57 protein-coding genes and 1 tRNA gene (1 of these 58 only partly in view) are annotated in these 56715 nt (G+C 72.1%); 47 read left to right on the plus strand and 11 right to left on the minus strand.

All coding sequences use genetic code 11. The features are described 5' to 3' along the window. Nucleotides 1-73: transfer RNA gene (locus I3F54_RS19165), tRNA-Glu, on the plus strand. Nucleotides 74-171: 98 nt separating this feature from the next. Here I3F54_RS19165 and I3F54_RS19170 read toward each other — a convergent pair. Then, a complete protein-coding gene (locus I3F54_RS19170; protein WP_240120138.1) occupies nt 172-816 on the minus strand; it encodes a MerR family transcriptional regulator in 645 nt (214 codons plus the stop codon). 80 nt (nt 817-896) lie between these two features. On the opposite strand from I3F54_RS19170, the gene I3F54_RS19175 reads away from it, so the two are divergent. After that, nucleotides 897-1406, plus strand: coding sequence for a DUF4188 domain-containing protein (locus I3F54_RS19175; protein WP_240120049.1), 510 nt, complete (start codon nt 897-899; stop codon nt 1404-1406). A gap of 209 nt (nt 1407-1615) precedes the next feature. On the opposite strand, the gene ndgR is transcribed toward I3F54_RS19175, so the two are convergent. Further along, on the minus strand, nt 1616-2332 hold the full coding sequence (gene ndgR / locus I3F54_RS19180; protein ID WP_205384356.1) for an IclR family transcriptional regulator NdgR: 717 nt from the start codon (nt 2330-2332) through the stop codon (nt 1616-1618). Between the two features lie 196 nt (nt 2333-2528). On the opposite strand from ndgR, the gene leuC reads away from it, so the two are divergent. The 4 genes from leuC (at nt 2529) to I3F54_RS19200 (ending at nt 5890) form a co-directional block, all read left to right on the plus strand. Further along, nucleotides 2529-3959 carry a 3-isopropylmalate dehydratase large subunit gene (gene leuC / locus I3F54_RS19185; RefSeq protein ID WP_240120050.1) on the plus strand — a complete coding sequence of 477 codons (1431 nt, stop codon included), beginning with the start codon at nt 2529-2531 and terminating at the stop codon, nt 3957-3959. A gap of 6 nt (nt 3960-3965) precedes the next feature. Next, a complete protein-coding gene (gene leuD / locus I3F54_RS19190) occupies nt 3966-4559 on the plus strand; it encodes a 3-isopropylmalate dehydratase small subunit (protein ID WP_240120051.1) in 594 nt (197 codons plus the stop codon). 300 nt (nt 4560-4859) lie between these two features. After that, the gene (locus I3F54_RS19195) at nt 4860-5090 is read left to right on the plus strand and encodes a hypothetical protein (RefSeq protein ID WP_240120052.1); all 231 of its coding nucleotides are present in this window, start codon (nt 4860-4862) and stop codon (nt 5088-5090) included. Between the two features lie 137 nt (nt 5091-5227). Beyond that, entirely contained in the window at nt 5228-5890 is a 663-nt protein-coding gene (locus I3F54_RS19200) for an HU family DNA-binding protein (RefSeq protein WP_240120053.1), read from the plus strand. Between the two features lie 95 nt (nt 5891-5985). Here I3F54_RS19200 and I3F54_RS19205 read toward each other — a convergent pair whose 3' ends face one another. Next, complete coding sequence (locus I3F54_RS19205; protein ID WP_240120054.1) at nt 5986-6189, minus strand: hypothetical protein; 204 nt, start codon at nt 6187-6189, stop codon at nt 5986-5988. A 9-nt stretch (nt 6190-6198) separates the two neighbouring features. Further along, nucleotides 6199-6837 carry a 2-phospho-L-lactate guanylyltransferase gene (cofC, locus tag I3F54_RS19210; RefSeq protein WP_240120055.1) on the minus strand — a complete coding sequence of 213 codons (639 nt, stop codon included), beginning with the start codon at nt 6835-6837 and terminating at the stop codon, nt 6199-6201. A 166-nt stretch (nt 6838-7003) separates the two neighbouring features. Between cofC and I3F54_RS19215 the strand changes: the two genes are divergently transcribed. From I3F54_RS19215 to I3F54_RS19225, 3 genes are all read left to right on the plus strand, one after another. After that, nucleotides 7004-7798 carry a 1-acyl-sn-glycerol-3-phosphate acyltransferase gene (locus I3F54_RS19215; RefSeq protein ID WP_240120056.1) on the plus strand — a complete coding sequence of 265 codons (795 nt, stop codon included), beginning with the start codon at nt 7004-7006 and terminating at the stop codon, nt 7796-7798. Then, nucleotides 7795-8814: an NAD(P)H-dependent glycerol-3-phosphate dehydrogenase gene (locus I3F54_RS19220; RefSeq protein ID WP_240120057.1), complete on the plus strand. Its 1020-nt coding sequence runs from the start codon at nt 7795-7797 to the stop codon at nt 8812-8814. Before I3F54_RS19215 ends, I3F54_RS19220 begins: the two co-directional genes overlap by 4 nt. Nucleotides 8815-8893: 79 nt before the next feature. Then, complete coding sequence (locus tag I3F54_RS19225) at nt 8894-10051, plus strand: D-alanine--D-alanine ligase family protein (protein ID WP_240120058.1); 1158 nt, start codon at nt 8894-8896, stop codon at nt 10049-10051. A 262-nt stretch (nt 10052-10313) separates the two neighbouring features. Here I3F54_RS19225 and I3F54_RS19230 read toward each other — a convergent pair whose 3' ends face one another. Together I3F54_RS19230 and I3F54_RS19235 are read right to left on the minus strand one after the other, a co-directional pair. Then, nucleotides 10314-10799 (minus strand): DUF3515 domain-containing protein, encoded by a 486-nt coding sequence (locus tag I3F54_RS19230; RefSeq protein ID WP_240120059.1) that lies wholly within the window; start codon nt 10797-10799, stop codon nt 10314-10316. A 20-nt stretch (nt 10800-10819) separates the two neighbouring features. Further along, nucleotides 10820-11053 carry an Lrp/AsnC family transcriptional regulator gene (locus tag I3F54_RS19235; protein ID WP_111002102.1) on the minus strand — a complete coding sequence of 78 codons (234 nt, stop codon included), beginning with the start codon at nt 11051-11053 and terminating at the stop codon, nt 10820-10822. Nucleotides 11054-11259: 206 nt separating this feature from the next. On the opposite strand from I3F54_RS19235, the gene I3F54_RS19240 reads away from it, so the two are divergent. After that, nucleotides 11260-12225, plus strand: a complete 966-nt coding sequence (locus tag I3F54_RS19240; protein ID WP_240120060.1) for a thiamine-phosphate kinase — start codon at nt 11260-11262, stop codon at nt 12223-12225. Further along, nucleotides 12222-13049 (plus strand): bifunctional hydroxymethylpyrimidine kinase/phosphomethylpyrimidine kinase, encoded by an 828-nt coding sequence (gene thiD, locus I3F54_RS19245; protein ID WP_240120061.1) that lies wholly within the window; start codon nt 12222-12224, stop codon nt 13047-13049. The genes I3F54_RS19240 and thiD overlap by 4 nt, the downstream gene beginning before the upstream one ends. A 200-nt stretch (nt 13050-13249) precedes the next feature. Here the strand turns inward: thiD and rpmB are convergent, their stop codons facing one another. Beyond that, nucleotides 13250-13435, minus strand: a complete 186-nt coding sequence (gene rpmB, locus I3F54_RS19250) for a 50S ribosomal protein L28 (RefSeq protein ID WP_003993230.1) — start codon at nt 13433-13435, stop codon at nt 13250-13252. A 268-nt stretch (nt 13436-13703) separates the two neighbouring features. Between rpmB and I3F54_RS19255 the strand changes: the two genes are divergently transcribed. The 9 genes from I3F54_RS19255 (at nt 13704) to mutM (ending at nt 23131) form a co-directional block, all read left to right on the plus strand. Then, nucleotides 13704-15401, plus strand: coding sequence for a DAK2 domain-containing protein (locus tag I3F54_RS19255; protein ID WP_240120062.1), 1698 nt, complete (start codon nt 13704-13706; stop codon nt 15399-15401). Nucleotides 15402-15630: 229 nt separating this feature from the next. Next, the gene (recG, locus tag I3F54_RS19260; RefSeq protein ID WP_240120063.1) at nt 15631-17871 is read left to right on the plus strand and encodes an ATP-dependent DNA helicase RecG; all 2241 of its coding nucleotides are present in this window, start codon (nt 15631-15633) and stop codon (nt 17869-17871) included. Nucleotides 17872-17920: 49 nt separating this feature from the next. Beyond that, nucleotides 17921-18538 (plus strand): 16S rRNA (guanine(966)-N(2))-methyltransferase RsmD, encoded by a 618-nt coding sequence (gene rsmD, locus I3F54_RS19265; protein ID WP_275676459.1) that lies wholly within the window; start codon nt 17921-17923, stop codon nt 18536-18538. A gap of 26 nt (nt 18539-18564) precedes the next feature. Continuing rightward, nucleotides 18565-19044, plus strand: a complete 480-nt coding sequence (coaD, locus tag I3F54_RS19270; protein WP_240120065.1) for a pantetheine-phosphate adenylyltransferase — start codon at nt 18565-18567, stop codon at nt 19042-19044. Nucleotides 19045-19117: 73 nt separating this feature from the next. Next, on the plus strand, nt 19118-20197 hold the full coding sequence (locus tag I3F54_RS19275) for a DivIVA domain-containing protein (protein WP_240120066.1): 1080 nt from the start codon (nt 19118-19120) through the stop codon (nt 20195-20197). A gap of 131 nt (nt 20198-20328) precedes the next feature. After that, nucleotides 20329-20985, plus strand: coding sequence for a DUF177 domain-containing protein (locus I3F54_RS19280; RefSeq protein ID WP_240120067.1), 657 nt, complete (start codon nt 20329-20331; stop codon nt 20983-20985). Between the two features lie 2 nt (nt 20986-20987). Further along, nucleotides 20988-21161, plus strand: a complete 174-nt coding sequence (rpmF, locus tag I3F54_RS19285; protein ID WP_003951102.1) for a 50S ribosomal protein L32 — start codon at nt 20988-20990, stop codon at nt 21159-21161. Nucleotides 21162-21180: 19 nt separating this feature from the next. Beyond that, entirely contained in the window at nt 21181-21972 is a 792-nt protein-coding gene (gene rnc / locus I3F54_RS19290; protein WP_240120068.1) for a ribonuclease III, read from the plus strand. 298 nt (nt 21973-22270) lie between these two features. After that, nucleotides 22271-23131, plus strand: a complete 861-nt coding sequence (mutM, locus tag I3F54_RS19295) for a bifunctional DNA-formamidopyrimidine glycosylase/DNA-(apurinic or apyrimidinic site) lyase (protein WP_240120069.1) — start codon at nt 22271-22273, stop codon at nt 23129-23131. Here mutM and I3F54_RS19300 read toward each other — a convergent pair. Then, nucleotides 23104-23505, minus strand: a complete 402-nt coding sequence (locus tag I3F54_RS19300; protein ID WP_240120070.1) for a helix-turn-helix domain-containing protein — start codon at nt 23503-23505, stop codon at nt 23104-23106. The genes mutM and I3F54_RS19300 overlap by 28 nt on opposite strands. 756 nt (nt 23506-24261) lie before the next feature. Next, nucleotides 24262-25389 (minus strand): CAP domain-containing protein, encoded by a 1128-nt coding sequence (locus I3F54_RS19305; protein ID WP_240120071.1) that lies wholly within the window; start codon nt 25387-25389, stop codon nt 24262-24264. Between the two features lie 212 nt (nt 25390-25601). Here I3F54_RS19305 and I3F54_RS19310 point away from each other — a divergent pair, with 212 nt between their 5' ends. The 5 genes from I3F54_RS19310 to ftsY all read left to right on the plus strand — a co-directional run bounded on the left by I3F54_RS19310 (nt 25602) and on the right by ftsY (nt 33320). Further along, nucleotides 25602-25883 (plus strand): acylphosphatase, encoded by a 282-nt coding sequence (locus I3F54_RS19310; protein ID WP_240120072.1) that lies wholly within the window; start codon nt 25602-25604, stop codon nt 25881-25883. Between the two features lie 382 nt (nt 25884-26265). After that, nucleotides 26266-26469, plus strand: a complete 204-nt coding sequence (locus I3F54_RS19315; RefSeq protein WP_205384383.1) for a hypothetical protein — start codon at nt 26266-26268, stop codon at nt 26467-26469. Between the two features lie 213 nt (nt 26470-26682). Continuing rightward, nucleotides 26683-30237, plus strand: coding sequence for a chromosome segregation protein SMC (gene smc, locus I3F54_RS19320; protein WP_240120073.1), 3555 nt, complete (start codon nt 26683-26685; stop codon nt 30235-30237). Nucleotides 30238-30491: 254 nt separating this feature from the next. Then, nucleotides 30492-31910, plus strand: a complete 1419-nt coding sequence (locus I3F54_RS19325; protein WP_240120074.1) for a sugar porter family MFS transporter — start codon at nt 30492-30494, stop codon at nt 31908-31910. A 198-nt stretch (nt 31911-32108) separates the two neighbouring features. Beyond that, complete coding sequence (gene ftsY, locus I3F54_RS19330) at nt 32109-33320, plus strand: signal recognition particle-docking protein FtsY (protein WP_240120075.1); 1212 nt, start codon at nt 32109-32111, stop codon at nt 33318-33320. Nucleotides 33321-33465: 145 nt separating this feature from the next. Here the strand turns inward: ftsY and I3F54_RS19335 are convergent, their stop codons facing one another. Then, nucleotides 33466-34128 (minus strand): bifunctional DNA primase/polymerase, encoded by a 663-nt coding sequence (locus I3F54_RS19335; protein ID WP_240120076.1) that lies wholly within the window; start codon nt 34126-34128, stop codon nt 33466-33468. A 448-nt stretch (nt 34129-34576) separates the two neighbouring features. Here I3F54_RS19335 and I3F54_RS19340 point away from each other — a divergent pair, with 448 nt between their 5' ends. From I3F54_RS19340 to I3F54_RS19365, 6 genes are all read left to right on the plus strand, one after another. After that, the gene (locus I3F54_RS19340) at nt 34577-36049 is read left to right on the plus strand and encodes a hypothetical protein (RefSeq protein ID WP_240120077.1); all 1473 of its coding nucleotides are present in this window, start codon (nt 34577-34579) and stop codon (nt 36047-36049) included. A gap of 326 nt (nt 36050-36375) precedes the next feature. Further along, nucleotides 36376-37674 carry an ammonium transporter gene (locus I3F54_RS19345; protein ID WP_240120078.1) on the plus strand — a complete coding sequence of 433 codons (1299 nt, stop codon included), beginning with the start codon at nt 36376-36378 and terminating at the stop codon, nt 37672-37674. After that, nucleotides 37671-38009: a P-II family nitrogen regulator gene (locus I3F54_RS19350; protein ID WP_076091302.1), complete on the plus strand. Its 339-nt coding sequence runs from the start codon at nt 37671-37673 to the stop codon at nt 38007-38009. Before I3F54_RS19345 ends, I3F54_RS19350 begins: the two co-directional genes overlap by 4 nt. A 26-nt stretch (nt 38010-38035) precedes the next feature. Further along, nucleotides 38036-40495: a [protein-PII] uridylyltransferase gene (locus I3F54_RS19355; protein ID WP_240120079.1), complete on the plus strand. Its 2460-nt coding sequence runs from the start codon at nt 38036-38038 to the stop codon at nt 40493-40495. Nucleotides 40496-40578: 83 nt separating this feature from the next. Beyond that, nucleotides 40579-42126, plus strand: a complete 1548-nt coding sequence (gene ffh / locus I3F54_RS19360) for a signal recognition particle protein (RefSeq protein ID WP_240120080.1) — start codon at nt 40579-40581, stop codon at nt 42124-42126. Between the two features lie 272 nt (nt 42127-42398). Beyond that, a complete protein-coding gene (locus I3F54_RS19365) occupies nt 42399-42578 on the plus strand; it encodes a hypothetical protein (RefSeq protein ID WP_240120143.1) in 180 nt (59 codons plus the stop codon). Between the two features lie 30 nt (nt 42579-42608). Here the strand turns inward: I3F54_RS19365 and I3F54_RS19370 are convergent, their stop codons facing one another. Continuing rightward, complete coding sequence (locus I3F54_RS19370) at nt 42609-43466, minus strand: SAM-dependent methyltransferase (protein WP_240120081.1); 858 nt, start codon at nt 43464-43466, stop codon at nt 42609-42611. An 888-nt stretch (nt 43467-44354) separates the two neighbouring features. Between I3F54_RS19370 and I3F54_RS19375 the strand changes: the two genes are divergently transcribed. The 16 genes from I3F54_RS19375 to whiG form a co-directional block, all read left to right on the plus strand. Continuing rightward, on the plus strand, nt 44355-44951 hold the full coding sequence (locus tag I3F54_RS19375) for a hypothetical protein (protein WP_240120082.1): 597 nt from the start codon (nt 44355-44357) through the stop codon (nt 44949-44951). A 307-nt stretch (nt 44952-45258) separates the two neighbouring features. Further along, on the plus strand, nt 45259-45687 hold the full coding sequence (gene rpsP, locus I3F54_RS19380) for a 30S ribosomal protein S16 (protein WP_240120083.1): 429 nt from the start codon (nt 45259-45261) through the stop codon (nt 45685-45687). Nucleotides 45688-45689: 2 nt separating this feature from the next. Further along, nucleotides 45690-45929: an RNA-binding protein gene (locus I3F54_RS19385; protein WP_003973401.1), complete on the plus strand. Its 240-nt coding sequence runs from the start codon at nt 45690-45692 to the stop codon at nt 45927-45929. Nucleotides 45930-46055: 126 nt separating this feature from the next. Beyond that, a complete protein-coding gene (gene rimM, locus I3F54_RS19390; RefSeq protein WP_240120084.1) occupies nt 46056-46601 on the plus strand; it encodes a ribosome maturation factor RimM in 546 nt (181 codons plus the stop codon). Further along, entirely contained in the window at nt 46598-47431 is an 834-nt protein-coding gene (gene trmD / locus I3F54_RS19395; protein ID WP_240120085.1) for a tRNA (guanosine(37)-N1)-methyltransferase TrmD, read from the plus strand. Before rimM ends, trmD begins: the two co-directional genes overlap by 4 nt. Before the next feature lie 134 nt (nt 47432-47565). Continuing rightward, on the plus strand, nt 47566-47916 hold the full coding sequence (gene rplS / locus I3F54_RS19400) for a 50S ribosomal protein L19 (RefSeq protein ID WP_205384398.1): 351 nt from the start codon (nt 47566-47568) through the stop codon (nt 47914-47916). Between the two features lie 45 nt (nt 47917-47961). Then, complete coding sequence (gene lepB / locus I3F54_RS19405) at nt 47962-48693, plus strand: signal peptidase I (protein ID WP_240120086.1); 732 nt, start codon at nt 47962-47964, stop codon at nt 48691-48693. Beyond that, a complete protein-coding gene (lepB, locus tag I3F54_RS19410) occupies nt 48686-49777 on the plus strand; it encodes a signal peptidase I (RefSeq protein WP_240120087.1) in 1092 nt (363 codons plus the stop codon). Before lepB (I3F54_RS19405) ends, lepB (I3F54_RS19410) begins: the two co-directional genes overlap by 8 nt. Beyond that, nucleotides 49665-50630: a signal peptidase I gene (gene lepB, locus I3F54_RS19415; RefSeq protein ID WP_240120088.1), complete on the plus strand. Its 966-nt coding sequence runs from the start codon at nt 49665-49667 to the stop codon at nt 50628-50630. The genes lepB (I3F54_RS19410) and lepB (I3F54_RS19415) overlap by 113 nt, the downstream gene beginning before the upstream one ends. Nucleotides 50631-50772: 142 nt before the next feature. Continuing rightward, nucleotides 50773-51549, plus strand: coding sequence for a signal peptidase I (gene lepB, locus I3F54_RS19420; RefSeq protein ID WP_240120089.1), 777 nt, complete (start codon nt 50773-50775; stop codon nt 51547-51549). Continuing rightward, nucleotides 51473-52027 carry an NUDIX hydrolase gene (locus I3F54_RS19425; protein ID WP_374205938.1) on the plus strand — a complete coding sequence of 185 codons (555 nt, stop codon included), beginning with the start codon at nt 51473-51475 and terminating at the stop codon, nt 52025-52027. Before lepB (I3F54_RS19420) ends, I3F54_RS19425 begins: the two co-directional genes overlap by 77 nt. A 56-nt stretch (nt 52028-52083) precedes the next feature. After that, the gene (locus tag I3F54_RS19430; protein WP_005311352.1) at nt 52084-52392 is read left to right on the plus strand and encodes a DUF2469 domain-containing protein; all 309 of its coding nucleotides are present in this window, start codon (nt 52084-52086) and stop codon (nt 52390-52392) included. A 76-nt stretch (nt 52393-52468) separates the two neighbouring features. Beyond that, a complete protein-coding gene (locus I3F54_RS19435; protein WP_240120091.1) occupies nt 52469-52870 on the plus strand; it encodes a YraN family protein in 402 nt (133 codons plus the stop codon). A 1-nt stretch (nt 52871) separates the two neighbouring features. Continuing rightward, nucleotides 52872-54515 carry a YifB family Mg chelatase-like AAA ATPase gene (locus tag I3F54_RS19440; RefSeq protein WP_240120092.1) on the plus strand — a complete coding sequence of 548 codons (1644 nt, stop codon included), beginning with the start codon at nt 52872-52874 and terminating at the stop codon, nt 54513-54515. Further along, nucleotides 54512-55672 carry a DNA-processing protein DprA gene (dprA, locus tag I3F54_RS19445; RefSeq protein WP_374205939.1) on the plus strand — a complete coding sequence of 387 codons (1161 nt, stop codon included), beginning with the start codon at nt 54512-54514 and terminating at the stop codon, nt 55670-55672. Before I3F54_RS19440 ends, dprA begins: the two co-directional genes overlap by 4 nt. 282 nt (nt 55673-55954) lie before the next feature. Then, on the plus strand, nt 55955-56715 hold the 5' portion of the coding sequence (whiG, locus tag I3F54_RS19450) for an RNA polymerase sigma factor WhiG (protein ID WP_240120093.1). Its footprint extends 82 nt past the window's final position; only the first 761 of its 843 coding nucleotides appear in the window; the start codon lies at nt 55955-55957; its stop codon lies off the right edge, out of view.

The following is a 56715-nucleotide window of genomic DNA, read 5'->3' on the forward strand; positions in this document are numbered from 1 at the left end:
GCCCCCGTTGTGTAGCGGCCTAGCACGCCGCCCTCTCAAGGCGGTAGCGCCGGTTCGAATCCGGTCGGGGGTACGCGAGACGAAGGCCCTCCAGTTCGCTGGAGGGCCTTCGCCGTGTCCGGAGCGGGTGCGCCCGGCACCCCGGTCCCGTGGACCGGCCCGGGAGCCGGGTCACTCGAAGCCGTACCGCCGCGCCGACTCCTCCTCCTGTGCCAGCCGGTGCAGGGCGCTCAGCATCGGCTCCACCAGGATCGCCCCCAGCACCGCCGCCTCCACCCGCTCCGCCTCGGTGGACTGCGTGTCCACGAAGTCGAGATCGAGGACGGCCGCCCGGTGCATCAAGCGCGCACGGTCCACCAGCAGTTCGGGGTCCCAGTCGTAGCCGAGCCGCCGCAGCGCGGCCACCGCCGCCACCAGGGAACGGAACGCCGGCGAGGCCGAGGTCAGCAGTGCGGCGTTGGACCAGCCCAGCGCGCTCAGCAGTTCCTCCGCCTCCTGCCGGGCGCCGCGCACGTACAGGTCCTCCGCGTCCGGCTCCGGGACCTGGGGCAGCGCCCACAGGGCCGCGCCCAGACGGACCGTGCGGCCCAGGGAGTCGTCGTCGACGTGCCCGAGCACCTCCTTCACCGTCGCGACCGGCAGCCGTCCCACCTGGACCATCGCCCGCACCAGGCGCAGCCGGCGCAGATGACCCTCGTCGTACTCGGCCGTGGTCCGGTTGATCTCGCGGCCGGGCGGCAGCAGCCCTTCGCGCAGGTAGTACTTGATCGTCGCGGTGGACACCCCGCTGCGCTCGCTCAGTTCCGCCAGCCGCATCCTCTTGCGCCCCTTCTTGGATAACGGCACTATCCAAGCATGCCCGTCCTGGGCCTGCCGCCCACCCGCAGGGGGATGCCATGCCGTGGACACCGACCGCCGCCACCCGTACCACCGCCGATGCCCGTGGGGAGGTGGTGGTGCTGCTGATCGGCATGCGGATCAACCACTTCCGGGCGGTGCACCAGTGGCTTCCGGTGATGCTGGCGATGTTCCGCATGCTCACCGAGCTGCGGAGGGCCCCGGAGCGCGGACTGCTCTCACATGTGCTGCTGACCGCGTCACCCCGCACGTACTACGTCGTCCAGTACTGGGAGTCCAAGGACAAGCTCTACTCCTACGCCGGCGCTCCCGACGCCTTCCACCGCCGGGTCTGGGCGAAGGTCAACCGCAAGGAGCGCGCCGGCAAGGTGCGCGGGCACGTCGGCATCTGGCACGAGGCGTACATCGTGCCGGAGGGGTCCTACGAGGCCGTCTACGGCGACATGCCGGCCTTCGGGCTGGCGGCGGCGCACGGCCAGGTACCCCTGGAGGCCCGCGGGCGGTACGCGAAGGACCGCTTCGCCCACCGGACGGAGGCACAGGGGTAGGCCGGTCCCGCCGTGCTGCGTCCGCGCGCCGGGGAGACCCGGGCGGGCGCGCCACCCCCGCGCGGGGAGGTTCCAGGAGGGGGGAAGGGCCGCCCGGGTCTCCCCGCGCGGTCGTCCGCGCCCCCCGGTCCTGCGGACCGCCGGGAAGAGCCTGCCGCGGCGTTGAGGCCGGCTCCTCCACGGCGGGGCCGTGACGGCGGGGGCGGGAATCAGCCCGAGCGGCGCAGGGCCTCCGACAGGCGGGCGGCGGCGTCGATGACCGCCTGGGCGTGCATGCGGCCAGGGTGGCGGCTCAGGCGCTCGATCGGACCGGAGACGGACACCGCGGCCACCACGCGGTTGGAGGGGCCGCGCACGGGCGCGGAGACGGAGGCGACGCCCGGCTCGCGCTCGCCGATCGACTGGGCCCAGCCGCGGCGCCGTACGCCCGACAGGGCCGTGGCCGTGAACCGGGCGCCCTGCAGGCCCCGGTGCAGGCGCTCCGGCTCCTCCCAGGCCATGAGGATCTGCGCGGACGAGCCCGCCTTCATGGTGAGCGTCGAACCGACCGGGACGGTGTCCCGCAGGCCGGACAGCCGCTCCGCGGCGGCCACGCAGATCCGCATGTCGCCCTGGCGGCGGTAGAGCTGTGCGCTCTCGCCGGTCACGTCGCGCAGGTGCGTGAGCACCGGCCCGGCCGTGGCGAGAAGGCGGTCCTCGCCGGCCGCCGCCGCGAGTTCCGCCAGGCGCGGGCCGAGGATGAACCGGCCCTGCATGTCCCGTGCCACCATGCGGTGGTGTTCCAGCGCCACGGCCAGGCGGTGGGCCGTGGGTCGTGCCAGTCCGGTGGCCGTGACCAGACCCGCGAGGGTGGCCGGACCGGACTCCAGAGCGCTCAGGACGAGTGCCGCCTTGTCCAGAACGCCGACGCCGCTACTGTTGTCCATGCAACGATACTCGCGTCTCACTCTGTGAAACGCAAGTTCAATTTTCCGTGGAACGCGCCACTCTGGATGTCACGAAGGCACAGCGGCCCGCGGATCAACGGGCCTGGCGGCGGTCGCCCGGACGCAGGGGCGCGGGCGACGCCTCCTCAAGATCTCTAGTTGGGCCGGTGGACGCTTGCCGGCCGGAGGGAAAGCGATGGGTAGGACACTCGCGGAGAAGGTCTGGGACGACCACGTCGTCCGGCGCGCCGAGGGCGAGCCCGACCTCCTCTACATCGATCTGCACCTGCTGCACGAGGTGACCAGCCCGCAGGCCTTCGACGGCCTCCGCAAGAGCGGCCGCACCGTGCGCCGTCTCGACCTGACCATCGCCACCGAGGACCACAACACCCCGACCCTCGACATCGACAAGCCCATCGCCGACCCCGTCTCCCGCGCCCAGCTGGAGACACTGCGCAAGAACTGCGCCGAGTTCGGCGTGCGCCTGCACCCGCTGGGCGACGTGGAGCAGGGCGTCGTCCACGTGGTGGGACCGCAGCTGGGCCTGACCCAGCCCGGCACCACCGTCGTCTGCGGCGACTCCCACACCTCCACCCACGGCGCCTTCGGCGCACTGGCCTTCGGCATCGGCACCTCGCAGGTCGAACACGTGCTGGCCACCCAGACGCTGCCGATGGCCCGCCCGAAGACCATGGCGATCACCGTCGACGGTGAACTGCCCGAGGGTGTCACCGCCAAGGACCTCATCCTGGCGATCATCGCCCGGATCGGCACGGGCGGCGGCCAGGGCTATGTCCTGGAGTACCGCGGCGAGGCCATCGAGAAGCTCTCGATGGAGGCCCGGATGACCATCTGCAACATGTCGATCGAGGCCGGCGCCCGTGCGGGCATGATCGCCCCCGACGAGACGACCTTCGCGTACCTCAAGGGCCGCGCGCACGCCCCCGAGGGTGCCGACTGGGACGAGGCCGTCGCCTACTGGAGGACGCTGCGCACCGACGACGACGCCGAGTTCGACGCCGAGGTCGTCATCGACGCCGCCGAGCTGTCGCCGTTCGTCACCTGGGGCACCAACCCGGGCCAGGGCGCGCCGCTTTCGGCCTCCGTCCCCGATCCGGCTTCGTACGAAGACGCTTCGGAGCGCCTGGCCGCCGAAAAGGCCCTGGAGTACATGGGGTTGGAAGCCGGCCAGCCGCTGCGCTCCATCGGCGTGGACACCGTCTTCGTAGGCTCCTGCACCAACGGCCGCATCGAGGACCTGCGCGCCGCCGCCGACATCGTGCGGGGCCGCAAAGTCGCCGACGGCGTGCGCATGCTGGTCGTCCCCGGCTCGGCGCGGGTCGGTCTGCAGGCCGTCTCCGAGGGCCTGGACGTGGTCTTCAAGGAGGCCGGAGCCGAGTGGCGGCACGCGGGCTGCTCGATGTGCCTGGGCATGAACCCGGACCAGCTGGCCCCCGGTGAGCGCTCCGCCTCCACCTCCAACCGCAACTTCGAGGGCCGGCAGGGCAAGGGCGGCCGGACCCACCTGGTGTCGCCGCAGGTCGCAGCCGCCACGGCGGTCCTGGGCCACCTGGCCTCCCCGGCCGACCTGTCCGACGCCGAGACCCGTACGCCCGCTGGAGTCTGATCAGTCATGGAAGCTTTCACCACGCACACCGGCCGGGCGGTTCCGCTGCGCCGCTCCAACGTCGACACCGACCAGATCATCCCAGCTCACTGGCTGAAGAAGGTCACCCGCGACGGTTTCGAGGACGGTCTGTTCGAGGCCTGGCGCAAGGACGCGGACTTCGTCCTCAACCGTCCCGAGCGGCAGGGCGCCACGGTTCTGGTCGCCGGACCCGACTTCGGTACCGGCTCCTCCCGCGAGCACGCCGTCTGGGCCCTGCAGAACTACGGCTTCAAGGCCGTGATCTCCGCCCGCTTCGCCGACATCTTCCGCGGTAACTCGCTGAAGAACGGCCTGCTCACGGTGGTTCTGGAGCAGCAGACCGTGGACGCTCTGTGGGAGCTCGTCGACGCCGACCCCCAAGCCGAGATCACCGTCGACCTCGTCGAGCGCGAGGTCCGCGCCGAGGGCATCACCGCCTCCTTCGAGCTGGACGAGAACTCCCGCTGGCGGCTGCTGAACGGCCTGGACGACATCTCGATCACCCTGGGGAACGAGGCGGACATCGCCGCGCACGAGGAAAGGCGCCCGGCGCACAAGCCGCGCACCGTCCAGGCCTGATCCCCTCCTGGCCGAAACGGTTCGGGCCCGCGGCCTCCCCGCCTCCCGGACGCGTCGAGTTTCGGCCACCGCGACACCCCCGCCGTACCCCCGATCGCTCCGATCGGGGGTACGGCCGTTTCTGCGCCCGGACAGCCCCCCGCGCCGCCGCGACATCCGACAACGTCCCACGTTAAGGCGGTGATTGCCGGGGTACACGTGCCTGGAGGCCGCGGCTCCGGGAGCTGCGGACAGGGCCGTTCGTGGCGGCAGTTGCCCCCTGCGCGGGCGACAACTCGCCCCAGATGGCACAATCTGTGCATGGGACACGACGGCCAACTCCAGCTCTATGCGGCGGTCGCGGACCAACTCAAACAAGCGCACGCCAGGGTGCGCGCACTGCAAGTCCCGGAGGGCGTACGGATGGCGCTGACCCGGAAGCTGCTGGTCATTACGGCCGCGGCCAAGCACGATCTCGCCGATGCGGCAAGGCGTCTGGAGGGGTTCATCGCGGACCTCGACGCGGGGCGATTCCCCGAAGAGGACCGCTGAACACATCCGTGACAGTCGAGTTCGTTGCGGCGCACGGGTGATTAGCCCGTTTCGTGTTTGATTTGCGGTATATATCTGCCTAACGTGCGAAAACGCTTGAACACTTTCGTTCGGGCAATGTCTCCGAAGGGGAAGACGTGAACAAGGCGCAGCTCGTAGAAGCGATTGCCGACAAGATGGGGGGCCGCCAGCAGGCCGCCGATGCTGTCGACGCGGTCCTGGACGCCATCGTCCGTGCGGTCGTCGCAGGTGACCGGGTCTCGGTCACCGGGTTCGGTTCGTTCGAGAAGGTCGACCGTCCGGCCCGCTACGCCCGCAACCCCCAGACGGGCGAGCGGGTTCGGGTCAAGAAGACCTCCGTGCCGCGCTTCCGCGCGGGCCAGGGCTTCAAGGACCTGGTGAGCGGTTCGAAGAAGCTCCCGAAGGGCGACATCGCCGTCAAGAAGGCTCCCAAGGGCAGCCTGAGCGGCGGCGCCGCCGCGACGGTCAAGAAGGCCGCAGCGAAGAAGGCCACCACCAAGAAGGCCGCAGCGAAGAAGGCACCCGCGAAGAAGGCACCCGCGAAGAAGACCACGACGGCCGCCGCGAAGAAGGCCGCGGCCAAGAAGGCGCCGGCGAAGAAGGCCACGACGGCCGCCGCGAAGAAGGCCGCGGCCAAGAAGGCCGCCACCGCCAAGAAGACGACGGCGAAGAAGGCCACGGCCAAGAAGGCCCCCGCCAAGAAGGCCACGGCCAAGAAGGCCCCCGCCAAGAAGTCGACGGCCCGCAAGACCGCCGCCAAGAAGGCCACCTCCCGCTGACCCGGGAGCGCAGGATTACTCACGCGCCGGGCCGGACTCCCTCTCGGAGTCCGGCCCGCGGCGTGTCCCGGTGCGCTGACCTGCCCCGACGGCGCTCAGAACGTCTGCAGGGTGACCAAGGCGATCCGGCGGTCCGCGCCCTCGCCCGCCGTCTCGATCCGCACCCGCTGACCGGGCCGCAGCAGCCGCAGCCCGCCCGCGTCGAACGCCGGCGCGTCGAAGGGCACCGGGGTGCCGTCGTCGAGCAGCACCTGCCCGCTGCGGGTCGCGGGGTCGTACGTGTATGCCGTCGCCTGCATGACGGCAGCCTACTGCCCGGCCACCGGCAGCCGCCGGGCGGCCAGGGCCGTTTGGGGACCCACCCCCAGCGCCAGCGCCGCCCGCAGATCATCGGCCGTGTCGACGTCCTGCCGTACGGAATCCACCTGCGTGACCGTGATCTCCACCGCTCCCGACGCGCGGTGGCGGGCGCGGGAATCCGGACCGAATGACGGATGCAAAGCACGGCCCGGCCCGGCGCAGAGCAACGTGGTGCCGATTCCGGCCGCATCCGGGAGAAAAGCGCGCGGGAATTCCGCCGCGGCATCCAGAACCCTGGTCAATTCCATCGGGCGAAGGGCGGGGAGGTCCGCGTTGAGCGCCGCGACCGCTCCGTCGGGGCGCGCGGCGCGCACCACCGCAGCCGCATGCGCCAGCGCGGCGTTCAGCCCGCCCCCCGGCTCGTCCGGGACGATCCGCGCGCCCAGAGCCGCCAGCTCCCGGCCGGCCAGCGTGTCGTCCGTGACGACCGCCACATCCCGCACCGCGGGCGTGGCCAGCGCCGCCGCCACCGTGTCCTGCGCGAACGCCAGCGCCAGACCGGGCCGTACCCCGTCGTCGGCCGCGTCCGCGAGTCTGCTCTTCGCCCGCGCCAGGGGCTTCAGAGGGATGACCAAGGTCCACTGCACCGGCGTACCGCCCCTTCCGTGTCGCGGCCATTGTCACTCAGCCGTCACCGGGGCCACCTGGCGGCGGCCGCATCGGGGCGTACGGTGTTCTCGACAGACCGGCGGCCTGGGGCGACACTTGTGCGGCCCCCCGGCCCTGGTGGCAGACCTAGAGGAAGGTGTTCGCGTGCCCCGCCGCAAAATCGGCTTCTGGTACCGCTTCGCCGCAGTGATCTGCAAACCCCCGCTGCTGGCCCTGGTCAAGCGGGACTGGCACGGAATGGAGAACATTCCGGCCGAGGGCGGATTCATCACCGTGGTGAACCACAATTCGCACGTCGACCCCTTCGCCTACGCCCACTTCCAGTACAACACCGGGCGGGTTCCGCGATTCCTGGCGAAGAGCGGACTCTTCAGGAAGGGCCTCGTCGGCGCAGCGATGCGCGGCACCGGGCAGATCCCCGTCTACCGGGAGTCCACCGACGCGCTCAGCGCCTTCCGGGCCGCGATCGACGCCGTGGAGCGCGGCGAGTGCGTCGCCTTCTACCCGGAGGGCACCCTCACCCGCGACCCGGACGGCTGGCCCATGACCGGCAAGACCGGGGCCGCCCGTGTCGCCCTGCAGACCAGGTGCCCGGTCATCCCGGTCGCCCAGTGGGGCTGCAACGAACTGCTGCCGCCGTACGCCACGAAGCCGAACCTGCTGCCGCGCAAGACCCACCGCGTCCTCGCCGGCCCACCCGTGGACCTCTCCCGGTTCTACGGCAAGGAGATGACGGCCGACCTCCTCAAGGAGGCCACCGAGGCCATCATGTCCGCCATCACCCGCCAGCTGGAGGAGATCCGCGGCGAGAAGGCGCCCGAGACGCCGTACGACCCGCGCCGCGAGCGCATCGAGCAACGCCGCCGCACCCAGGCGCAGACGCAGCCGCAGGAACCCGCGCAGCCGCAGTCGCCGCAGGCAGAAGGGCAGGGCAAGTGAGCAAGCCGGTCCGGCCGGTCAAGGCCGCCGTCCTCAGCGCCGGTTCGTGGGGCACGGCCTTCGGAAGGGTGCTCGCCGACGCCGGGTGCGAGGTCGTGCTCTGGGCGCGCCGCGCCGAGGTCGCCGGGGCGATCAACTCCACCCGCACCAACCCCGACTACCTGCCCGGCGTCGAGCTCCCGGAGAACGTCCGGGCCACCACCGACCCCGCCGAGGCCGCGGCCGGCGCCGACTTCACGGTCCTGTCCGTGCCGTCCCAGACCCTGCGTGCCAACCTCGCGCAGTGGACGCCGCTGCTCGCGCCGGACACCGTCCTGGTCTCCCTGATGAAGGGCGTCGAACTCGGCACGACCATGCGGATGAGCGAGGTCATCGAGGACGTCGCCAAGGTCGGCAGGGACCGCGTCGCCGTGGTCACCGGCCCCAACCTGGCTCGCGAGATCGCCGCACGGATGCCGGCCGCGTCCGTCGTCGCCTGCACCGACGAGTCCGTCGCCCGGCGCCTGCAGGCCGCCTGCCACACGCCGTACTTCCGGCCGTACACCAACACCGACGTCGTCGGCTGCGAACTGGGCGGCGCGGTGAAGAACGTCATCGGCCTCGCCGTCGGCATCGCGGACGGCATGGGCCTCGGCGACAACGCCAAGGGCTCGCTCATCACCCGCGGGCTCGCCGAGACCACCCGGCTGGGTCTGGCGATGGGCGCCGACCCGCTCACCTTCTCCGGGCTCGCGGGCCTGGGCGACCTGGTCGCGACCTGCTCCTCGCCGCTGTCCCGCAACCACACCTTCGGCACCAACCTCGGCAAGGGCATGACCCTCCAGGAGACCATCGCGGTCACCAAGCAGACCGCCGAGGGCGTCAAGTCCTGCGAGTCGGTGCTCGATCTGGCCCGCCGGCACGGCGTCGACATGCCGATCACCGAGACGGTCGTCGGCATCGTGCACGAGGGCAAGGCCCCGGTGGTGGCCCTCAAGGAGCTGATGTCGCGCAGCGCGAAGCCCGAGCGGCACTGAGCGGGGGCCGCACGGCGCCGGACGAAGGGGACCGCCGAACGCTGACTCGGGCCCTACGGGCGGGTACGCTCATCGCGATATGAGCACCGAGAACCTCCCCCAGAGCCCTGATCAGCAGCCCCGCAAGCCGCGCGTGGCCGTCGTGTTCGGTGGGCGCAGCTCCGAACACGGGATCTCCATGGTCACGGCCGGCGCCGTGCTGAGCGCCATCGACCGGACGCGCTACGACGTCCTGCCGATCGGCATCACCCGGGAAGGCCGCTGGGTGCTGACGGCCGACGAGCCCGAGCGGATGGCCATCGCCGACCGCCGCACCCCCGAGGTCGAGGATCTGGCGGAGTCCGGCGAGGGCGGCGTGGTGCTCCCCGTCGACCCCGCGAGCCGCGAGGTCGTCTACAGCGAGCCCGGCTCGGTGCCCAAGGCGCTCGGCGAGGTCGACGTGGTCTTCCCGGTGCTGCACGGCCCGTACGGCGAGGACGGCACCCTCCAGGGACTGCTGGAGCTGTCCGGGGTGCCGTACGTGGGCTCGGGCGTGCTCGCCTCGGCCGTCGGCCAGGACAAGGAGTACATGAAGCGGGTCTTCACCTCCTTCGGGCTCGCCGTCGGCCCGTACACCGTGATCCGGCCGCGCGAGTGGGAGCAGGACCGGCCCGCCGCCCGCAAGGGGATCGTCGACTTCGCCGGTGAGCACGGCTGGCCGCTGTTCGTGAAGCCGGCCCGCGCGGGTTCGTCGATCGGCATCACCAAGGTCGACGACCTCTCCGGCCTGGACGAGGCGATCGCCGAGGCCCACCGCCACGACCCCAAGATCCTGATCGAGGCCGCGCTGCGGGGCCGCGAGATCGAGTGCGGCGTCCTGGAGTTCCAGGACGGTCCGCGCGCCTCCGCGCCCGCCGAGATCCCGCCGCCGGACGCCCACGCGTACTACGACTTCGAGGCCAAGTACATCGACTCCACCCCCGGCATCGTGCCCGCCCCGCTGACCGGCGAGGAGACCGCCGAGGTGCAGCGGCTCGCGGTGCAGGCCTTCGAGGCGGCGTCGTGCGAGGGCCTCGTCCGCGCGGACTTCTTCCTCACCGAGGACGGCACGTTCGTGATCAACGAGATCAACACCATGCCCGGTTTCACACCCATCTCGATGTACCCGCAGATGTGGCAGGCGAGCGGAATCGGCTACCGGGAACTGGTGGACCGGCTCATCCAGGCGGCGCTGCGCCGTTCGACCGGCCTGAGGTAGCCCTTCCCGGGCGTGCGGGGCCGCACCGGAACGCGGCTCCGCCCCCGGGGCGCGGCCGAGCGCCGCTCCTCGACGGGCGAACGCTGCCTGCCGCGGCACCAGGGGGTGTTCCGACAGTCCCGCACAGCACCCGCGGCGCCCGGTACGCACTCTCGCCGCACCGGCCGTAAGTCCGGGTACATCCGGTACGAGGTCTTCCGTCCGGCACGCCGCGAGACGCACCGGACACCGCGGGCACCGCACCGGACCTTCGGAACACCCCCTAGTCGGCTATCCCCTCCGGCACCGTCTTCCTGACCGCGGGTGCCAGATCCACCAGCGGTGACACGCCTTCGGCGGTCAGCTCCGCGGGGAGCGTGACCTCGACGTACGCCGTGCGCAGCGTCGTCGTGAACCGGTACGCCCCGCCGTCCTGCTTCTCCACCAGCCAGCCGACACCGTCCACCTCGACCCCGTCGGCCTCGGTCGAGGACATCGAGGCGGGCCGCGGCACACCGCACCGCAGTATGATCGCCGGGTCCCCCCACCCCGCGGTCAACGCGGACGCGGGCTCGGGGTCCCGGCGATCGCGGCCGTCGACCTCGGACGGAAGTGCCCTGTCCAGGTCCCGGCACAGTCCGGACACCCTCGCCCCCGGCGAGGGAACCGCCGCCGCCGGACCGTCGTCCGTCGACGAGCAGCCTGCGGCAGCGGCGATCAGCAGGGCGAGTACGGGCAGACCGAGAGGCCGGTGACGGGAGAAGCTCACCGGCCAAGGGTAGACGGGGGCTACAGATGAACCACCGGGCAGGTCAGGGTGCGCGTGATGCCGTCCACCTGCTGGACCTTGGCAACCACCATGCGCCCCAGGCCGTCGACTGTGTCGGCCTGGGCCCGGACGATGACGTCGTACGGTCCTGTGACGTCCTCGGCCTGGATGACTCCGGGGATCTTGCTGATCGTCTCGGCGACGGTCGACGCCTTGCCGACCTCCGTCTGGATCAGGATGTACGCCTGTACCACGGAACCTCCAGGGCGGCCACGAGGATCATGTGGGGAAAAGGAACGCCACGGTATCGCGTCGCCGCTCGCCGCGGGGAGACCTGCGGGCACCCGCGCCCGCGTGCCGGGGCGCGGGCAGCCGGGAAGTCGACGGTCTCCTCGACCGTATCGAGCACACCGGTCGGGCGCGACCGGGAACGGACAGAGGCAGAAGGGGAGCAAGGGACATGAAGGGCACTGTTGGTGAGCTCGGGGAGTTCGGGCTCATCAGGGAGCTCACCTCCCGTCTCACCACCACTCCCGCGGTGCGGGTCGGCCCCGGTGACGACGCCGCGGTGGTGGCCGCGCCCGACCGCCGGGTCGTGGCCAGCACGGACATCCTGCTGGAGGGCAGGCACTTCCGGCGGGACTGGTCCACGGCCTACGACGTCGGCCGCAAGGCCGCCGCGCAGAACCTCGCGGACATCGCCGCGATGGGTGCCGTGCCGACCGCCCTGCTGCTCGGCCTGGTGGTACCGGCCGAGCTGCCGGTGACCTGGCCGACGGAGCTGATGGACGGCCTGCGCGACGAGTGCCAGGTCGCGGGCGCCTCGGTGGTCGGCGGGGACGTGGTGCGCGGGGACACGATCATGGTGTCGATCACAGCCCTCGGCGACCTGCGCAACCAGGAGCCGGTGACCCGTGGGGGCGCACAGCCAGGAGACGTCGTCGCGGTGACGGGCTGGCTGGGCTGGTCCGCGGCCGGGTACGCCGTCCTCGCCCGCGGGTTCCGTTCGCCGCGCGCCTTCGTGGAGGCCCACCGTCGTCCCGAGCCGCCGTACCACGCGGGTCCGGCCGCCGCGGCACTCGGCGCCACCGCGATGTGCGACGTGAGCGACGGGCTGGTCGCCGACCTCGGGCACATCGCCGAGGCGAGCAACGTCCGGATCGACGTCCGCTCCGGCGCGATCGACATCCCGACCCAGATGAACGATATCGGTCAGGCCGTCGGCGTCGATCCGCTGCAGTGGGTGCTCACCGGGGGCGAGGACCACGCGATCGTGGCGACCTTCCCGCCGGACGCCAAGCTGCCCGCCCGCTGGAAGGTGATCGGCGAGGTGCTCAACCCCTCGGCCCTGCCCCAGGTGACGGTCGACGGGGCGCCGTGGACCCGGAAGGGCGGCTGGGACCACTTCGGGGACATCGAGTCATGACGCCGCCCAGGGTGCTGACCGTGGCGGGCTCGGACTCCGGTGGCGGCGCCGGGATCCAGGCCGACCTGAAGACGATGCTCGCGCTCGGCGTGCACGGCATGAGCGTGGTCACCGCGGTCACCGCCCAGAACTCCCTGGGCGTGCAGGGCGCTTGGGAACTGCCCGCGGAGGCGGTGCGCGCCCAGTACCGCAGCGTCGTGGACGACATCGGCGTGCAGGCCGTGAAGACCGGGATGCTGGCCTCCGCCGAACTCGTCGAGACCGTCGCCGGATTGATCGCCGCGACGGACGCGCCGGCGGTCGTCGACCCGGTGGGCGTCTCCAAGCACGGCGACCCGCTGCTGGCCGCCTCCGCGCTGGAGTCGGTGCGCACCAGGCTGCTGCCGGCCGCCACGGTCGCCACCCCGAACCTCGACGAGGTGGCGCAACTGACCGGCGTACGGGTCGAGTCCGAGCCGGACATGCGCCGGGCCGCGGCGGCCGTGCTGGAGTACGGGCCGCGCTGGGTGCTGATCAAGGGCGGTCATCTCGCCGCGGACGCGGCGAGGCCGGGCGGCGACCGGGCCGTGGACCTGCTCACCGACGGCTCCGACGAGCACTGGCTGCGCGCCCCCCGGTACGGCAACCGGCACACCCACGGAACCGGCTGCACCCTCGCCTCCGCCGTCGCCTGCGGTCTGGCCCGGGGGCGATCGGTGCCTCAGGCGGTGACGGCGGCCAAGGCGTACGTCACCGGGGCCATCGCCGCAGGGTTCGCGCTCGGCGGCGGGATCGGCCCCGTCGACCACGGATGGGACCTCGAACGGGGCGCGGGCGGTGCCTGACACCGGCCGCCCCCCTCCGGCCCGGTTCTCCGGGCCCGGCCGGTGAGGAAGGCACCCCGAACGAAGCCCGGACGCGCCTGCCCCGGCGACGTGGCGGCCGCGGGAGCAGGTGGCGTCCGGACATGCAGAAAGCCGGTCCACACGAGGTGGACCGGCTCAGTGCAGCTGACCGGACGGTGGCCGCGCGCTGTAGCGGAGCGTCAGCGCGAGACCTTGCCGGCCTTGATGCACGAGGTGCAAGCGTTCACGCGCTTCGGCGTCCCGCCGACCACGGTACGCACACGCTGGATGTTCGGGTTCCAGCGGCGGGACGTACGGCGGTGCGAGTGCGAGATGTTGTTGCCGAAGCCCGGCCCCTTGCCGCAGACGTCGCAGTTGGCAGCCACGGGTCACTCCAAAGACTTCAGATGCACTAACGGTCAATCCCGGCATGCCGGGATCGAGATCTCAGGATCTGTACGATCTGAGAACTGAGTGGCGTTGCCAGGGGGGATAGACCCGATCAGGATCGGGCCAACCGGAGCAGCATACAACGGCTGCTTCCGTACAACGAAACTACCATGGCAGCTCAGGGGACCGCCCCCGGCCCTCTTCCGGCGCACACCCCCTCAAGGTCTACGCTGCGTCCCGATCCAGCAGCTCAAGGAGGCGCAGGTGGCGCAGGTGCCGCAGACATTCCTCGATGCTCTCGCGGTGCGCACCTGGTGCGGCCTCGCGCTGGACGCGCTGGGGCGGGCGCGCGAGGAGATCGACGCCATCAACGTCTACCCCGTCGCCGACGGGGACACCGGGACGAACCTCTACCTGACTGTCGAGTCCGCCGTCGCCGCCGTCGAGGCGGTCTTCACCGGGTACGAGGCGGGCGGCCCCGGCGAGGGCGCCGGCCCCTCGCTGGCCGACGCGGCGCGGGCGATGGCCCACGGGGCGCTCATCGGCGCCCGCGGCAACTCCGGAACCATCCTGGCGCAGCTGCTGCGCGGCATGTCCCAGGTGCTCGCCGCCGAGGAGGAGGGCATCCGGGCCGACGGGCAGGGACTCCGGCTCGCCCTGCGGCGGGCGGCCGATTCCGCCCGCCAGGCCGTCGTCCACCCCGTCGAGGGCACCGTGCTGTCGGTCGCCTCGGCCGCCGCCGAGGCTGCCGCCGGGGCCGAGGACGACTGCGGAGCGGTGGCGCGGGCCGCCTACGAAGGGGCCCGCGCGGCGCTCGCCGCGACGCCCGGCCAGCTGGCCGCGCTGCGGCGCGCCGGGGTCGTGGACGCGGGCGGACAGGGGCTGGTGGCGGTCCTGGCCGCGCTGGTGGAGACGTTCACCGGAGAGGCACCGGCGGCGACCCAGGCAGCTGTGCCCCACCCGCGCGTGCGGGTGCCGGTGGCCGGTGGGACAGGAGCGGCCGGCTGCCCCGACGGGACGGCCCCGCCCACGGAGGACGGGCCCGCCTTCGAGGTGATCTACCTGCTGGAGGCCGACGACGACGCCGTCGCCCGGCTGCGGCGCCGGCTGGACTCCCTCGGCGACTCCCTGGTCGTCGTCGGCGGCGACGGGCTGTGGAACGTCCATGTGCACGTCGACGACGCCGGCGCCGCCGTGGAGGCCGGGGTGGAGGCCGGACGGCCGTACCGGATCCGCATCACGCACTTCGGGGCGGGCGACGTGCACACCGCGCGCGGCGAGCGCCCGGCCCGCGAGCGGATCCAGCGGGCGGTCGTGGCCGTGGTGCCCGGCGAGGGCCTGGCCGGGCTGTACACCGAGGCCGGTGCGACCACCGTGCTCGCGCGCCCCGGGGAGCCGCCGGCGAGCGGGGAGCTCACCGAGGCCGTGCGGCGGGCCCACGCGCGCGAGGTCGTCCTGCTGCCCAACGACGCCGAGCTGCGCCACACCGCTGCCGCCGCCGCCGAGCAGGCCCGCGCGGAGGGGATCCGGGTGGCCCTGATCCCGACGCGCTCCGCGGTCCAGGGCATTGCCGCCCTGGCCGTGCACGAGCCCGACCGCCGCTTCGACGAGGACGTCGTCTCGATGACCTCGGCGGCGGGCGCCACCCGGTACGCCGAGCTCGCGGTGGCCGAGCGGCAGTCCTGGACGATGGCCGGCATCTGCCAGGCCGGTGACGTGCTCGGCCTCATCGACGGTGACGTGGCCGTCATCGGCACCGACGTCATCCTCACCGCCGAGACCGTTCTGGACCGGATGCTGGCGGCCGGCGGCGAACTCGTCACGCTCGTCGTCGGCGACCAGGCCCCCGAGGGCGTCGCCGACCGCCTGGAGGCCCGGGTGAGGGAGGCCTACCTGGCGGTCGACACCGTGGTGTACCGCGGCGGCCGGCAGGGAGCACTGCTGCTGATCGGCGTGGAGTGAGCCCGACGGCTCCGAAGACCCCGCCGGGCGGTCCGTCGTCACGGCCCCGCCGGCGGGGGAGGAGACGCGACGGCGCGGGGCCGGGCGGTCCCGGTGGGGCGGGAGTCCGCGGGGGAGGCCGGACCGTGCCGTCCTGCGACCCGGGCGACCGGGCTGACCAGGGATTCCCCAAGACGTATACGAGCCCTGTCGCCACCGGTCCGCGGCATTGTCAGCGCCGTGGTGTGCAATGGATCCCGTGCCCGCACTGCAAGAACCACTGCGACAACCGCTGAAGTCGGTGCTCGGCCCCGCCACCGCGAAGGTGATGGCCGAGCACCTCGGCCTGCACACCGTCGGTGATCTCCTCCATCACTATCCGCGCAGATACGAGGAGCGTGGGCAGCTCACCCACCTCGCCGACCTCCCCATGGACGAGCACGTCACGGTGGTCGCCCAGGTGGCCGACGCCCGCCTGCACACCTTCGCCTCCGCACGCGCCCCGCGCGGCAAGGGCCAGCGCCTGGAGGTGACGATCACCGACGGCAGCGGCCGGCTCCAGCTGGTCTTCTTCGGCAACGGCGTGCACAAGCCGCACAAGGAACTGCTGCCCGGCACGCGCGCGATGTTCGCCGGCAAGGTCTCCGTCTTCAACCGCCGCCTGCAACTCGCCCACCCCGCCTACGAACTGCTCCGCCGCGACGGCGAGGAGGGCGAGGAGGGCGAGGAGGCCGTCGAGGCCTGGGCCGGCGCCCTCATCCCCCTCTACCCCGCCACCGCCAAGCTGGAGTCCTGGAAGATCGCCAAGGCCGTCCAGACCGTCCTGCCCAGCGCCGGGGAGGCGGTCGACCCACTGCCCGGTTCCCTGCGCGAGGGCCGCGGCCTGGTCTCCCTCCCCGAGGCCCTGGTCAAGATCCACCGCCCGCACACCAAGGCCGACATCGCCGACGCCCGCGCCCGGCTGAAGTGGGACGAGGCCTTCGTTCTCCAGGTCGCCCTCGCCCGTCGCCGGCACGCCGACGCCCAGCTCCCGGCCGTCCCGCGCACCCCCGGGCCCGACGGCATCCTCGCCGACTTCGACGGCCGGCTCCCCTTCACGCTCACCGACGGCCAGCAGAAGGTCTCCGCGGAGATCTTCGACGACCTGGCGCGCGAGCACCCGATGCACCGGCTGCTGCAGGGAGAGGTCGGATCCGGCAAGACCCTCGTCGCCCTGCGCGCCATGCTCGCCGTCGTCGACGCCGGCGGACAGGCCGCGATGCTCGCCCCCACCGAGGTCCTCGCCCAGCAGCACCACCGGTCGGTCACCGAGATGATGGGCGACCTCGCCGAGCAGGGCATGCTCGGCGGCGCCGACCACGGCACCAAGGTGGTCCTGCTCACCGGCTCGATGGGGGCCGCCGCCCGCCGCCGGGCCCTCCTCGACCTCGCCACCGGCGAGGCCGGCATCGTCATCGGCACGCACGCGCTGATCGAGGACAAGGTCCGCTTCCACGACCTCGGCCTGGTCGTCGTCGACGAACAGCACCGCTTCGGCGTCGAGCAGCGCGACGCCCTGCGCGGCAAGGGCAAGCAGCCCCCGCACCTGCTCGTCATGACCGCCACGCCCATTCCGCGCACGGTCGCCATGACCGTCTTCGGCGACCTGGAGACCTCCGTCCTCGACCAGCTCCCGGCCGGCCGCTCGCCCATCGCCAGCCATGTCGTGCCCGCCGCCGACAAGCCCCACTTCCTGGCCCGCGCCTGGGAGCGGGTGCGGGAGGAGGTCGCCAAGGGCCACCAGGCGTACGTCGTCTGCCCCCGCATCGGCGACGAGGAGGACGGCCCCGCAAGGGCCGGGAAAGCGGGCGGATCGGCCGAGGACGAGGCCGAGAAGCGGCCCCCGCTCGCCGTCCTGGACGTTGCCGCGCAGCTGGCGCGCGGGCCGCTGAGCGGCCTGGGCGTCGAGGTGCTGCACGGCCGTATGCAGCCCGACGACAAGGACGCCGTCATGCGCCGCTTCGCCGCCGGCGAGACCGACGTGCTGGTCGCCACGACCGTCATCGAGGTCGGCGTCAACGTCCCGAACGCCACCGTCGTGGTGATCATGGACGCCGACCGCTTCGGCGTTTCGCAGCTGCACCAGCTGCGCGGTCGCGTCGGCCGGGGCTCCGCGCCCGGCCTGTGCCTGCTGGTCACCGAGATGCCCGAGGCCTCCGCCGCCCGGCAGCGCCTCGCCGCCGTCGCCTCCACCCTCGACGGCTTCGAACTGTCCCGCATCGACCTCGAACAGCGCCGCGAGGGTGACGTCCTCGGCCAGGCCCAGTCCGGTGCCCGCTCCAGCCTGCGCGTCCTCGCGGTCATCGAGGACGAGGAGATCATCGCCGAGGCCCGCCAGGAAGCCTCGGCCGTCGTGGCGTCCGACCCGGAACTGGCCGGTCTCCCGGGCCTGCGGACGGCGCTGGACGCCTTGGTGGACGAGGACAGGGAGCAGTACCTGGAAAAGGGATGAGGCGGGACCGCCCGCTGACGCGGTGCGCCGTGCGACCCGCCACACTGAACTGGAAGCACCCCACTACCAAGGACCCGAGATGACCCGCGTAATCGCCGGCGCAGCCGGCGGACGCCGCCTGGCCGTTCCGCCGGGCAGCGGCACCCGCCCCACCTCCGACCGCGCACGCGAGGGCCTCTTCTCCACCTGGCGGTCCCTCCTGGGCGGCCCCCTCGACGGTGAGCGCGTCCTCGACCTGTACGCCGGTTCCGGAGCCGTGGGCCTGGAGGCCCTGTCCCGCGGCGCGAGCCACACCCTGCTGGTCGAGGCGGACGCCCGTGCCGCCCGAACCGTCCGGGAGAACGTGCGGAACCTGGGCCTTCCGGGCGCCGAGGTCAGGGCGGGCAAAGCGGAACAGGTCGTCCGCGGCGCAGCTCCCGCGGAGCCGTTCGACATCGTCTTCCTCGACCCGCCGTACGCCGTCCCGGACGACGATCTTCGGGAGATCCTGCTCACACTCCGCTCGGAGGGCTGGCTCGCGGACGCGGCCGTCGTCACCGTGGAGCGCAGCACCAGAGGCGGCGAATTCCGGTGGCCGGACGGCTTCGACGGCATTCGGGCCCGTCGCTACGGCGAGGGAACGTTTTGGTACGGTCGCGCCGCCTCTACGTGCGAAGACGCACGATGACCGGATCGGAGAGCGAGGGAGCTCAAGTGCGCCGCGCCGTATGTCCCGGGTCGTTCGACCCGATCACCAACGGACACCTCGACATCATTGCCCGGGCTTCCCGCCTCTACGACGAGGTGTACGTCGCGGTGATGATCAACAAGGCCAAGAAGGGCCTGTTCGAGATCGAGGAGCGGATCGAGCTGATCCGCCACGTCACCGCCGAATACGGAAACGTCCGCGTGGAGGCCTTCCACGGCCTGCTCGTCGACTTCTGCAAGCAGCGCGACATCCCGGCCATCGTGAAGGGCCTGCGCGCGGTCAGCGACTTCGACTACGAGCTGCAGATGGCCCAGATGAACAACGGCCTCTCCGGCGTCGAGACCCTCTTCGTCCCGACCAACCCCACCTACAGCTTCCTGTCCTCCTCCCTCGTCAAGGAGGTGGCCCAGTGGGGCGGCGACGTCTCCCACCTGGTGCCGCCGGCCGTCCTGGAGGCCCTGGGCCGGCGTCTGCGCCAAGGCTGAACGGGCCACAGTCCAAAGGGCTACAGTCGTCCCGTCCGTCTCCAACACATCGGTAGAGAGTGGCGAGCACACGGTGGACGTGCAGAAGAAGCTCGACGAGATCGTGGCCACGGTCTCCAGTGCCCGGGCCATGCCCATGTCGGCGTCGTGCGTGGTCAACCGCGCCGAGCTGCTCGCGATGCTGGAAGAGGTCCGGCAGGCGCTGCCCGGCTCCCTCGCCCAGGCCCAGGAGCTCATCGGCGGCCGTGAGCAGATGGTCGAGGACGCCCGCCGCGAGGCCGAACGGATCATCGAGCAGGCGCACAGCGAGCGCGGTTCGCTGATCTCCGACACCGAGGTCGCCCGCCGCTCCCTGGCCGAGGCCGACCGCATCCTCTCCGACGCCCGCCAGGAGGCCGAGGAGGTCCGCGCGGAGGCCGACGACTACGTCGACTCCAAGCTCGCCAACTTCGAGGTCGTCCTGACCAAGACGCTCGGCTCGGTCGGCCGCGGTCGTGAGAAGCTGCTCGGCACCGGGCCCGGCCCGGGGGAGCAGGGCCACGTTGATCCGGAGGAGGACGACGCCCCCGAGCGCAGCCACGACCCCGAGACCCTGCGCCGCGACGCCGACGCCTATGTCGACACCAAACTCGGCGCGTTCGAGGCGGTCCTCGCCAAGACCCTGGAGGCGGTCGGCCGCGGCCGGCAGAAGCTGCACGGCCGGATCGCCACGGACGACCTCGGCGCCCTGGCCGACGACACCTCCACCGTCCAGCACTCCAGCGACGCCGACTACCTCGCCGACCTCGCGGCCCTCGCCGAGCAGGACGCGGCGGCACAGGCGCAGCAGTCCCAGCAGTCGCCGTACGCCTACCAGCAGCAGCCGGACCCGTACGCCGGTTACCAGCAGCAGTACGGCCAGCAGGACGCCTACGGCTACCCGCAGGCGGACCCGTACGCCTCCGGCTACACCACGGCGGGCGCCGCCTCCTTCCAGGGCGGCTACGACGCCTCCCAGCAGACCGGCTACGACCCCCGGCAGGCCCACTCGTCCCACCAGCCCCAGCAGCAGGACCAGCAGGGCTACGCGCTCGACGAGACCAGCCTCTTCGACACCGGCATGATCAGCGCGGAGCAGCTGAGGGCCTACGAGCAGGGCCGCGGGCCGCAGTAGGGCACCGGATTGGGTCCTGGGCGAAAGGTCAAGTATCCTGGCCCTTCGGTCGCGTCTACGTCCGCGATCAGCGCTGCCCTGGAGCACCGAGGGGCGGTGTCTCCTCCAAGTTTGGAAGACCGAAAGCAGTAATGGCTCAGAACGCCCGCCTCGACCACCGCAACCCTCTCGTGTTCGACACGCACGAGCTGGGCCGGCGGCCTGGTGCGCTGCAGCGCCTGACCCGCTCGGTCCCCGCTCCCCGGGACTTCGGTGTCCAGGGAGTGATCGGCGTGCCGGAAGGCACTCCGCTGGAGCTCGACCTCCGACTCGAGTCCGTCATGGAAGGGGTGCTCGTCACAGGCACCGCCCGTGCACAGGCCGAGGGGGAGTGCGTAAGGTGTCTGGAGCCGCTTCGCCTCGACGTCGAAGCGGAATTCCAGGAGATGTTCTCGTACCCTGACGCCGACGACCGGGGCCGCGTCCAGCACGCGGAGCCCGGCGACGACGCCGAGGACGACGAGGACAGGCTCTTCCTCGAGGACGGACTCTTCGACCTCGAACCTCTGCTGCGGGACGCGGTGGTGCTCGCACTACCGATGCAGCCGGTGTGCCAGGAAGACTGCCCGGGTCTGTGCTCCCATTGTGGAGCGCGGCTCGCGGACGACCCGGACCACCACCACGACGCCGTCGACATCCGTTGGGCGGCATTGAAGGGACTCGCCGATTCACTCGAAGCCGGCGATAAGGACGAGATGAGCGGCGACGCGACTCGATCAGCGCGCGTCGACGAGAAGCAGGAGAAGTAGCCGTGGCTGTTCCGAAGCGGAAGATGTCGCGCAGCAACACGCGCCACCGCCGGTCGCAGTGGAAGGCTGCGGTCCCCACCCTGGTCGCGTGCGAGCGCTGCCACGAGCCCAAGCAGCAGCACATCGCGTGCCCGTCGTGCGGCACCTACAACAAGCGCCAGGTCCTCGAGGTCTGAGCGGCTGGTGAGAGGCACTGTGTCCACGCCGAAGAAGAACTCTGCGGACAACCAGGCCTCGTCCCACACGCTTCTGGAAGGGCGGCTCGGCTACAAGGTCGAGTCCGCCCTTCTGGTGCGTGCGCTGACCCACCGCTCGTACGCATACGAGAACGGCGGTCTGCCGACGAACGAGCGACTGGAGTTCCTCGGGGACTCCGTACTCGGCCTCGTCGTCACCGACACGCTGTACCGCACCCACCCCGACCTGCCCGAGGGCCAGCTGGCCAAGCTGCGGGCCGCGGTGGTCAACTCGCGTGCGTTGGCGGGGGTCGGCCGTGGGCTCGACCTGGGCTCCTTCATCCGGCTCGGCCGGGGTGAAGAGGGCACGGGCGGCCGGGACAAGGCATCCATCCTCGCCGACACCCTGGAAGCGGTGATCGGCGCGGTCTACCTCGACCAGGGCCTCGACGCGGCCTCCGAACTGGTGCACCGCCTGTTCGATCCCCTGATCGAGAAGTCCTCGAACCTGGGAGCCGGCCTGGACTGGAAGACATCCCTCCAGGAGCTCACCGCGACCGAGGGGCTCGGTGTCCCCGAGTACCTGGTCACGGAGACCGGACCCGACCACGAGAAGACCTTCACTGCTGCTGCCCGCGTCGGAGGCGTCTCGTACGGCACCGGCACCGGCCGCAGCAAGAAGGAGGCGGAGCAGCAGGCCGCGGAGTCCGCATGGCGGGCCATCCGGGCCGCGGCGGACGAACGCGCCAAGGCAGCGGCCAAGGCGTCCGAGTCCACCGAGGGCGCCGATGAGGCGCCGGCCTCCGCCTGACCGGCACGAGCCAGCAGGGCGACCGAGCGTCCGCCCCCCCGGCAGAGCCCCGGGGCGGGCGCTCGCCCGTACCGGAAGCCCGGGGCGCGGGCCCGACGGCCCGGGCCCCGGCGCCGGTCTCTGCCGCGGGGTGCCGGCCACGGACCGGGCCGTCGCCGCCCGGCCCGTGGACACCCGCGGCCGTACCCGCCCCCGGGCGTTCCGCCCGTCGGCCGCACGCGCGGGGCCGTCCGGGAGCGCCCGCCGCAGCCGCGTCGGGCTTCCCGGCAGCGCGTTCCGAGGAGCCCTGAGGAGATCCGTGCCCGAACTGCCCGAGGTCGAGGTCGTCCGGCGGGGTCTGGAACGGTGGGTCGCCCACCGGACCGTCGCCGACGTCGAGGTGCTGCACCCACGCGCGGTGCGCCGTCATGTCGCCGGTGCCGACGATTTCGCCCAGCGCCTCAAGGGACACCGCGTCGGCACGCCCCTACGTCGCGGCAAGTACCTGTGGCTGCCGTTGGAGGACACCGGCCAGGCGGTCCTGGCCCACCTGGGCATGAGCGGCCAGTTGCTGGTGCAGCCGCACGAGGCGCCGCCGGAGAGACACCTGCGCGTCCGCGTCCGGTTCGCGGACGACCGGGGCACCGAACTCCGCTTCGTCGACCAGCGCACCTTCGGCGGCCTGTCGCTGCACGACACCACCGCCGACGGGCTGCCCGACGTCATCGCGCACATCGCCCGCGACCCCCTCGACCCGCTCTTCGACGACGACGCCTTCCAGCGGGCCCTGCGCGGCAAGCGCACCACCGTCAAGCGGGCCCTGCTGGACCAGTCGCTGATCAGCGGGGTCGGCAACATCTACGCGGACGAGGCGCTGTGGCGTTCCCGCATCCACTACGACCGCCCGGCGGCGGGCCTCACGCGCCCACACACCCTGGAACTGCTCGGTCACGTCCGGGACGTGATGAACGCGGCGCTGTCCGTCGGTGGAACGAGCTTCGACAGCCTGTACGTCAACGTCAACGGGGAGTCCGGCTACTTCGACCGCTCGCTCGACGCCTACGGACGCGAGGGTCTGCCGTGCCGCCGGTGCGGCACGCCGATGCTCCGCAGGCCCTGGATGAACAGGTCCAGCTACTTCTGCCCGCGCTGTCAGCGACCGCCGCGCGTCATGTCGTAGCGTTCCCGGGCGGCGAGGACCTCGTCCATGCTGCCCTCGACGAAGTGGATGAGCGCGAGCAGACGCTCGGCGACCTGGCGGCCCAGCGGAGTGAGTTCGTAGTCCACGCGCGGCGGGTTGGTCGGCTGTGCCTCCCGGTGCACCAGACCGTCGCGCTCCAGGGCGTGCAGTGTCTGGGAGAGCATCTTCTCGCTCACGCCGTCGACGCGGCGGCGCAGCTCGTTGAAGCGCAGTGAGCCCTCGTGCAGCGCGCCGAGCGTGAGCGAACCCCACCGCCCGGTGACGTGTTCGAGCGTGCCGCGTGAGGGGCAGGCCTTGGCGAACACGTTGTACGGGAGGTCCTGCTCCGGCGTGCGCTCCTGCGTGGTGGTCATGGCGCCAGCGTACTGGACAGCAGCGCTTACCGACATATTGCGCTAACCGATGGATAGCGTATCCCCGGGTCGCCCGGATCCCGCCTTGATCCGGGTGCGCGACTCGACTTCGCAGGTGTGGACCTCGCCCCGCCGGAGCCATGCCGGGTGCGCTGCCCGCGCACCTGGAGACCGGGCATCCGTCGCCGTTCAGCCAGCGGGACGCCCCGCGCGACCGCCGGTACCGCCTCGGGCCCGTCCCGCCGGGGCGGACACTAGACTCCGCGCATGGTTCACCCCAGCGTGGCGGCACTGATGCGGATCCTCCCTCCCCCCGAGGCCGACTCCGAGGGCATGTATCGGGCCCAGGTACCGGCGCCGCTTGCCGACTCCGGAGGCGACCGCTTCGACTGGGAGGACCTTGCCGTACGAACCGGCTGGAACTATCCCTCCGACTACCGGTGCTTCCTGGAGACCTACGGCGCGGGAGGCGAGATATCCGGAACGATAGGCATCGAGTCACCCCCGCCCGCCGGAGTCGAATACCGCGTCGACCGCCGCGAGCTCTACGCATGGCCGCCCGGACGGGCCTTCCCTGCGCGCCTCGCCGCGGAGCAAGGGCGATCCGCACGAAGAGGACCTTGTGCGCTGCCTGAGTGCCGGTTCGGTGCTTGCCGCGAGCGGATCGGCCGTCCACGACGGGTGCGCCCTACCGGCGGCTGCTCCCATCTCGGTAGCCGGGAAGTGAAAGGCCGGGATCGCTGACCTGCGATTGTCCTAGTAGCCGAAGTCCTGCGTCCACCACGGGCCGCCGGAGCCGTAGTGGACGCCGACGCCCAGCGTCTTGAAGTCGCAGTTGAGGATGTTGGCCCGGTGGCCGGGGCTGTTCATCCAGGCTTCCATCACGGCCGCCGCGTCGGCTTGTCCGCGGGCTATGTTCTCACCGCCGAGGTCGGTGATCCCGGCCTTCGCGGCCCGGTCCCACGGGGTTGCGCCGTCGGGGTCGGTGTGATCGAAGAAGCCCCGCGCGGCCATGTCCACGCTGAAGGCCTCCGCGAGCGCGGTCAGCGAGCTGTTCGCGGCCAGCGGGCTGCAACCGACCTTCGCCCGCTCCTCGTTGACGAGCCGGAGCACCTCCGCCTCGACGGCGGCCTCCGGGGACACCGTCACCGGGACGGTGGTCCGTTGTGCTGCCCTGGTGGGGGTGGGCGTCGGGGTCGGGCCCGGCGTCCGGGTCGGCTCCGGCTTCGCGCTCGGCGTGGCCGTCTGCGACGGCGTCGGCTCGGGCTTCTCCTCCGGTGTCTTCGTCGGTGCGGCCGAGGAGGTGGAGGCGGAGGGCGACGGCGACAGCGAGCGGCTGGTGTCCCGGCTGGTGGAGCCCGGCGCCTCGGTGCGGCTGTCGGCTGCGCCGGACGTGCCGCCCTGCTCGCTCGGTGAGTTGGTGGGGGAGTCGGCGGCCTGGATCCGGTCGCCGGAGCCGCCTCCGTCGCCGCCGAGACGGTAGTTGTCCAGGCCGGGCACCACGCCCGAGGCGACGGCCACCGTGCCGAGGGCGACCGCGGCCGAGACGCCGAGCAGTCCGCTGCGGACCGGTGGCACCGTCTTCTTCTTCCGGTGCCGGTGCGAGGAAACCTGCCGGGAACCGCCGTCGGGCGTGAACCCGGGGGAGGCGAAGATCGCGGTGCCGGAGATGTCGTCGGTACCGAAGAGGTATTCCTGGCTCCTGGTGTGGGCCTCGGCGTACGCCTCGGGGTTCAGGTAGGGCGCGATCCCCAGCGGGGCGTCCGCGTCACCGTACGAGCCCCCCGGGACGCGGCCGCCCGGGTAGGAGTCGTCCGTGTACGTGTCCCCCGTGGCGCGGCCCGTGGCGGCGCGGCCGGCGTCAGAGCGTCGGTGGCGTCCCATGTCCTGGCCTTCCTCGTCCCTTGCGGTCGACCCGGGCCCGCCCCGGGTCTGTGCGATGTGCTGGTCGGTCCGAGCACGTCCCCCCGGCCCGGCAGCCGATCACTCTCACTCGAACGAGTGAGTTTCATATGAGATGCATCGGGTCGGGACGGTACCGCATGGCGCCGGAGGAGGGAGCGCCCCGAGTGACTTTGGTTGGTTAGGTTGCAGTCATGAGCGAGGAAGTACGACTGGTCGCCTGGGTGCGCGGACGCGTCCAAGGTGTGGGTTTCCGCTGGTTCACACGAGCGAAGGCATTGGAGATCGGCGGCCTGAGTGGCTTTGCTCTCAATTTGGACGACGGACGGGTCCAGGTGGTCGCCGAGGGTCCCCATGCGGGCTGCCGGAGCCTCCTGGACTGGTTGCAAGGCAGCGACACGCCCGGCCGTGTGGACGGTGTGACCGAGATCTGGGACACACCCAGAGGCGGCTACGACGGCTTCGCCATCCGCTGATCCCGTGGATCGCGGGGCATCGGCGGGCGGCCCGGGGGCGCGCCCGCCGCGTCGCGCGCCGGGAGGAATGACCAGGTCGTTGCCGAGAAAGGCTTGCGAGCGGCAGGGTCCGCACGCAAGGATGATCGCCACGCCCCCAGGGCCCCGCAGACGCCGTGGCGCCGCTGTTTTTCCGCCGCCTGCACCGGGTTGCCCGCCAATGCGGGGCGTGATCGTGTTGACCGTCAAACTTTTTGGTGAGACGCTGAAAGCCCCGCGCACCTTAGCTGTTTGGCATGGCTGAACGGCAGCACAACTCCAGGCCTGCCAAGCAACCGCGGGTGCGAATCCCTCACGACCCACACCGCTTCGGTCGGTCACTCATTGTGGAGGACCATCCATCATGGCAAAGGCGCTTCTCGGTTACGTCGGCGGCTCCGACCCTCGACTCCTCGCCGAGATGCGACGGCTCCAGCAGCGTGTCCAGGACCTCGAATCCGAGCTCGTACGGATTCAGGCGGAGAACGAGGCGCTGCATGCTGCCGCTTCTCACGACAGGATCATGGAGAGCATCGACGCGAACCAGGCGGAGCCTGCGCTCACCTGATCACTGCATCGCTCCACGACAGCACACAGGCAGTGGTCGGGCAGCCCGTACGACCGCTCAGTTGTCAGAGTTGCAAGGGACGCCTCGGCGTCCCTTCTTTCTTGCCCCCATGCATCCTTTCACCGTCTTCAACGTGTGGTCTGCCCTGCGCGTTCAACGGCGAAACCGCCGGTTCATGGAGTGGGACGGGTCCGGACGGTAGAGTCCGGCGGCGTGCACCTCAAGGCCCTGACCCTCCGCGGGTTCAAGTCGTTCGCCTCTGCGACCACACTGCGCTTCGAGCCGGGCATCACGTGCGTCGTCGGCCCGAACGGCTCGGGCAAGTCCAACGTCGTGGACGCGCTGAGCTGGGTCATGGGCGAGCAGGGCGCCAAGTCGCTGCGCGGCGGCAAGATGGAGGACGTCATCTTCGCCGGCACCACCGGGCGGCCCCCGCTGGGCCGGGCCGAGGTGTCGCTGACCATCGACAACTCCGACGGGGCCCTGCCCATCGAGTACGCCGAGGTCACCATCACGCGGATCATGTTCCGCAACGGCGGCAGCGAGTACCAGATCAACGGCGACACCTGCCGCCTGCTCGACATCCAGGAACTCCTCTCCGACTCCGGCATCGGCCGCGAGATGCACGTCATCGTCGGCCAGGGGCAGCTCGACTCCGTCCTGCACGCCGACCCCACGGGCCGCCGCGCGTTCATCGAGGAGGCAGCCGGCGTCCTCAAGCACCGCAAGCGCAAGGAGAAGGCCCTGCGCAAGCTGGACGCGATGCAGGCCAACCTCGCGCGCGTGCAGGACCTGACGGACGAGCTGCGGCGCCAGCTCAAGCCGCTCGGCCGGCAGGCCGCCGTCGCCCGCCGGGCCGCCGTCATCCAGGCCGACCTGCGCGACGCGCGGCTGCGGCTGCTCGCCCACGACCTCGTGCGGCTCCGGGAGGCCCTGCGGGCCGAGGTGGCCGACGAGGCCGCGCTCAAGGCCCGCAAGGAGGCCGCCGAGGAGGAGCTGAGGAGGGCCCTCCAGCGCGAGGCCCTGCTGGAGGACGAGGTGCGCCGGCTCACCCCGCGCCTCCAGCGCGCCCAGCAGACCTGGTACGAGCTCTCCCAGCTCGCCGAGCGGGTGCGTGGCACCGTCTCCCTGGCCGACGCCCGGGTGAAGAGCGCGACCTCGGCCCCGCCGGAGGAGCGGCGCGGCCGCGACCCCGAGGACCTCGAACGCGAGGCGGCCCGCGTCCGGGAGCAGGAGGCCGAACTGGAGGCGGCCCTGGAGGCCGCCCGGCACGCCCTGGACGACACCGTCGCCCACCGCGCCGAACTGGAGCGCGACCTCGCCGCGGAGGAGCGGCGCCTGAAGGATGCCGCCCGTGCGGTCGCCGACCGACGCGAGGGCCTCGCACGGCTCAACGGGCAGGTGAACGCGGCCCGTTCGCGCGCCGCTTCCGCACAGGCCGAGATCGACCGGCTCGCCGCGGCCCGCGACGAGGCCCAGGAGCGTGCCGTCACCGCGCAGGAGGAGTACGAGGTCCTCAAGGCGGAGGTCGACGGCCTCGACGCCGGCGACGCCGACCTCGGCGAGCAGTACCGGGCCGCGGGGCACCGGCTCACGGAGGCCGAGGCCGCGCTGACCGCCGCGCGCGAGGCCACCGCTGCCGCCGAACGCCGGCGCGCCGCCACGCAGGCCCGCCACGAGACCCTCGCACTCGGCCTGCGCCGCAAGGACGGTACGGGCGCGCTGCTGGACGCCCGGGACAGCCTCACCGGCCTGCTCGGTCCGGCGGCGGAGCTGCTCACCGTGGCCCCCGGCCACGAGGTGGCCCTGGCCGCCGCGTTCGGCGCCGCCGCCGACGCCCTCGCCGTGGCCACCCCGTCCGCCGCCACCGACGCCATCCGCCTGCTGCGCAAGCAGGACGCCGGCCGGGCGGCCCTGCTGATCGGCGGTGCCCTCGACGACGTGCCCGAGCCCTCCCGGCCCGAGGCGCACCCCCTGGCCGCCGACCTCGTGAACGGACCCGGCGACCTCCTGCCCGCCGTACGGCGGCTGCTGTGCGGGATCGCCGTCGTGGGCACCCTGGAGGACGCCGAGGACCTGGTGCGCGCCCGGCCCGACCTCACCGCCGTCACCGCCGAGGGGGACCTCCTGGGCCCGCACTTCGCGCACGGCGGCTCCGCGGGGGCGCCCAGCCTCCTGGAGGTGCGGGCCTCGGTGGACGAGGCAGCCGCCGAACTGGAGGAACTCGGCGTGAGCTGCGAGGCGCTGACCGCGGCGCAGCACGCGGCGGCGGAGCGGCGCGGCGAGTGCGCCGCGCTGGTCGAGGAACTGGGGGAGCGCCGCCGGGCCGCCGACCGGGAGAAGTCGGCCGTCGCCCAGCACCTCGGCCGGCTGGCCGGGCAGGCCCGGGCGGCGGCGGGCGAGGCCGAGCGGTCCGGTGCTGCCGCCGCCCGTGCCCAGGAGGCACTGGACCGGGCACACGCGGAGGCGGAGGAGCTCGCCGAGCGGCTGGCCGTCGTCGAGGAGATGCCGGTCGACGAGGAGCCCGACACCGCCGTGCGCGACCGGCTCGCCGCCGACGGCGCCAACGCCCGCCAGACCGAGATGGAGGCCCGCCTTCAGGTCCGTACGCACGAGGAGCGTGTCAAGGGGCTGGCCGGACGGGCCGACTCCCTGGACCGCGCCGCCCGCGCGGAACGCGAGGCACGCGCGCGTGCCGAGCAGCGCCGGGCGCGCCTGCGTCACGAGGCGGACGTCGCCCGGGCCGTGGCCTCCGGGGCCCGACTGCTGCTGGCGCACGTCGAGGTGTCGCTCGCGCGCGCCGAGCAGGAACGTGCCGCCGCCGAGGCGGCCAAGGCCCGGTGCGAGGAGGAGCTGGGCTCCGCCCGGGGGACGGGGCGCGACCTGAAGGGGGAACTCGACAAGCTGACGGACTCCGTTCACCGGGGCGAGGTGCTCGGTGCCGAGAAGCGGCTCCGGATCGAGCAGCTGGAGACCAGGGCGCTGGAGGAACTCGGGGTGGAGCCGGCGGGCCTGGTGTCCGAGTACGGCCCCCACCAGCCCGTGCCGCCCTCGCCCCCGGCGGAGGGCGAGGTGCTGCCCGAGGATCCCGCGCATCCGCGCAACCGGCCCCGGCCCTTCGCGCGGGCCGAGCAGGAGAAGCGGCTCAGGGCGGCCGAGCGGGCGTACCAGCAGCTGGGGAAGGTCAATCCGCTCGCCCTGGAGGAGTTCGCGGCGCTGGAGGAGCGCCACCAGTTCCTCAGCGAGCAGCTGGAGGACCTGAAGAAGACCCGCGCCGACCTGCTGCGTGTGGTGAAGGAGGTCGACGAGCGCGTCGAGCAGGTCTTCACGGAGGCCTACCGGGACACCGCCCGCGAGTTCGAGGGCGTCTTCAGCCGTCTCTTCCCTGGTGGCGAGGGGCGGCTGGTGCTGACCGATCCCGACAACATGCTCACCACGGGCGTGGACGTCGAGGCGCGCCCGCCGGGCAAGAAGGTGAAGCGGCTGAGCCTGCTCTCGGGCGGGGAGCGGTCGCTGACCGCCGTCGCACTGCTCGTGTCGATCTTCAAGGCGCGGCCGAGCCCGTTCTACGTCATGGACGAGGTGGAGGCCGCCCTCGACGACACCAACCTGCAGCGGCTGATCCGCATCATGCAGGAGCTGCAGGAGGCCTCGCAGCTGATCGTGATCACGCACCAGAAGCGCACCATGGAGGTGGCCGACGCCCTCTATGGCGTGTCCATGCAAGGCGATGGGGTGTCGAAGGTCGTCTCGCAGCGGTTGCGCTGAATCGGGCGCCGACTGGACCTGTCCCCGCCCGCACCCTCCATGTGAATTCACTTCCTGAACGAAACCTCTGCGGTTTGCCGGTCCCTGCGGTGCTTCTGTGGGTAGACCCCCGTCTTTGACTTCGAAACTTGAAGGCATAGTCTCTGCAACGTTGCACTTACCTTCAGGTGTGAGCGGCGTACGCGTGTGCGCCCCTGCTGCCTGACAGGGCAGACCCCCACCCGGCAGCGTTGCCGGTGGCCCGAGGAGTTCACGTGACCAGCACGACGCAGGCGCACAAGCCAGGAGCCGGGACGGCCCACCCCGAACATCTGGGGCACGTCATCTTCATCGCCGCGGCAGCCGCGATGGGCGGCTTCCTCTTCGGCTACGACAGCTCCGTGATCAACGGCGCGGTCGAGGCCATCCGCGACCGCTACGACATCGGGTCCGCGGCGCTCGCCCAGGTCATCGCGATCGCCCTGATCGGCTGCGCCATCGGCGCCGCCACCGCCGGCCGCATAGCCGACCGGATCGGCCGCATCCGCTGCATGCAGATCGCGGCCGCCCTGTTCACCGTCAGCGCCGTCGGCTCGGCTCTGCCCTTCGCGCTGTGGGACCTCGCCCTCTGGCGCATCGTCGGCGGCTTCGCCATCGGCATGGCCTCCGTCATCGGCCCGGCCTATATCGCCGAGGTCGCCCCGCCCGCCTACCGCGGGCGCCTCGGCTCCTTCCAGCAGGCGGCGATCGTCGTCGGCATCGCCATCTCGCAGCTGGTGAACTGGGGCCTGCTGAACGCCGCCGGCGGTGACCAGCGCGGTGAGCTGATGGGCCTGGAGGCCTGGCAGGTCATGCTCGGCGTCATGGTGATCCCGGCCGCCCTGTACGGCATGCTCTCCTTCGCGATCCCCGAGTCCCCGCGCTTCCTCATCTCCGTCGGCAAGCGCGACCGTGCCCGAGAGATCCTCGAGGAGGTCGAGGGCGGGAACGTCGACCTCGGGGCCCGTGTCGCCGAGATCGAGCTCGCGATGCAGAGCGAGCAGAAGTCCACCTTCAAGGACCTGCTCGGCGGCTCCTTCTTCTTCAGGCCCATCGTCTGGGTCGGTATCGGCCTGTCCGTCTTCCAGCAGTTCGTCGGCATCAACGTCGCGTTCTACTACTCCTCGACGCTGTGGCAGTCGGTGGGCGTCGACCCCGCGGACTCGTTCCTCTACTCCTTCACCACGTCGATCATCAACATCGTCGGCACGGTCATCGCGATGATCTTCGTGGACCGGATCGGCCGCCGCCCGCTCGCCGTCATCGGCTCCGTCGGCATGGTGGCCGGCCTGGCGCTGGAGGCCTGGGCCTTCTCCTACGACCTGGTCGACGGCAGGCTGCCGACCGCGCAGGGCTGGACGGCGCTGATCGCCGCCCACGTCTTCGTCCTCTTCTTCGCCCTGTCCTGGGGCGTGGTCGTCTGGGTCATGCTCGGCGAGATGTTCCCGAACAGGATCCGGGCCGCCGCCCTGGGCGTGGCCGCGGCCGCGCAGTGGATCGCCAACTGGGCGATCACCGCGAGCTTCCCGTCGCTGGCCGACTGGAACCTCTCCACGACGTACGTGATCTACACCGTCTTCGCCGCGCTCTCCGTCCCGTTCGTCCTGAGGTTCGTCAGGGAGACGAAGGGCAAGGCCCTGGAGGAGATGGGCTGAGCCGACGGGCGAGGCCCCCGCAGACTCGAGGAACGGGCCCAAGTCCCCGCTGCCCGCTCCTCGACACCCGTGAGGCGTGCCGCCCCGGCCCGGAGAACCGTCCGGACCGGGGCGGCACGCGTTCCCGGGACGACGTGTCTCCCGGCGGACGCCGCAAGGCGGGGTCGGCCGACCCCCATGACTGATACTGGACGCGTTATGGAAACCGTCATCCTTGCTGTAATCATCGCCGTGGTCGTGCTCGGCGCGATCGGCGGGCTCATCATCGGCAGCCGGCGGAGGAAGCCGCTGCCCCCGCCGCCGCCCGCAGCGCCCGACATCACCGCCCCTCCGGCCGAGCCGCACGTCGGCGAAGAGGCCGAGACGCCGCGGGAGGAACCGCGGCGCACGATAGAGGAGGTGGATCTTCCGGAAGGCTCGGCTCCCACAGCGGTCGAGGAGCCTCCCGCCGAACCGCTCGTCGTGGCTCCGGAGATCGAGATCCCGGAGCCCACCGCAGGCCGCCTGGTCCGCCTGCGTGCCCGCCTCTCCCGTTCCCAGAACGCCCTCGGCAAGGGACTGCTCGGCCTGCTGTCGCGCGAGCACCTCGACGAGGAGACCTGGGAGGAGGTGGAGGACACGCTGCTCACCGCCGACGTCGGCGTACAGCCCACCCAGGAGCTGGTCGAGCGGCTGCGCGAGCGCGTCAAGGTGCTCGGCACCCGCACCCCCGAGGAACTGCGCGCCCTGCTGCGCGAGGAGCTGCTCACCCTGGTCGGCACCGACCAGGACCGCACCCTGAGGACCGAGCCGGAGGCGAGCAAGCCGGGCATCGTGATGGTCGTCGGCGTCAACGGCACCGGCAAGACCACCACCACCGGCAAGTTGGCCCGCGTCCTGGTCGCCGACGGCCGCAGTGTCGTCCTCGGCGCCGCGGACACCTTCCGCGCCGCCGCCGCCGACCAGCTGCAGACCTGGGGCGAGCGGGTCGGTGCCCACACCGTGCGCGGACCGGAGGCCGGCGACCCGGCGTCCGTCGCGTTCGACGCGGTCAAGGAGGGCAAGGAGATGGGCGCCGACGTGGTGCTCATCGACACCGCCGGCCGCCTGCACACCAAGACCGGGCTCATGGACGAGCTCGGCAAGGTCAAGCGGGTCGTGGAGAAGCAGGCCCCGCTCGACGAGGTGCTCCTCGTCCTCGACGCCACTACCGGGCAGAACGGCCTCGTCCAGGCCCGTGTGTTCGCCGAGGTCGTGGACATCACCGGCATCGCGCTCACCAAGCTCGACGGCACCGCCAAGGGCGGCATCGTCATCGCCGTCCAGCGCGAACTGGGCGTACCGGTCAAGCTCGTCGGACTCGGCGAGGGCGCGGACGACCTGGCGCCGTTCGAGCCGGAGGCGTTCGTCGACGCGTTGATCGGCGACTGAGGAGTCCGCCTCCGGGATCCGGAGGTGCCTGCCGCACGCGAGAAGCGCCCGCCCCGCGGTCCGAGCCGGGGGACGGGCGCTTCGCCGTTCCGTGAGGGTTCCGGGGACCGGTGCCGCGCGCCGGGGTGCCGCGGCCTTCGCGGCGCTACGCGCGCGAACGGTGGGCGACGTACGCCAGCGTGCCCAGCAGCAGCCGGGCCGCCGGCGGCCTGGTCGCCGAGTCCAGGGCCGGCGGGCGCAGCCATCGCACCGGGCCCCGGCCGCCGCGGTCGGACGGCGGCGCCGTGAGGTGCGTGCCGGGGCCGAGGCCGCGCAGGTCCAGCGCCGGGTCGTCCCAGCCCATCCGGTACAGCAGTCGCGGCAGGTCGGCCGCGCCGCCCGGCGCGACGAAGAAGTGGGCGCGGCCCTGAGGGGTGGCGGCGACCGGGCCCACCGGCAGCCCCATGCGCTCCAGCCGGACCAGCGCCCGCCGGCCGGCCGGCTCGGCCACCTCGATCACGTCGAACGTGCGCCCGACGGGCAGCATCACCGCGGCACCGGGGTGCTCCGCCCAGGCCCCGGTCACCTCGTCCAGCGTGGCGCCCGCGCGGATCTCCGGCGCGAACTCCAGCGGATGCGCGCCCGGCGCCCGGCAGTCCGCGCGACCGCAGGAGCACACCCCCGCGGCGGCCCTGGCGCCCGGGGCCACGTCCCAGCCCCACAGACCCGTGAACTCGGCGACGGCGAGGCACTCCGACGAGCGGCCCCGGCGACGTGAGACGGACCGGATGTCGCGGATGCCCCGAGTGCTGCCGATCGTGAATCCCATGCCCCCTCCAACGGGTCCGGCGCACCGGTGGTTACGAGACGCGCCCGGAGTCTGACTGTGCGTGACCAGCCTGTCCCTGGTCGCCCCCTGGCCGGCGGCGCGTCGAAGCACGCGCGGTGGTGTGTCCGGCGGTGCGCGCCCCTCTGTGCACCGTTCCGCTCGCTCTCGGTTGTCCTATGTCAAGTGAATCGTGTGCAGGCGACAGTGAGTTCATTCGAAGGGGTGGCGAATGGTGGCGTTTCCGGGATCCCCATGGCTGGACGGGTGATCGTAGGATTACTTTGAGTGCACGAGGCCCCGGGGCACATGCGCCAGTGGGTATGCCGGAGGCAAGTCGGCTTTCCGTTCGAAGGGTGAGAAGGTGCGGACGGGCGCCGGGCGCATCGGCATTCTGGTAAGGGTTGGCGCACTCGGCGACACAGAGGTCTTGACGGATGGGGGCGTTCCAGTGAGCGGCAACGGCGGTGGCGGGACGAACGCGGACAAGCGCCCCAACGAGCTGCTGGGGTCGTGGTTCGTGCGCAGCGGCTGGTCGAAGGGCGAACTCGCCCGCCAGGTCAACCGCAGGGCCCGGCAACTCGGCGCCAACCACATTTCCACCGACACCTCGCGCGTGCGCCGCTGGCTGGACGGCGAGAACCCCCGCGAGCCCATCCCGCGGATCCTGTCCGAGCTCTTCTCCGAGCGGTTCGGCTGCGTCGTCCCCATCGAGGACCTGGGCCTGCGCACCGCACGCCAGTCGCCCTCCGCGACCGGCGTCGACCTGCCCTGGACGGGCCCGCAGACGGTGGCGCTGCTCAGCGAGTTCTCCCGCAGCGACCTGATGCTGGCGCGGCGCGGCTTCCTCGGGAGCTCTCTGGCCCTGTCCGCGGGCCCGGCCCTCATCGAGCCCCTCCAGCGCTGGCTCGTGCCCGCGCCCCCCTCGCCCCTCCAGACCTCCGAGCCCGGCTCCCCGCGCACGCGTGGACGGCTGTCCCGGCCCGAACTGGATCTGCTGGAGTCCACCACCGTGATGTTCCGGCAGTGGGACGCCCAGTGCGGTGGCGGTCTGCGCCGCAAGGCCGTCGTCGGCCAGCTGCACGAGGTGACCGACCTCCTCCAGGAGTCCCAGCCCGAGGCCACCGCCAGGAGGCTGTTCAAGGTCGCCGCCGAACTCGCCGAGCTGGCCGGCTGGATGTCCTACGACGTCGGCCTCCAGCCCACCGCCCAGAAGTACTTCGTGCTCGCCCTGCACGCCGCCAAGGAGGCCGGCGACAAGCCGCTGGGTTCCTACGTCCTGTCCAGCATGAGCCGCCAGATGATCCACCTCGGGCGGCCCGAGGACGCCCTGGAGCTCGTCCACCTCGCCCAGTACGGCAGCCGCGACTGCGCGAGCCCGCGCACCCAGGCCATGCTGTATGCGATGGAGGCCCGCGCCTACGCCAACATGGGCCAGCCGGGCAAGTGCAAGCGGGCCGTGCGGATGGCCGAGGACACCTTCACCGACGTGCACGAGTGGGACGAGCCCGACCCCGACTGGATCCGCTTCTTCTCCGAGGCCGAACTGCACGGAGAGAACAGCCACTCCTTCCGCGACCTCGCCTACGTGGCCGGCCGCAGCCCCGCCTACGCCTCCCTCGCCGAGCCGCTGATGCAGCGGGCGGTGGACCTGTTCGCCAAGGACGGCGAGCACCAGCGGTCGTACGCGCTCAACCTCATCGGCATGGCCACCGTGCACCTGCTCCAGCGTGAACCGGAGCAGAGCGCCGTCTTCGCGCAGCAGGCCATGAAGGTGGCGAAGAAGGTCCGTTCCGAGCGCGTCAACACCCGTATCCGAAAGACGGTCGACACCGCCGTCCGCGACTTCGGTGACCTCGCCGAGGTCGTCGACCTCACCGACCGCCTCTCCGTCGAGCTGCCCGAGACCGCGGAGGCGGTCTGAGCACAGGCGGACCCCAGACCCCGGCCGCGGCCGGCCCTCCCGAACTGCCCGACTCGGCTCCCCCGTGCCAGGTCATCGGAAGGCCGTCCGCGGCCGGTTCCTTCTCCTCCGCCGAAGGTTGCGCCACGATAACGATCGACGCAGCCCGTATCTGCCAGTTCATCGACGCGTAACACGCGCGGTGCCTTCGTCACGGCGGCGAAACAACGCGGGGCCTCCATCGAAACCGTGCTGCGCCAATCTCATGGCGCATAACCGGCCCACCCCTCACGCCGCTCAGGCTTCCCCCCGCACGGGGCCGTACCTACGACGAGGAGATACCGGCATTGAACGGCACAGATACCGGATTCGTATTGATCAGTGCAGCGCTCGTCATGGTGATGACGCCTGGGCTGGCCCTGTTCTACGGCGGCATGGTCCGCTCCAAGAGCGTCCTCAACATGCTGATGATGTCCTTCATCTCGCTGGGCGTCGTCAGTGTCCTGTGGGTGCTCTACGGCCACTCCCTCGCCTTCAGCGGTGACACCGGTGGCTTCATCGGCAACCTGGACATGATCGGGCTGAAGGGCGTCAGCGCCGACAGCGTGGTGGACAGCTTCGTCACCGACGCAAGTGGCAAGGCGCACCAGATCTCGACCTTCGCCTTCTCGCTCTTCCAGATGCTGTTCGCGGTGATCACCGCGGCCCTGATAAGCGGTGGTCTGGCGGACCGGGTGAAGTTCGGCTCCTGGATGGTCTTCATCGGGCTGTGGGTCACCGTCGTGTACTTCCCCGTCGCCCACTGGGTCTGGGGCGGCGGCTGGCTCGCCCAGCTCGACCCGGCGGTGATCGACTTCGCCGGTGGTACCGCGGTCCACATCAACGCCGGTGTCGCCGGGCTCGCCGCGGTCCTCGTCGTCGGCAAGCGCGTCGGCTTCAAGAAGGACCCGATGCGCCCGCACAACCTGCCTCTGGTCCTGCTCGGCACCGCCCTGCTGTGGTTCGGCTGGTTCGGCTTCAACGCCGGCTCCGAGCTCGGCGTCGACGGCACCACCGCCACCATGGCCATCAACACGCAGGTCGCCACCGCCGCCGCCATGCTGGGCTGGCTCGCCTACGAGCGCATCCGCCACGGCGCCTTCACCACCCTGGGCGCCTGCTCCGGCGCCGTCGCCGGCCTGGTCGCCATCACCCCCTCCGGTGGGAACGTCAACGTCTTCGGCGCGCTGCTCATCGGTGTCGTCGCCGGTGTCGTGTGCTCCTGGGCCGTCAGCCTCAAGTACAAGCTCGGCTACGACGACTCGCTCGACGTCGTGGGTGTCCACCTCGTCGGCGGTGTCCTCGGCACCCTGATGGTCGGCTTCCTCGCCATCGACGGGGCCGGCGGCTGGAAGCAGTTCGTCTCCCAGGCCATCGGCGCCTTCTCCGTCATGGGCTACACCTTCGTGGTCACCTTCATCCTCGCCTTCGTCATCCAGAAGACGATCGGCTTCCGGGCCGCCGAGGACGACGAGGTCACCGGCCTCGACCAGACGGCGCACGCCGAGACTGCATACGACTTCAGCGGCGCCGCCGGCTCGCACCTGACCGCCGCCGCGCCCGCCCCGGCCGGTACCGCCGCCACGAGCAAGAAGGTGGACGCATGAAGCTCATCACCGCCGTCGTCAAGCCCCACCGGCTCGACGAGATCAAGGAAGCCCTCCAGGCCTTCGGAGTCCACGGTCTGACGGTCACCGAGGCCAGCGGCTACGGTCGTCAGAGGGGCCACACCGAGGTCTACCGGGGTGCCGAGTACACCGTCGACCTGGTCCCCAAGATCCGCATCGAGGTGCTCGCCGAGGACGACGACGCCGAGCAGCTGGTCGACGTCATCGTCAAGGCGGCCCGTACCGGCAAGATCGGTGACGGCAAGGTCTGGTCCCTCCCGGTCGAGACGGCCGTACGGGTCCGGACCGGCGAGCGCGGCCCGGACGCGCTCTGACACGCATCAAGAACAGGAGTCGCTGGGTGACGAGTACGGACGTGCGGAACGATGCAGAGGACTCCGGACCCAGCGGCTACGCGGCGGCCCGGCTGCGCCTCCTCACCGAGGGGGCGCAGTCCGGGCCGCCGCGCCGTGCCGCCCTCGCCGAACTGACCGACGACTGGCTCGCCGGGCTGTTCACCGCGGGCGCCGGCGCACTGCGTGGGGTGTCCCTGGTCGCCGTGGGCGGCTACGGGCGTGGCGAACTGAGCCCGCGCAGCGACCTCGACCTGCTGCTCCTCCACGACGGAACCGACCCCGCCGCGGTCGCCGCCCTCGCCGACCGGATCTGGTACCCCGTCTGGGACCTGGGCCTCGCCCTCGACCACTCGGTGCGCACCCCGGCACAGGCCCGCGGCACGGCCGGAGAGGACCTGAAGGTCCAGCTCGGCCTGCTCGACGCCCGCCACATCGCGGGCGACCTCGGGCTGACGGCCGGCCTGCGCACGGCGGTCCTCGCCGACTGGCGCAACCAGGCCCCCAAACGCCTGCCCGAGCTCCAGGAGCTGTGCGCCGAACGGGCCGAACGGCAGGGTGAGGCCCAGTACCTGCTGGAACCCGACCTGAAGGAGGCCCGCGGCGGCCTCAGGGACGCCACCGCGCTGCGGGCCGTCGCCGCCTCCTGGCTCGCCGACGCACCCCGCGAGGGCCTCGCCGACGCCCGTCGCCGCCTCCTCGACGTCCGTGACGCCCTGCACCTGACCACGGGCCGGGCGACGGACCGGCTGTCGCTCCAGGAACAGGACCAGGTCGCCGGCGACCTGGGCCTGCTCGACGCCGACACGCTGCTGCGCCAGGTGTACGAGTCGGCCCGGGTCATCTCCTACGCCAGCGACGTGACCTGGCGCGAGGTGGGGCGCGTGCTCCGCTCGCGCTCGGTGCGGCCGCGCCTGCGTGCCATGCTCGGCGGCGGCAAGCAGCCCGCCGAGCGCTCCCCGCTGGCCGAGGGCGTGGTGGAGCAGGACGGCGAGGTCGTGCTGGCCCGCGCCGCACGTCCCGAACGCGACCCCGTCCTGCCGCTGCGTGCCGCGGCCGCCGCCGCTCAGGCCGGCCTTCCCCTCTCGCTCCACGCCGTGCGCCGCCTGGCGACCACCGTGCGCCCGCTGCCCACGCCCTGGCCCGCCGAGGCCCGCGAGCAACTGGTGACCCTGCTGGGCTCCGGCCGCCCGACGGTGGAGGTGTGGGAGGCCCTGGAGGCGGAGGGGCTCGTCACCCGCCTGCTGCCCGACTGGGAGCGGGTCCGCTGCCGTCCGCAGCGCAACGCCGTCCACGTCTGGACCGTCGACCGGCACCTCATCGAGACGGCCGTCCGCGCCTCCGCGTTCACCCGCCGCGTCAGCCGCCCCGACCTGCTGCTGGTCGCCGCACTGCTGCACGACATCGGCAAGGGCTGGCCCGGGGACCACTCCGTGGCCGGGGAGATCATCGCCCGCGACGTGGCCGGCCGGATCGGCTTCGACCGGGCGGACGTCGCCGTGCTGTCCACCCTGGTCCGCCACCACCTGCTGCTGGTCGACACCGCCACCCGGCGCGACCTGGAGGACCCGGCGACCGTGCGCCTGGTCGCCGAGGCGGTCGGCAGCCAGTCCACCCTGGAACTGCTGCACGCCCTCACCGAGGCCGACGCGCTGGCCACCGGGCCGGCGGCCTGGTCGTCCTGGCGCGGCTCGCTCGTCGCGGACCTGGTCCGCCGGGTCGCCGCGGTGCTCGCCGGGGACGACCCCGAGGAGCCCGAACCCGCCGCGGCCACCACGGAGCAGGAGCGGCTCGCCCTGGAGGCCGTCGCCACCGGCGGACCCGTGCTGGCGCTGCGCGCGCAGACCGAGCCCGCTCCGCAGCCGGCGGAGGGCGCGGCGGACGTGGCGGACCCGGAGCCGCTCGGTGTGGAGCTGGTCATCGCCGTACCCGACCAGCCGGGCGTACTGCCCGCCGTCGCCGGCGTTCTCGCCGTGCACCGGCTCACCGTCCGCACCGCCGAGCTGCGCGCCCTGGAGCTGCCGCAGGGCGTCGAGGGCTCCGTGCTGCTGCTGAACTGGCGGGTCGCCGCGGAGTACGGCTCGCTGCCGCAGGCGACGCGGCTGCGCGCGGACCTCGTCCGGGCCCTCGACGGTTCCCTGGACGTCGCCGGCCGCCTCGCCGAGCGCGACGCCGCCTACCCGCGGCGCCGGGGCGTGGTGGCCCCGCCGCCCAGGGTGACCGTCCACCCCACCGCCTCCCGCCTCGCCACGGTCATCGAGGTCCGGGCGCAGGACGCCCCCGGCCTGCTGTTCCGCATCGGGCGGGCCCTGGAGGACGCGGCCGTGCGGGTGCGCAGCGCCCATGTGTCGACCCTGGGCGCCAACGCCGTGGACGCCTTCTACGTGACCGGCCCCGAGGGTGCTCCGCTGCCCGGCGAGGAGGCCACCGCGGTGGCCCGGAAGCTGGAGGAGACCCTGCGCGGGTGAGCCCGGCCCGGTGACTTGTGTCGCCGGGATACCCTGGAGGGCGATTCGTTTCCCTGCCACCGACCCCGAGGACCGACGTCGCCGTGTTCGATACTCTCTCCGATCGCCTTTCAGCGACCTTCAAGAACCTGCGCGGCAAAGGGCGTCTGAGCGAGGCGGACATCGACGCCACCGCGCGCGAGATCCGCATCGCGCTTCTCGAGGCGGACGTGGCGCTGCCCGTCGTGCGCTCGTTCATCAAGAACGTCAAGGAGCGCGCCCTCGGTGCCGACGTGTCCCGGGCGCTCAACCCGGCCCAGCAGGTCCTGAAGATCGTCAACGAGGAACTGGTCACGATCCTCGGTGGCGAGACCCGCCGCCTGCGCTTCGCCAAGCAGCCGCCGACCGTCATCATGCTGGCGGGTCTGCAGGGTGCCGGTAAGACCACGCTCGCCGGCAAGCTCGGCAAGTGGCTCAAGGAGCAGGGGCACTCGCCGCTGCTGGTCGCCTGTGACCTCCAGCGCCCCAACGCCGTGAACCAGCTCAGCGTCGTCGCCGAGCGTGCGGGTGTGGCCGTGTACGCGCCGGAGCCCGGCAACGGCGCCGGCGATCCGGTCAAGGTCGCCAAGGACTCCATCGACCACGCGAGGGCCAAGGTCCACGACATCGTGATCGTGGACACCGCAGGCCGCCTCGGCATCGATCAGGAGATGATGCAGCAGGCCGCCGACATCCGGGACGCGGTCTCGCCCGACGAGATCCTCTTCGTCGTCGACGCGATGATCGGCCAGGACGCGGTCAACACCGCAGAGGCCTTCCGCGACGGCGTCGGCTTCGACGGCGTGGTGCTCTCCAAGCTGGACGGCGACGCCCGTGGTGGTGCCGCCCTGTCGATCCGGCAGGTCACCGGCAAGCCGATCATGTTCGCGTCGAACGGCGAGAAGCTCGACGACTTCGACGCCTTCCACCCGGACCGGATGGCCTCCCGCATCCTCGACATGGGCGACCTGCTCACCCTGATCGAGCAGGCCGAGAAGACGTTCAGCCAGGAAGAGGCCGCCAAGATGGCCTCCAAGCTGGCGTCCAAGAAGGGCCAGGACTTCACCCTCGACGACTTCCTGGCCCAGATGGAGCAGGTCCGGAAGATGGGCAGCATCAGCAAGCTGCTCGGGATGCTGCCCGGGATGGGGCAGATCAAGGATCAGATCCAGAACCTGGACGAGCGGGACGTCGACCGCACGGCCGCCATCATCAAGTCGATGACCCCGGCGGAGCGCCAGGAACCCACGATCATCAACGGCTCCCGCCGCGCACGTATCGCCCGCGGTTCCGGTGTCGAGGTGAGCGCGGTGAAGAACCTGGTCGAGCGGTTCTTCGAGGCCCGCAAGATGATGTCCCGCATGGCCCAGGGCGGCGGCATGCCCGGCATGCCGGGGATCCCGGGCATGGGCGGCGGACCCGGCCGGCAGAAGAAGCAGCCGAAGAAGGCCAAGGGCAAGCAGCGCTCCGGCAACCCCATGAAGCGCAAGCAGCAGGAGCAGGAGGAGGCCGCGCGCCGCGCGGCTGCCGCCGAGGGCGGTGCCTTCGGTCTGCCGCAGCAGGGCGGGCAGGGGTTCGAACTCCCGGACGAGTTCAAGAAGTTCATGGGCTGACCGCCGGCCGGTCCCGGGCTCCGGCCCGCACGCGGCACGCGCCCGCCGGGGGTGCCTTCTCGTCGTCGAGGAGGCACCCCCGGCGTCGTCCGTCCGCATGTGCGCGCGGCTCACGTGCCGTGGCGTCCGGACACGACCGGCCCCACCCCGCCCGCCAAGTCTCCCGACATGCCCTGGCGCTTCGGGGGCACTCCCGGGGAGCTGCCGAAGCCGCCGTCCGGTGGGGCGGACCGCGCGGGGGCTGAGGGCGGCCGACCCCGGCCGCGCTCGTCGTGTACCTGATCGCCAACGTCTTCGACGAGTGCCACGAGGAGGCCTGCCGCAAGGTGGACGACCGCCGCGACCAGCTCGACGCCCCCGCCGAGGCGCTGCCGGAGCACGAGACGCTGGAGGAAGCCGGCGCGTACCGCATCGCGGGGGTGACGCGGCCGGTGGAGGACACCGAGGCCTGACCGCCCGGCGCACCCCTGCGCGCGCCGTGCCTACGGCACGCGTGCGACGAGGTAGCGGAAGACGTTCGGCATCCACACCGTCCCGTCCGGCCGCCGGTGCGGGTGCAGGGCCTCGGTGAGCTCCTTCTCCACCTGCGCCTGGTCGGTGGCCGCGATCGCCGCGTCGAACAGCCCGGTCGACAGCAGGCCGCGGACGGCGCTGCGGGGGCCGGCATAGCCGAACGGGCAGGCGACCCGGCCCGAGCCGTCCGGCTTCAGACCGGCCCGCTGGGCGACCTCCTCCAGCTCGTCGCGGTGCGTGGGCCGCCAGCTGCCGGCGAACCGCAGCGGATCGGCCAGCCGGGCGGCCACCCGCAGCACGGAGGACGTGCTGCACCGTTCCGGTGGCCCCCAGCCGGCCAGCACCACCGCCGCCCCGCGCTCCGCGAGTGGTACCGCGTCCGCGAGCAGCTCTGCGAGCCCCTCGGAGTCGCCGGCGAGGCAGCCGATGGGCTCGAAAGCGGTCACCAGGGTGTACGGCGCCGTCCGGGTGCCGGTGACGCCCTCGGGGCAGTCCTCGACGAGCCGTGCCTCCGCCCCCGCGGGTGCCTCCGGCGCCTCGGGCAGCAGCCGCTCGCGGGCCAGGGCCAGCCGCTCGGGGGAGTGGCACTCCACGCCCGTGATCCGGGCGCCGCGCGAGGCCGCCATCAGCAGGGCCAGGCCAGAGCCGCAGCCCAGGCCCAGCAGCCGGGTGCCGGGACCCACTTCCAGTCGTTCGTAGACGGCCTCGTAGAGCGGGACGAGCATCCGCTCCTGGATCTCGGACCAGTCACGCGCGCGTGCACGCAGGTCCACGCGGGGGGCCGGGCCCGCGTGAGGGAGGTGCTGCCGCACGAGCGTAGGTGTCATAGGTACGCGCCCCAATCCGCCGAGAGTCGCTGCTGTGCCCGGAACTGCGCACCGCAGGGTCCCCGTGCGGTGCGCTCGCAACTTCCCCCCGTATGCCAGGTAACTCCGCCTCCGACCGGGCGTCCAGTGGAAGACGGCCCCGGGTTTGGGAGTTGACCGCCCCGGTGGCGAGATTTCACATGCCCGCAACGTCGGCCCGTACCATCGCGCCATGACCAGGACACCGGTTCTCACCTCGCACGCCGAGGACTTCCCCGCTGGTACCGGGAGCCCGTCGCCGGGGGGGGGGCCGGCGGACAGCGGCCCGCTGCGGGGCACCATGGTGATCCGCCCGAACGGGTACGGCCCGTGGCACTGGATGCCGGCCGCGACACACGCCCGGATCAGGGTGACGGGCACCGCGCGCGTACGTCCCGTCGCTGGTCCCGCAGCCGTACCCCGCCCGGGAGTCCGACCACGTCGAGGGCCTTCGCGCCCGAGCGGCTCGCCGGGCAGCGGTGACCGCGTCCGGTCGCCGGGGACGGGCCGGTTCAGGAGGCCGGGGACGCCCCGGGTAACGTCGCGGGCGTCGCGCGCGCTTACTGATACAGCGGGCTTTCGGCGAGGGCGTGTCCGAAACACCTCTTGCGCAACCGCCGGCCGGGCTGGCACGGCTCGCGGCCCCGTTCGTGTGCCGGCCCGGGGAAGGGCCGCGTGCGTGGACGACGGCGGCGGACGGATGGGCCTACATCAGACTACGTACCGCCTTGGTAGGAGCTGTGAGGCTTCTCCGCAGATCAGCGCACCCGCCCTCGTCAGGACGCATCAGCGGCAACTGACGGGTACGTGCAAATTATTTGGGATGGCCCGGAATCGGAACACAGGAGCCCTCCGGCTCGTTGTCATTACGTGAGCACGACACAGACACCACCTGTACTCGCCGCAGAGCTGGCGCAGGCGTGGGCCGACATTCAGCGGTACCACCCCGAGCTGCCGGACCTTGCCGCACCCGAGTCCCTGATCGGGGAGTCGTCGTCCGCGTGCGGTCACGAACTCTCCTTCGAGCGACTGCTCCATGAGGCAGTCCATGGCGTCGCCGCCGCGCGCGGCGTGCGCGACACCTCCCGTGCCGGCCGCTACCACAACCGCAGATTCCTCGCCGTGGCCGAGGAACTGGGCCTGGACCATCCGGACGAGCCGCACCCGAGCAGCGGCTTCTCCCTGGTCACGCTCAGTCCCGAGGCCAAGCGGCGCTACCGTCCGACCATCGAGCGGCTGCAACGCGCTCTCAAGGCCCACTCGGCGGCGACCTCCGCCGAGACCACCCGTGCCTTCCGCGGCCCTGCCGCCCGGCACGGCTCCTCCGGTGGTGGCGTACGCGTCAAGGCCGTCTGCGACTGCGGCCGCAACGTCCGCGTCGTCCCGTCGGTCCTGGCGCAGGCCCCGATCGTCTGCGGCGGCTGCGGCAAGCCGTTCCGGATCCCGGAGGTCGTGGGTGCGGCGTAACGGGCGGCCGTCCGGCACCGGCATCTCGTGGCTGCCGGTGCCGCGCAGCGTCACCGCGTAGCGCCGGGCCGCGCATCCGGCGGCGATCTTCGCACCGCCGCCGGATGCGCCCTCGGCGTGCCCTGGTGCAGGCACCCTGCGTCCCGGACCGGACCGCGGGGTGTGGCACAATGGCTAGCTGTACTCGACAGCCGCACAGGACCCCTCTCTCCTCCGGCTGACGCGTCCATCGGGCACTCGGGTACCGCAACCCCACGCGGCGAACCCGCCGTGCCCCACCACGTCAATTCCAGGAGAATCCACTCCCGTGGCAGTCAAGATCAAGCTGAAGCGTCTGGGCAAGATCCGTTCGCCTCACTACCGCATCGTCGTCGCCGACTCCCGCACCCGCCGTGACGGCCGGGCCATCGAGGAGATCGGCAAGTACCAGCCGACGTACAACCCGTCGGTCATGGAGGTCGACGCCGAGCGCGTGGCGTACTGGCTCTCCGTCGGCGCCCAGCCGACCGAGCCCGTGCTCGCCATCCTGAAGAAGACCGGCGACTGGCAGAAGTTCAAGGGCGAGCCCGCCCCGGCGCCGCTGCTGCAGGCGGCCGAGAAGCCCGCGCGTCCGTCGTTCGAGGCCATCGGCGGCGACGACGACGCCAAGGGTGAGGCGATCACCCAGAAGAAGAAGGCCGAGAAGAAGGACGAGGCCGCGGCCGAGTCCTCCTCGGCTGAGTCGACCGAGGCCTGAGCATGCTCGAGGAGGCTCTCGAGCACCTCGTGAAGGGCATCGTCGACAACCCTGACGATGTGCAGGTCGCGTCACGCAACCTGCGCCGCGGGCGTGTGCTGGAGGTCCGGGTCCACCCCGACGACCTCGGCAAGGTGATCGGCCGCAACGGCCGCACCGCACGCGCCCTGCGTACCGTCGTGGGCGCCATCGGCGGTCGCGGTGTCCGCGTCGACCTCGTCGACGTGGACCACGTCCGCTGACGCTTCGCAGCACCGGCTCGGGCCGGGGAGGGCCACTGGCCGTCCCCGGCCCGCAGTCGTATGACGGGAGCGAAGCCAGATGACAGGAGTGTCAGAAGTGACCGTAGTGACAGGAGAATGGGTCACGTGCAGCTGGTAGTCGCACGGATCGGCCGCGCCCACGGCATCAGGGGCGAGGTCACCGTCGAGGTACGTACCGACGAGCCGGAACTGAGACTCGCGCCGGGAGCCGTCCTGGCCACCGACCCCGCCTCCACCGGACCGCTGACCATCGAGACCGGCCGGGTGCACAGCGGACGGCTGCTCCTGCGGTTCGAGGGCCACACCGACCGCACCGCCGCCGAGGCGCTGCGCAACACCCTCCTGATCGCCGACGTCGACCCCGACGAGATGCCCGAGGGCGAGGACGAGTACTACGACCACCAGCTCATCGACCTGGACGTGGTGCTGCCGGACGGCACGGAGATCGGCCGGATCACCGAGATCTCGCACCTGCCCACCCAGGACCTCTTCATCGTCGAGCGCCCCGACGGCTCCGAGGTGATGGTCCCGTTCGTCGAGGAGATCGTCACCGAGATCGACCTGGCGGAGCAGAGAGCGGTCATCGACCCGCCGCCGGGCCTGATCGACGACCGCGCCGAGATCGCCTCCTCGAGGGACGACGAGGCATGAGGCTCGACGTCGTCACGATCTTCCCCGAGTACCTCGAACCGCTCGACGTCTCCCTCGTCGGCAAGGCACGTGCGCATGGCCGGCTCGACGTGCACGTGCACGACCTGCGGCAGTGGACGTACGACCGCCACAACACGGTCGACGACACCCCCTACGGCGGTGGTCCCGGCATGGTGATGAAGACCGGGCCGTGGGGCGACGCCCTCGACTCCGTCCTCGCCGACGGCTACGAGTCGGGTGCCGGTGAGCCGGCCCTCATCGTGCCCACGCCCAGCGGCCGGCCCTTCACCCAGGACGTCGCCGTCCGGCTCTCCGAGCGGCCCTGGCTGATCTTCACGCCCGCCCGCTACGAGGGCATCGACCGCCGCGTCGTCGACGAGTACGCCACCCGGATGCCCGTCCACGAGGTGTCCATCGGCGACTACGTCCTCGCGGGCGGTGAGGCGGCCGTCCTCGTGATCACGGAGGCGGTGGCACGACTGCTGCCCGGTGTCCTCGGCAACGCCGAGTCCCACCGGGACGACTCCTTCGCCCCCGGCGCCATGGCCAACCTCCTGGAGGGCCCCGTCTACACCAAGCCGCCCGCCTGGCGCGGCCGGGGCATCCCCGACGTGCTGCTCAGCGGCCACCACGGGAAGATCGCCCGCTGGCGCCGCGACGAGGCACTGCGGCGCACGACGGCGAACCGCCCCGACCTCGTCGAGCGCTGCGGGCCCGGGGCCTTCGACAAGAAGGATCGGGAGATGCTCTCCATCCTGGGCTGGGAGCCCGACCCCGAGGGGGCGCCCCACGGCCGATTTTGGCGCAGGGCCGGGGCCGTGGAACAATAGACCGCTGCTGTCGGCCGTCCGGCGTGCGCCCCTGCCACAGGGGGACACGACGTCCGCTCCGACGGAGGCAGCGCTTCACCGAACGATCTAGTTTCCGTTGATGACCTGTGGCATCAGCGAAGAAAGCAGACGACATGTCGCACCTGCTCGACTCCGTCGACGTCGCGTCGCTCCGCAGCGACATCCCGGCCTTCCGCCCGGGTGACACCGTCAACGTCCACGTCCGCGTCATCGAGGGCAACCGCTCTCGTGTGCAGCAGTTCAAGGGCGTCGTGATCCGCCGCCAGGGTTCCGGCGTGCGCGAGACCTTCACCGTCCGCAAGGTCTCCTTCTCCGTGGGCGTGGAGCGCACCTTCCCGGTGCACACCCCGATCGTCGAGAAGATCGAGCTCGTCACCCGTGGTGACGTGCGCCGCGCCAAGCTGTACTACCTGCGCGAGCTGCGCGGCAAGGCGGCGAAGATCAAGGAGAAGCGCGAGAACTGATCTCGCGCGGGCGTTCACAGCGGGGCCGGATAGCATCTGGCCGCGATGGACACCGAAGCACAGCCGGCGAAGCGCGACCGCTCCCCCCTCCCCGACACCGGGGCGGGGGAGAGCCGGTCGCGCTTCTCGCATATGGCGCGGGCGGCCGGCCGGCTGCCCGGTGGGCGGATCACCCTGACCCTGTCGGTCTGCCTGGTCTTCGTTCTGTTCCTGAACCTGTTCGTGACGCGGCCCTTCCAGATCCCTTCCGGATCCATGGAGGCGGGGTTGAGGATCGGGGACCGCGTCCTCGTAAATAGGTTGGCGTACCGTTTCGGTGCCGAACCGCGCCGCGGGGACGTGGTCGTGTTCGACGGCACCGGGTATTTCGGGGACGCCGACTACGTCAAACGCGTTGTGGGTGTGGGGGGAGACCACGTGGTCTGCTGTGACAAGGAAGGGAGGATCACGGTGAACGGCCGCTCTGCCGACGAGTCCGCGTTCCTGTATCCGGGGGACGAGCCGTCCCGCGTGCCCTTCGACGTCGTCGTGCCCGACGGTCGCCTCTTCGTGCTCGGCGACCACCGCAGCGTCTCCAGCGACTCCCGCGACCACCTGGGTTCGCCCGGCGGCGGCATGATCCCCGTCGGCGACGTGATCGGCCGCGCCGACTGGATCGTGTGGCCCCTCGGGCACGCCGTCCGGCTGCGCCGTCCCGGAGCCTACGCGGACGTGCCGGACCCCGGACCGGTCGCCGCGGGGGCGACGTCCCCGGACAGGGCGGGTGCGCATGGGTAACCGCGGCAGACCCCGGGGCGTGCCCGCCGACGCCACGGACAACCTCCTGCCCACCGGAGCGCGCCGCGCTTCCACCCCGTCCCCCGGACGCAGCCGCGTCGATCGGCGCAAGCTGCAGAAGAAGGTCAAGCGCAGGCGCAGGCGCGGCGCCGTCAAGGAGATACCCCTCCTCGTCGGTGTCGCGGTGCTGATAGCACTCGTGCTGAAGACCTTCCTCGTCCAGGCGTTCGTGATCCCCTCGGGCTCCATGGAGCAGACGATCCGCATCGGCGACCGGGTCCTGGTCGACAAGTTCACCCCGTGGTTCGGCTCCCGGCCGCAGCGTGGGGACGTGGTGGTGTTCAAGGACCCGGGCGGCTGGCTGCAGGACGAGCAGACCACGACCAGGAAGAACGACCCCATCGTCGTCAAACAGGTCAAGGAAGGACTCACCTTCATCGGCCTGCTGCCGTCCGACAACGAGAAGGACCTCATCAAGCGGGTCGTCGGCGTCGGCGGGGACCACGTCAAGTGCTGTGACGCGCAGGGGCGCATCACCGTCAACGACGTTCCCCTGAACGAGGGCTACCTGTACCCCGGCAACGCCCCCTCGGACACGCCCTTCGACGTCACCGTCCCCGAGGGGCGCCTGTGGGTGATGGGCGATCACCGCGCCAACTCCGCCGATTCCCGCTTCCACCAGGACATGGACTACGGCGGTACGGTCTCCGAGGACGAGGTCGTCGGGCGCGCCATGGTGATCGCCTGGCCGCTGGGCCACTGGAGCACGCTGAACGAACCGAAGTCGTTCGCCGCGGTGACCGACGCGGCCCCCGGGTCGAACGCCGCGGCGCGGTCGTCGCATAGGGTTGCCCCCGACGATGTGAACCAAGCGGTCCCTCTCCCGATCCCTGCGGAACTCCCGCTCGTTATGGGAGTGGTGGGCCTGCGCCGTGTACGGGGCAGGCAGCGGCAGAGAGTGAGGAGTTGGCGTGGGGGATGTGGCGGTTGGCGCACGATCCGGACACGATGGCGAGGAGCACCGCGGACACCCCGTGGAGTCGGCCGCGCCGGCTGCGGACAGCGCCATGACCTCCGGGAATGACGGGGCGGCACCCGGCGACGACACCCCGGCGGACGACCGGGACCCGACCGGGGACGGGGACGCGGGCGACTCGGGCGCCCCGAGGAAGCAGCGACCGTTCTGGAAGGAGCTGCCGCTCCTGATCGGCATCGCGCTGGTGCTGGCGCTGCTGATCAAGACGTTCCTGGTGCAGGCGTTCTCGATCCCGTCGGAGTCCATGCAGGACACCCTGCAGAAGGGCGACCGGGTCCTGGTGGACAAGCTGACGCCCTGGTTCGGATCCGAGCCCGAGCGCGGTGAGGTCGTCGTGTTCCACGACCCGGACAACTGGCTGGCCGGTGAGCCCACACCCAAGCCGAATCCCCTGCAGAAGGTCCTCAGCTGGATCGGACTGATGCCGTCCGCGGAGGAGAAAGACCTGATCAAGCGGGTCGTGGCCGTCGGCGGCGACACCGTCTCCTGCAAGGGCACCGGTCCGCTCACGATCAATGGCCACGCGCTGAACGAGTCGTACGTGTACCCCGGCAACACGCCGTGCAGCGACGACGAGGGCGGCCAGTTCACGGTGAAGGTGCCCAAGGGCTTCATCTGGGTCATGGGTGACCACCGGCAGAACTCCCGGGACTCGCGCTACAACCAGAACGACAAGAACCACGGCTTCGTCCCCGTCGACAAGGTCGTCGGCCGCGCCATCGTCCGCGCCTGGCCGGTCAACCGCTGGGGCACGCTGCCCATCCCCGACACCTACGACCAGCCGGGTCTGGGCGACCAGTCCTCGTCGGCCGCGCCCCTGACGGCCGCCCCGGACGTGCTCGTCCTCGCCGGTGCGGTGCCGGTGGCACTGCGGCGGCGCCGGCGGTCGCGGAAGGACTGACGCCCCGGCGGATGCCGCCGGGCGGGTCCCGTACCCGGTCCCCGGGCGCGTCCCGGCGGGGACACGGCATGGCCGCTTCTTGACCTTCGCCGTCCTCCCGACGGGTGGGCCGCACCCGTACCGCCCGGTAGGGTGCGGGTGCATGAGCGGCGAGAGCACGATACGCACGGCGACCTCCCGGCCCGGCGGCCCGGCGGGCGGCCGGCTCGGACACCGGCTGTCGGGGCTGGCCGTGGCGCTGGGCCTGGTGCTGTTCCTGGGGGGTTTCGCCTGGGCGGCGGTGGTCTACCGGCCGTACACCGTGCCGACCAGTTCGATGGCCCCGACCATCGGCGTCGGCGACCGGGTGCTCGCGCAGAGGGTCGACGGCGCCGACGTCCGCCGCGGTGACGTCGTCGTCTTCCGCGACAAGACCTGGGTGACCAACGCCCCCGTGGTCAAGCGGGTCGTCGCCGTCGGCGGCGACACCGTCTCCTGCTGCGCCGACGGCAAGCTGACCGTGAACGGCCGGCAGATCGACGAGCCCTACCTGCCGGCCGGCAGCCTGGCCGAGATCACGAACTTCCCCACCGTGAAGGTGCCCGAGGGGCGTCTGTTCCTCCTGGGGGACGAGCGGCGGGGCTCCCTGGACTCCACCGCCCACCTCGCCGACGCGGCCAGCGGCACCGTGGCGCGCAGCGCCGTCACCGCCCGCGTCGACGCCGTCGTCTGGCCCATGGACGGCATGCTGAAGCGTCCCACGGGCTTCGAAGCCCTCGGCACGCTGTCGCAGCCGGGTCCCCTGCGGACGATCGTCGCGCTGGTCGTGGCCGGGACGGTGCTCGTGCTCGGCGGGGGCGCCTATGGCCCCGTCGCCAAGCGGCTCGGGGGCGGTGCCCGCTCCCGGTCGCGGACCACGGAGCCGGCCGGTGCCCGCTGAGCCGCGCAGGGTGGCCCGGGTGGTGCTGCTCGACCCCGCCGACCGCGTCCTGCTGCTGCACGGCCACGAGCCGGACGACCCCTTTGACGACTGGTGGTTCACGCCGGGCGGCGGCGTGGAGGGTGCGGAGACCCGTGAGGAAGCGGCGCTGCGGGAGCTCGCGGAGGAGACCGGCATCACCGAGGTGGAACTGGGCCCGGTGCTGTGGCGACGGCGGTGCTCGTTCCCGTTCGCGGGCCGCCGCTGGGACCAGGACGAGTGGTACTACCTGGCCCGTACGGCGACCACCGAGACCCGGGCCACGGCCCTCACGGAGCTGGAGCGGCGCAGTGTGGCCGGGGCGAGGTGGTGGACCTGTGCCGAACTGACCGGATCGCATGAGACCGTGTATCCGACCAGACTCGCCGAGCTGTTTCGCAGGCTGCTCGACGAAGGTCCCCCGGCCGGGCCCGTGATCCTGGAGACGGAAATCGTCTAGGGGCGCGGGGGACTGGCGCACAATGGGGGGACCGCACGGCTGAAGGGGAACATGCCATGAGCGCCGAGGACCTCGAGAAGTACGAGACCGAGATGGAGCTGAAGCTCTACCGGGAGTACCGCGACGTCGTCGGGCTGTTCAAATACGTGATCGAGACCGAGCGGCGTTTCTACCTCACCAACGACTACGAGATGCAGGTGCACTCGGTCCAGGGAGAGGTCTTCTTCGAGGTCTCGATGGCGGATGCCTGGGTGTGGGACATGTACAGACCCGCGCGCTTCGTCAAGCAGGTGCGGGTGCTCACGTTCAAGGACGTGAACATCGAGGAGCTGAACAAGAGCGACCTGGAGCTCCCCGGCAGCTGAGGTCACCCGCACGGGTGGGGACGTTCTCCACAACCGCCGGGTAACCCACCAAGATCCACTAAGGGCCGGCGGTTGCGTGACGGTGGGCACCGGAGGTGGTGCCCACATGAACACACAGCAGGCACGCGGTGCACTCGGCAGGTACGGCGAGACACTGGCCGCCCGGCGGCTGGCCGAGTCCGGAATGACGGTCCTGGAACGCAACTGGCGCTGCGGCAGGACCGGTGAGGTCGACATCCTCGCCCGGGACGGCGACGTTCTGGTCCTGTGCGAGGTGAAGACCCGCAGCGGCGGCTCCTTCGAGCACCCGATGGCCGCCGTCACCAGGGAGAAGGCCGAGCGGCTCCGGGCCCTGGCCGAGCGATGGATCCAGGCCCACGGAGGGGCCCCGCCGGGCGGCGTCCGCATCGACCTGGTCGGCGTCGTCCTGCCCGCACGCGGCGCACCCGTCGTCGAGCACGCGCGGGGGGTGGCCTGACATGGGCTTCGCACGCACCTGCTCCGTGGCCCTCGTCGGTGTCGAGGGCGTGGTCGTCGAGGTCCAGGCCGACCTCGAACCGGGCGTCGCCGCGTTCACCCTGGTGGGCCTCCCGGACAAGAGCCTGACGGAGAGCCGGGACCGGGTCCGGTCGGCGGTGGTGAACTCCGGGGGCGCATGGCCGCAGAAGAAGCTCACCGTCGGGCTCAGCCCGGCATCGGTGCCGAAGGCGGGCAGCGGCTTCGACCTCGCCGTGGCCTGCGCCGTCCTCGGCGCGGCGGAACGCATCGACCCGCGCGTGCTCGCCGACGTCGTGATGATCGGGGAGCTGGGACTGGACGGGCGGGTGCGGCCGGTGCGCGGCATCCTGCCGGCCGTCCTGGCCGCCGCGGACGCCGGGTACGAGCAGGTGGTCGTGCCCGAGTGCGCGGCCGCGGAGGCGTCGCTGGTGCCCGGGATGTCGGTGCTGGGAGTGCGCAGCCTGCGGCAGCTGGTCGCCGTCCTGGCCGACGAGCCCGTGCCCGAGGAGCCTGCCGACGAGCAGGGGCGCCCCGACCCCCTGCTGGGCGGACTGCGTCTGCCGGGCACGGGCGCGCCCACCGGCCTGCACGGCCGGGATGCCGTCCAGCCCGACCGGGGCCGTCACCTGGCAGACCTGGCAGACCTGGCCGACGTGGTCGGCCAGGCCGCCGCGCGCACAGCCGTGGAAGTGGCGGCGGCGGGCGGGCACCACCTGTTCCTCGAAGGCCCCCCGGGCGCCGGCAAGACCATGCTGGCCGAGCGGCTGCCCACCATCCTGCCCCCGCTGGGTCGGCAGGAGTCCCTGGAGGTCACGGCGGTGCACTCGGTCGCCGGACTGCTGCCACCGGGCAGGCCCCTGATCGACGAGGCGCCGTACTGCGCCCCGCACCACTCGGCCACCTTGCAATCCCTCGTCGGCGGTGGCCCGGGCATCGCCCGGCCGGGGGCGGTGTCGCTCGCCCACCGAGGCGTGCTCTTTCTCGACGAGACCCCCGAGTTCGGCAGCCGTGCGCTCGATGCCCTGCGCCAGCCGCTGGAGGCCGGGCACGTGGTGATCGCGCGCAGTGCGGGCGTGGTGCGCTTCCCCGCGAGGTTCCTGATGGTCCTGGCGGCGAACCCGTGCCCCTGCGGGCGCTCCTCGCGGCGCGACACGTCCTGCGAGTGCCCGCCCTCGGCGGTCCGCCGCTACCAGGCGAGGCTCTCCGGCCCGCTGCTCGACCGCGTCGACCTGCGCGTCGAGGTGGAGCCGGTGGGCCGGGCCGAGCTCACGCAGCGCGGCGCGGGCGGCGAGTCCACGGCCACCGTGGCCGATCGGGTGCGGGCAGCCCGGGAGCGGGCGGCGGCGCGATTCGACGGCACCCCCTGGCGCACCAACAGCGAAGTGCCGGGCCGTGAGCTGCGCAGCCGCTGGCATGCCGAGCCCGGCGCCCTGGACGACGCCGAGCGCAGCCTCGAACGCGGCATGCTCACGGCCCGCGGCCTCGACCGGGTGCTGCGCGTGGCCTGGACCGTCGCCGACCTCGTCGGCCACGACCGGCCCGACACGACGGACGTCGCCCTGGCCCTGCAACTGCGCACCGGAGTGCCGCGCGGCGTGCCCATGGCCATCGGAGCCCGCGCGTGATCGGGCGGACCGACGTGGACGACGAGCTGCTCGGCAGGGTCTTCTTGACCAGGGTGGTCGAACCGGGGGACCGGACCGGCGGGCGGTGGGTGCGCCGGTTCGGGGTGGCGGAGGTGGTACGCAGACTGCGAGGGCGCGGCCCGGCGCTGCCGGGGGCCAGCGGGCAGCGCTGGGCCGGGCTGCGAGCGCGGGCCGCGCTGGCCGATCCCGGGCACGACCTCGACGCCGCACGACGGGCGGGGGTGCGGTTCGTCGCACCGGGGGACACCGAGTGGCCGGGCCGGCTGGACGACCTGGGGGACGCCCGGCCGCTGGGACTGTGGGTGCGCGGGACGCCCAGCCTGCGGATGTGGGCCCTGCAGTCGGTCGCCGTGGTCGGTGCCCGCGCCTGCACCGAGTACGGCGCGCACATGGCGGCCACCCTCGCTGCCGGACTCGCCGAACACGGGTGGGTCGTGGTCTCCGGGGGTGCCTACGGCATCGACGGCGCCGCCCATCGCGGCGCCCTGGCCGCGGGCGGCGCCACCGTCGCCGTCCTGGCCTGCGGCGTCGACCGGCCCTACCCGGCCGGGCACGCCCAGCTGATCAACCGCATCGCCGAACAGGGACTCGTGGTGGGGGAGTTGCCGCCCGGCTGCCATCCCACACCCGGCAGATTCGTCCTGCGCAACCGCGTCATCGCCGCTCTCACCGCGGGCACCGTCGTCGTCGAGGCCGCACACCGCAGCGGCTCGCTGGTCACGGCACGCGCGGCCCAGCGGCTGGGCCGGCACACCATGGGCGTACCGGGACCGGCCACGAGCGGCCTCTCGGCGGGGGTGCACGAGCTCCTGCGCGGGGAGGCGGTACTGGTCACCGACCCCGCGGAAGTCGTCGAACAGGTCGGGCCCATGGGGGAGCTGGCTCCCGTCCGGCGCGGGCCCGTCCTCCCACGCGACCTGCTGGAACCGGCTGCCCGGGACGTCCTGGCCGCCCTTCCCGGCAGCCGGCCGGCGACGCCGCGGGAGATCGCCCGCGACGCGCAGACCACCACGGAGGACGCGATCGCGAGACTGTACGAACTACGAGCACTCGGTTACGTCGAACGACTCGGCGACGGCTGGAAGTTGACACGCCAGGCGGTGATCTCCGCCCGGGGCGGTCCCGGGCCGTCCTGACCGAGCGTGTTCGGCCGTCCGGGGGAACCTCGATGCCCTTGCGGTTTACGGCAGTTGACGCCCCGTCGAGTTACACAGAGCTACCGCCGAGGACCGGCCGTGCCGCTCCGCGAGTGCCTCCGCGCGGGGACCGGGCCTCGCTCTTCGCGCACCGCGACGGGCCAGTCACGCTACGCTCACGAGGATTCCGGCACACACGCCGGCAACTCGACACCAGACCGACAGCTCACCCAGGCAACCCCGACCCGGCCCACTTCACGGCAGAACGGCACAAGGCGACGAATGCCCCAGCACACCTCCGGCTCCGACCGGGCGGCGGTCCCGCCGGCCGCCCGCGACGGTGGCAGCGTGCGGCCTCCCGCTCCCTCCACGCTCGAGGAGCTGTGGCGGTCGTACAAGGCGACGGGAGACGAACGGCTGCGGGAGCAGCTGATCCTGCACTACTCGCCGCTCGTGAAGTACGTGGCGGGCCGGGTGAGCGTCGGCCTGCCGCCCAATGTCGAGCAGGCCGACTTCGTCTCCTCCGGCGTCTTCGGGCTGATCGACGCGATCGAGAAGTTCGACGTCGACCGGGAGATCAAGTTCGAGACGTACGCGATCACCCGGATCCGCGGCGCGATGATCGACGAACTGCGGGCGCTGGACTGGATCCCGAGGTCGGTACGGCAGAAGGCGCGCAATGTGGAGCGGGCCTACGCCACTCTGGAGGCCCGCCTGCGGCGCACGCCCACCGAGCAGGAGGTGGCCGCCGAACTCGGCATCGGCGTCGACGAACTGCACACGGTGTTCAGCCAGTTGTCGCTGGCCAACGTCGTCGCCCTGGAGGAACTGCTGCACGTCGGCGGCGACGGCGGTGACGGACTGAGCGTCATGGACACCCTGGAGGACACCGCCGCCGACAATCCCGTGGAGGTGGCCGAGGACCGCGAGCTGCGGAGGTTCCTGGCACGGGCCATCAACACGCTGCCCGACCGGGAGAAGACGGTGGTCACCCTGTACTACTACGAGGGGCTGACCCTGGCCGAGATCGGGAACGTGCTCGG

It is taken from the genome of Streptomyces sp. MUM 2J (assembly GCF_022414535.1).
GTDB lineage: Bacteria > Actinomycetota > Actinomycetes > Streptomycetales > Streptomycetaceae > Streptomyces.

Excerpts from the sequence above, each read along its gene's own strand:
- I3F54_RS19175 (WP_240120049.1), top strand. The coding sequence starts at position 897 with ATGCCGTGGACACCGACCGCCGCCACCCGTACCACCGCCGATGCCCGT.
- rplS (WP_205384398.1), top strand. The coding sequence starts at position 47,566 with ATGTCGCACCTGCTCGACTCCGTCGACGTCGCGTCGCTCCGCAGCGAC.
- I3F54_RS19440 (WP_240120092.1), top strand. The coding sequence starts at position 52,872 with ATGGGCTTCGCACGCACCTGCTCCGTGGCCCTCGTCGGTGTCGAGGGC.
- I3F54_RS19300 (WP_240120070.1), bottom strand. The coding sequence starts at position 23,505 with ATGACCACCACGCAGGAGCGCACGCCGGAGCAGGACCTCCCGTACAAC.
- I3F54_RS19425 (WP_374205938.1), top strand. The coding sequence starts at position 51,473 with ATGGCCCCGTCGCCAAGCGGCTCGGGGGCGGTGCCCGCTCCCGGTCGC.
- I3F54_RS19370 (WP_240120081.1), bottom strand. The coding sequence starts at position 43,466 with ATGACACCTACGCTCGTGCGGCAGCACCTCCCTCACGCGGGCCCGGCC.
- lepB (WP_240120087.1), top strand. The coding sequence starts at position 48,686 with ATGGGTAACCGCGGCAGACCCCGGGGCGTGCCCGCCGACGCCACGGAC.
- I3F54_RS19195 (WP_240120052.1), top strand. The coding sequence starts at position 4,860 with ATGGGACACGACGGCCAACTCCAGCTCTATGCGGCGGTCGCGGACCAA.
- lepB (WP_240120089.1), top strand. The coding sequence starts at position 50,773 with ATGAGCGGCGAGAGCACGATACGCACGGCGACCTCCCGGCCCGGCGGC.
- ndgR (WP_205384356.1), bottom strand. The coding sequence starts at position 2,332 with ATGGACAACAGTAGCGGCGTCGGCGTTCTGGACAAGGCGGCACTCGTC.
- I3F54_RS19310 (WP_240120072.1), top strand. The coding sequence starts at position 25,602 with ATGAGCGAGGAAGTACGACTGGTCGCCTGGGTGCGCGGACGCGTCCAA.
- I3F54_RS19240 (WP_240120060.1), top strand. The coding sequence starts at position 11,260 with ATGAAGGGCACTGTTGGTGAGCTCGGGGAGTTCGGGCTCATCAGGGAG.
- I3F54_RS19305 (WP_240120071.1), bottom strand. The coding sequence starts at position 25,389 with ATGGGACGCCACCGACGCTCTGACGCCGGCCGCGCCGCCACGGGCCGC.
- leuC (WP_240120050.1), top strand. The coding sequence starts at position 2,529 with ATGGGTAGGACACTCGCGGAGAAGGTCTGGGACGACCACGTCGTCCGG.
- trmD (WP_240120085.1), top strand. The coding sequence starts at position 46,598 with ATGAGGCTCGACGTCGTCACGATCTTCCCCGAGTACCTCGAACCGCTC.
- recG (WP_240120063.1), top strand. The coding sequence starts at position 15,631 with ATGGATCCCGTGCCCGCACTGCAAGAACCACTGCGACAACCGCTGAAG.
- ftsY (WP_240120075.1), top strand. The coding sequence starts at position 32,109 with ATGGAAACCGTCATCCTTGCTGTAATCATCGCCGTGGTCGTGCTCGGC.
- I3F54_RS19225 (WP_240120058.1), top strand. The coding sequence starts at position 8,894 with ATGAGCACCGAGAACCTCCCCCAGAGCCCTGATCAGCAGCCCCGCAAG.
- I3F54_RS19335 (WP_240120076.1), bottom strand. The coding sequence starts at position 34,128 with ATGGGATTCACGATCGGCAGCACTCGGGGCATCCGCGACATCCGGTCC.
- I3F54_RS19385 (WP_003973401.1), top strand. The coding sequence starts at position 45,690 with ATGCTCGAGGAGGCTCTCGAGCACCTCGTGAAGGGCATCGTCGACAAC.
- I3F54_RS19205 (WP_240120054.1), bottom strand. The coding sequence starts at position 6,189 with ATGCAGGCGACGGCATACACGTACGACCCCGCGACCCGCAGCGGGCAG.
- I3F54_RS19430 (WP_005311352.1), top strand. The coding sequence starts at position 52,084 with ATGAGCGCCGAGGACCTCGAGAAGTACGAGACCGAGATGGAGCTGAAG.
- I3F54_RS19350 (WP_076091302.1), top strand. The coding sequence starts at position 37,671 with ATGAAGCTCATCACCGCCGTCGTCAAGCCCCACCGGCTCGACGAGATC.
- lepB (WP_240120086.1), top strand. The coding sequence starts at position 47,962 with ATGGACACCGAAGCACAGCCGGCGAAGCGCGACCGCTCCCCCCTCCCC.
- I3F54_RS19280 (WP_240120067.1), top strand. The coding sequence starts at position 20,329 with ATGGCTCAGAACGCCCGCCTCGACCACCGCAACCCTCTCGTGTTCGAC.
- I3F54_RS19315 (WP_205384383.1), top strand. The coding sequence starts at position 26,266 with ATGGCAAAGGCGCTTCTCGGTTACGTCGGCGGCTCCGACCCTCGACTC.
- leuD (WP_240120051.1), top strand. The coding sequence starts at position 3,966 with ATGGAAGCTTTCACCACGCACACCGGCCGGGCGGTTCCGCTGCGCCGC.
- I3F54_RS19170 (WP_240120138.1), bottom strand. The coding sequence starts at position 816 with ATGCGGCTGGCGGAACTGAGCGAGCGCAGCGGGGTGTCCACCGCGACG.
- thiD (WP_240120061.1), top strand. The coding sequence starts at position 12,222 with ATGACGCCGCCCAGGGTGCTGACCGTGGCGGGCTCGGACTCCGGTGGC.